Origin of the sequence: Microbulbifer agarilyticus S89, from assembly GCF_000220505.1 — a bacterium.
Taxonomy (GTDB): Bacteria; Pseudomonadota; Gammaproteobacteria; order Pseudomonadales; family Cellvibrionaceae; genus Microbulbifer; species Microbulbifer agarilyticus_B.
Window position 1 is genome coordinate 230,685 of record NZ_AFPJ01000007.1, and the last position, 57,671, is coordinate 288,355.

General features: G+C 51.4%; 45 protein-coding genes and 1 pseudogene (1 of these 46 only partly in view). 13 read left to right on the forward strand and 33 right to left on the reverse strand.

All coding sequences use genetic code 11. The annotated features are described in order from the left end of the window. Window positions 1-18: 18 nt before the first annotated feature. On the reverse strand, window positions 19-543 hold the full coding sequence (locus tag AS89_RS0101845) for a hypothetical protein (protein WP_010130564.1): 525 nt from the start codon (window positions 541-543) through the stop codon (window positions 19-21). A 220-nt stretch (window positions 544-763) separates the two neighbouring features. On the opposite strand from AS89_RS0101845, the gene AS89_RS0101850 reads away from it, so the two are divergent. Further along, a complete protein-coding gene (locus tag AS89_RS0101850; protein WP_010130566.1) occupies window positions 764-1,207 on the forward strand; it encodes a universal stress protein in 444 nt (147 codons plus the stop codon). Between the two features lie 5 nt (window positions 1,208-1,212). On the opposite strand, the gene AS89_RS0101855 is transcribed toward AS89_RS0101850, so the two are convergent. Then, window positions 1,213-3,105, reverse strand: a complete 1,893-nt coding sequence (locus AS89_RS0101855) for an ATP-binding cassette domain-containing protein (protein WP_010130568.1) — start codon at window positions 3,103-3,105, stop codon at window positions 1,213-1,215. A gap of 95 nt (window positions 3,106-3,200) precedes the next feature. On the opposite strand from AS89_RS0101855, the gene AS89_RS0101860 reads away from it, so the two are divergent. Continuing rightward, window positions 3,201-5,207, forward strand: coding sequence for a transglycosylase SLT domain-containing protein (locus AS89_RS0101860; RefSeq protein WP_010130569.1), 2,007 nt, complete (start codon window positions 3,201-3,203; stop codon window positions 5,205-5,207). Window positions 5,208-5,373: 166 nt separating this feature from the next. Here AS89_RS0101860 and AS89_RS0101870 read toward each other — a convergent pair whose 3' ends face one another. Beyond that, window positions 5,374-5,628, reverse strand: a complete 255-nt coding sequence (locus tag AS89_RS0101870; RefSeq protein ID WP_010130570.1) for a glutaredoxin family protein — start codon at window positions 5,626-5,628, stop codon at window positions 5,374-5,376. Window positions 5,629-5,630: 2 nt separating this feature from the next. Further along, window positions 5,631-6,533, reverse strand: a complete 903-nt coding sequence (locus AS89_RS0101875; RefSeq protein WP_010130571.1) for an FHA domain-containing protein — start codon at window positions 6,531-6,533, stop codon at window positions 5,631-5,633. A gap of 322 nt (window positions 6,534-6,855) precedes the next feature. Here AS89_RS0101875 and AS89_RS16630 point away from each other — a divergent pair, with 322 nt between their 5' ends. After that, on the forward strand, window positions 6,856-7,851 hold the full coding sequence (locus AS89_RS16630; protein WP_010130572.1) for a PP2C family protein-serine/threonine phosphatase: 996 nt from the start codon (window positions 6,856-6,858) through the stop codon (window positions 7,849-7,851). A 16-nt stretch (window positions 7,852-7,867) separates the two neighbouring features. Then, window positions 7,868-10,336 (forward strand): bifunctional serine/threonine-protein kinase/formylglycine-generating enzyme family protein, encoded by a 2,469-nt coding sequence (locus AS89_RS0101885; RefSeq protein ID WP_010130573.1) that lies wholly within the window; start codon window positions 7,868-7,870, stop codon window positions 10,334-10,336. A 7-nt stretch (window positions 10,337-10,343) separates the two neighbouring features. Here AS89_RS0101885 and rlmKL read toward each other — a convergent pair whose 3' ends face one another. Further along, window positions 10,344-12,524 (reverse strand): bifunctional 23S rRNA (guanine(2069)-N(7))-methyltransferase RlmK/23S rRNA (guanine(2445)-N(2))-methyltransferase RlmL, encoded by a 2,181-nt coding sequence (gene rlmKL / locus AS89_RS0101890; protein ID WP_010130575.1) that lies wholly within the window; start codon window positions 12,522-12,524, stop codon window positions 10,344-10,346. A gap of 394 nt (window positions 12,525-12,918) precedes the next feature. Here rlmKL and rmf point away from each other — a divergent pair, with 394 nt between their 5' ends. Then, on the forward strand, window positions 12,919-13,122 hold the full coding sequence (rmf, locus tag AS89_RS18365; protein ID WP_010130578.1) for a ribosome modulation factor: 204 nt from the start codon (window positions 12,919-12,921) through the stop codon (window positions 13,120-13,122). An 84-nt stretch (window positions 13,123-13,206) separates the two neighbouring features. On the opposite strand, the gene AS89_RS0101895 is transcribed toward rmf, so the two are convergent. Both AS89_RS0101895 and AS89_RS0101900 read right to left on the reverse strand, forming a co-directional pair. Next, entirely contained in the window at window positions 13,207-14,253 is a 1,047-nt protein-coding gene (locus AS89_RS0101895) for a quinone-dependent dihydroorotate dehydrogenase (RefSeq protein ID WP_010130580.1), read from the reverse strand. A gap of 158 nt (window positions 14,254-14,411) precedes the next feature. Next, the gene (locus AS89_RS0101900) at window positions 14,412-19,301 is read right to left on the reverse strand and encodes an NAD-glutamate dehydrogenase (RefSeq protein WP_010130581.1); all 4,890 of its coding nucleotides are present in this window, start codon (window positions 19,299-19,301) and stop codon (window positions 14,412-14,414) included. A gap of 363 nt (window positions 19,302-19,664) precedes the next feature. On the opposite strand from AS89_RS0101900, the gene AS89_RS0101905 reads away from it, so the two are divergent. From AS89_RS0101905 to AS89_RS0101940, 8 genes are all read left to right on the forward strand, one after another. After that, window positions 19,665-20,624, forward strand: a complete 960-nt coding sequence (locus AS89_RS0101905) for an AAA family ATPase (protein ID WP_010130582.1) — start codon at window positions 19,665-19,667, stop codon at window positions 20,622-20,624. A gap of 9 nt (window positions 20,625-20,633) precedes the next feature. Continuing rightward, window positions 20,634-21,599 carry a DUF58 domain-containing protein gene (locus AS89_RS0101910; protein ID WP_010130583.1) on the forward strand — a complete coding sequence of 322 codons (966 nt, stop codon included), beginning with the start codon at window positions 20,634-20,636 and terminating at the stop codon, window positions 21,597-21,599. Further along, a complete protein-coding gene (locus tag AS89_RS18070; RefSeq protein WP_010130584.1) occupies window positions 21,596-22,216 on the forward strand; it encodes a DUF4381 domain-containing protein in 621 nt (206 codons plus the stop codon). The genes AS89_RS0101910 and AS89_RS18070 overlap by 4 nt, the downstream gene beginning before the upstream one ends. After that, on the forward strand, window positions 22,209-23,273 hold the full coding sequence (locus AS89_RS0101920; RefSeq protein WP_010130585.1) for a vWA domain-containing protein: 1,065 nt from the start codon (window positions 22,209-22,211) through the stop codon (window positions 23,271-23,273). Before AS89_RS18070 ends, AS89_RS0101920 begins: the two co-directional genes overlap by 8 nt. Before the next feature lie 2 nt (window positions 23,274-23,275). After that, window positions 23,276-25,153: a VWA domain-containing protein gene (locus AS89_RS0101925; protein WP_033229713.1), complete on the forward strand. Its 1,878-nt coding sequence runs from the start codon at window positions 23,276-23,278 to the stop codon at window positions 25,151-25,153. Next, a complete protein-coding gene (locus AS89_RS0101930; RefSeq protein WP_010130587.1) occupies window positions 25,147-26,871 on the forward strand; it encodes a BatD family protein in 1,725 nt (574 codons plus the stop codon). Before AS89_RS0101925 ends, AS89_RS0101930 begins: the two co-directional genes overlap by 7 nt. A 91-nt stretch (window positions 26,872-26,962) precedes the next feature. Beyond that, window positions 26,963-27,703 carry a glycosyltransferase family 2 protein gene (locus AS89_RS0101935; RefSeq protein WP_138976347.1) on the forward strand — a complete coding sequence of 247 codons (741 nt, stop codon included), beginning with the start codon at window positions 26,963-26,965 and terminating at the stop codon, window positions 27,701-27,703. Window positions 27,704-27,752: 49 nt separating this feature from the next. Then, complete coding sequence (locus AS89_RS0101940) at window positions 27,753-28,697, forward strand: hypothetical protein (RefSeq protein ID WP_010130591.1); 945 nt, start codon at window positions 27,753-27,755, stop codon at window positions 28,695-28,697. Between the two features lie 59 nt (window positions 28,698-28,756). Here the strand turns inward: AS89_RS0101940 and AS89_RS0101945 are convergent, their stop codons facing one another. The 26 genes and pseudogenes from AS89_RS0101945 to rfbA all read right to left on the reverse strand — a co-directional run. Continuing rightward, window positions 28,757-30,031 (reverse strand): hypothetical protein, encoded by a 1,275-nt coding sequence (locus tag AS89_RS0101945; RefSeq protein ID WP_010130593.1) that lies wholly within the window; start codon window positions 30,029-30,031, stop codon window positions 28,757-28,759. A 79-nt stretch (window positions 30,032-30,110) separates the two neighbouring features. After that, window positions 30,111-31,325, reverse strand: coding sequence for an NAD-dependent epimerase/dehydratase family protein (locus AS89_RS0101950; RefSeq protein ID WP_010130594.1), 1,215 nt, complete (start codon window positions 31,323-31,325; stop codon window positions 30,111-30,113). Between the two features lie 234 nt (window positions 31,326-31,559). Continuing rightward, window positions 31,560-32,249, reverse strand: coding sequence for a glycosyltransferase (locus AS89_RS0101955; RefSeq protein ID WP_010130595.1), 690 nt, complete (start codon window positions 32,247-32,249; stop codon window positions 31,560-31,562). Window positions 32,250-32,318: 69 nt separating this feature from the next. Continuing rightward, window positions 32,319-33,845 carry a LicD family protein gene (locus AS89_RS0101960; protein ID WP_010130596.1) on the reverse strand — a complete coding sequence of 509 codons (1,527 nt, stop codon included), beginning with the start codon at window positions 33,843-33,845 and terminating at the stop codon, window positions 32,319-32,321. A gap of 66 nt (window positions 33,846-33,911) precedes the next feature. Further along, window positions 33,912-34,370 carry an adenylyltransferase/cytidyltransferase family protein gene (locus AS89_RS0101965; protein ID WP_029249708.1) on the reverse strand — a complete coding sequence of 153 codons (459 nt, stop codon included), beginning with the start codon at window positions 34,368-34,370 and terminating at the stop codon, window positions 33,912-33,914. Between the two features lie 22 nt (window positions 34,371-34,392). After that, on the reverse strand, window positions 34,393-35,901 hold the full coding sequence (locus AS89_RS0101970; RefSeq protein ID WP_029249709.1) for a LicD family protein: 1,509 nt from the start codon (window positions 35,899-35,901) through the stop codon (window positions 34,393-34,395). Window positions 35,902-36,055: 154 nt separating this feature from the next. After that, window positions 36,056-36,886, reverse strand: coding sequence for a sulfotransferase family 2 domain-containing protein (locus AS89_RS0101975; RefSeq protein WP_010130599.1), 831 nt, complete (start codon window positions 36,884-36,886; stop codon window positions 36,056-36,058). A 116-nt stretch (window positions 36,887-37,002) separates the two neighbouring features. Next, a complete protein-coding gene (locus AS89_RS0101980) occupies window positions 37,003-38,730 on the reverse strand; it encodes a hypothetical protein (RefSeq protein WP_010130600.1) in 1,728 nt (575 codons plus the stop codon). Window positions 38,731-38,853: 123 nt separating this feature from the next. Further along, window positions 38,854-41,670: a glycosyltransferase gene (locus AS89_RS16640; protein WP_010130601.1), complete on the reverse strand. Its 2,817-nt coding sequence runs from the start codon at window positions 41,668-41,670 to the stop codon at window positions 38,854-38,856. Window positions 41,671-41,693: 23 nt separating this feature from the next. Beyond that, entirely contained in the window at window positions 41,694-41,972 is a 279-nt protein-coding gene (locus AS89_RS16645) for a hypothetical protein (RefSeq protein ID WP_010130602.1), read from the reverse strand. Between the two features lie 19 nt (window positions 41,973-41,991). Further along, window positions 41,992-42,585: a hypothetical protein gene (locus AS89_RS16650; RefSeq protein WP_158217333.1), complete on the reverse strand. Its 594-nt coding sequence runs from the start codon at window positions 42,583-42,585 to the stop codon at window positions 41,992-41,994. Beyond that, complete coding sequence (locus AS89_RS18580; RefSeq protein WP_029249710.1) at window positions 42,536-42,751, reverse strand: hypothetical protein; 216 nt, start codon at window positions 42,749-42,751, stop codon at window positions 42,536-42,538. Before AS89_RS18580 ends, AS89_RS16650 begins: the two co-directional genes overlap by 50 nt. 20 nt (window positions 42,752-42,771) lie before the next feature. Further along, window positions 42,772-43,500, reverse strand: a complete 729-nt coding sequence (locus tag AS89_RS0102005; RefSeq protein ID WP_010130605.1) for a hypothetical protein — start codon at window positions 43,498-43,500, stop codon at window positions 42,772-42,774. Between the two features lie 1,413 nt (window positions 43,501-44,913). Beyond that, the gene (locus tag AS89_RS0102010) at window positions 44,914-46,860 is read right to left on the reverse strand and encodes a glycosyltransferase family 2 protein (protein WP_010130606.1); all 1,947 of its coding nucleotides are present in this window, start codon (window positions 46,858-46,860) and stop codon (window positions 44,914-44,916) included. Next, window positions 46,860-47,846 carry an exostosin domain-containing protein gene (locus AS89_RS0102015; protein WP_010130607.1) on the reverse strand — a complete coding sequence of 329 codons (987 nt, stop codon included), beginning with the start codon at window positions 47,844-47,846 and terminating at the stop codon, window positions 46,860-46,862. Before AS89_RS0102015 ends, AS89_RS0102010 begins: the two co-directional genes overlap by 1 nt. 64 nt (window positions 47,847-47,910) lie before the next feature. Further along, window positions 47,911-48,837: a sulfotransferase family protein gene (locus AS89_RS16655; RefSeq protein WP_010130608.1), complete on the reverse strand. Its 927-nt coding sequence runs from the start codon at window positions 48,835-48,837 to the stop codon at window positions 47,911-47,913. Beyond that, complete coding sequence (locus AS89_RS0102025; RefSeq protein WP_010130609.1) at window positions 48,834-49,928, reverse strand: hypothetical protein; 1,095 nt, start codon at window positions 49,926-49,928, stop codon at window positions 48,834-48,836. The genes AS89_RS16655 and AS89_RS0102025 overlap by 4 nt, the downstream gene beginning before the upstream one ends. Window positions 49,929-50,004: 76 nt before the next feature. Further along, a complete protein-coding gene (locus AS89_RS0102030) occupies window positions 50,005-51,318 on the reverse strand; it encodes a hypothetical protein (RefSeq protein WP_010130610.1) in 1,314 nt (437 codons plus the stop codon). Window positions 51,319-51,339: 21 nt separating this feature from the next. Continuing rightward, complete coding sequence (locus AS89_RS0102035) at window positions 51,340-52,389, reverse strand: hypothetical protein (RefSeq protein WP_010130612.1); 1,050 nt, start codon at window positions 52,387-52,389, stop codon at window positions 51,340-51,342. 23 nt (window positions 52,390-52,412) lie between these two features. Next, a pseudogene (locus tag AS89_RS18505) lies at window positions 52,413-52,700 on the reverse strand (cupin domain-containing protein); the annotation flags it as partial. Then, the gene (locus tag AS89_RS19030; protein ID WP_100169214.1) at window positions 52,688-53,116 is read right to left on the reverse strand and encodes a sugar phosphate nucleotidyltransferase; all 429 of its coding nucleotides are present in this window, start codon (window positions 53,114-53,116) and stop codon (window positions 52,688-52,690) included. The pseudogene AS89_RS18505 and the gene AS89_RS19030, both read right to left, overlap by 13 nt. 26 nt (window positions 53,117-53,142) lie before the next feature. Next, on the reverse strand, window positions 53,143-54,015 hold the full coding sequence (locus AS89_RS0102050; RefSeq protein ID WP_010130615.1) for an NAD(+) kinase: 873 nt from the start codon (window positions 54,013-54,015) through the stop codon (window positions 53,143-53,145). Window positions 54,016-54,274: 259 nt separating this feature from the next. Next, window positions 54,275-55,372 (reverse strand): dTDP-glucose 4,6-dehydratase, encoded by a 1,098-nt coding sequence (rfbB, locus tag AS89_RS0102055; protein ID WP_010130616.1) that lies wholly within the window; start codon window positions 55,370-55,372, stop codon window positions 54,275-54,277. Window positions 55,373-55,388: 16 nt separating this feature from the next. Beyond that, window positions 55,389-56,321, reverse strand: a complete 933-nt coding sequence (rfbD, locus tag AS89_RS0102060) for a dTDP-4-dehydrorhamnose reductase (protein ID WP_010130617.1) — start codon at window positions 56,319-56,321, stop codon at window positions 55,389-55,391. After that, window positions 56,311-56,868, reverse strand: a complete 558-nt coding sequence (gene rfbC / locus AS89_RS0102065) for a dTDP-4-dehydrorhamnose 3,5-epimerase (RefSeq protein ID WP_029249715.1) — start codon at window positions 56,866-56,868, stop codon at window positions 56,311-56,313. Before rfbC ends, rfbD begins: the two co-directional genes overlap by 11 nt. 2 nt (window positions 56,869-56,870) lie before the next feature. Continuing rightward, on the reverse strand, window positions 56,871-57,671 hold the 3' portion of the coding sequence (rfbA, locus tag AS89_RS0102070; protein WP_010130620.1) for a glucose-1-phosphate thymidylyltransferase RfbA. The gene runs 78 nt beyond the window's last position; only the last 801 of its 879 coding nucleotides appear in the window; its start codon lies off the right edge, out of view — the gene reads right to left on this strand; its stop codon occupies window positions 56,871-56,873.

Here is a 57,671-nt window from a genome sequence, read left to right on the forward strand (position 1 = left end):
GCTCGCAACCGGCTGTTTTTAGCCCAATCCTGGCTCGGTGCGGGCAACCTGACGTATTGCTTCTTCTATTAAAGGGCGCTGCTCGGCCAACCCCTCAGTCACCGCCGCCAAACCCGCATCACCACTACGCTCGCGCCACTGAATACCCAACCCACTGTCGTTGGCAAAAATTCCAGTGGCATCCGCCGGCAGCCCAGCGATAAGCGCTTTGAGCGCCGGGCGCGCAGCCTCCGGCGCGGTGCGCCCGTTGCGCCAGTCCCAACGGCCGGCAAAATGCATTTCATGCTCAACGCGCTTCAGCTCCAGGCCCCAACCCGTCGCCAGACGGCGCGGATTTCGCCACTGGGAAAAATAAGTCGCCGCGGTGCCTTTACCCAGGGCATCCGGTAACGGCTGCATCTGCACCTTGAGTCCGGCAGTGGCGGCCTTATGACGCAGCTCTGCCAACTTGCGATCGCGCGCGCTCGGCTTGAGCCACATTACGGGACCAATCACCAGAACAATCGCGAAAATAATCGCGAAAATGGGAACCCAACTGGCCATGACGGCTTCCTTTCTCAACAATACACAGTAATTTGACGCGCCCTCTCACCACGATTTCGGGTTGCGATGTCGCTTCAGGGCGCGCATTCTCGTCCGTAACAGGGCGGTTGTGTCAAGTATGATTTTTTAAAGTAGACTGAATGGAGCCGTCGGCGGAGGGATAGTTCTGGCCCGGTTGCCGGCCACCTAGCCAAACAATTGTGCAGATCAAGGGGGAGTAATGACGGGCTATAACAACATCCTGGTGGGACTGGACCTTTCTGACGAATCTTCTCAAGTGTTAGCGCGCGCGCAACAAATTGCTGCCTGCACCGAGGCGCAGCTGACCCTCGCGCACATTATTGAGCCTTTGACCTTCGCCTACGGTGGCGATATCCCCATGGACCTGTCAGAGGTGCAAGAGCAGCTACAAAACCAGGCCAAAGAGCAGTTGCGCAAATCGGCGCAGGCACTCGGTATTTCAGAAGATCGACAACACGTGATGCTGGGGCAGCCGGCCACCGAAATTCACCGGCTCGCCGAAGAAAGCGGCTGCGATTTGATCGTAATCGGCAGCCACGGGCGCCACGGTCTGGCGTTGCTTTTGGGCTCGACGGCAAATGGGGTGCTGCACGGCGCAGGCTGTGATGTCCTGGCCGTCCGCGTCCACACTCCCGAGGAATAGGCGGGTTACAGACTATCCAGCTCTGCCCAGCGCTCAAATGCCTGCTCCAGGGACTGCTGCAAATCACCCAGGACCTGCAGGCGCTCCTGCACCTTGGCGTTGTCCTGCTGGTAAAAATCTGGCGCAGCCACTTCGGCCTCCAGTGCGGCAATATCGTTTTCCAGGCTCTCAATTTGCCCCGGTAGTGCATCCAGTTCTCGCTGCAGCTTGTAACTGAGTTTTTTCGGCTTGGCGGCCGGTTTCTGAGCCGCCGCGCTGCTCCCTTCTGCGCCGTCTGCCGCGATAGGCTTTGCTTGCTTACGTGCCTTCAGCTGTTCTTCAGCACTGAGAAACTTCCCGCCCTGCCGGACAAAATCCTCATAACCACCCACGTATTCCCGCACCCTGCCTTCACCCTCGAAGGCGAGGCAGCTCTCCACTACATTGTCGAGGAAGGCGCGATCGTGGCTTACCAGGAGTACCGTGCCGGGAAAATCCATCAGCAGCTGTTCGAGCAGCTCTAGCGTCTCCACATCGAGGTCATTGGTCGGCTCGTCGAGCACAAGAATATTAGCCGGCTGGCTGAACAGCTTGGCCAGCAGCGCGCGGTTGCGCTCGCCACCACTGAGTGCGCCGACTTTGGTGCGCGCCTTGACACCGGTAAACAAGAAGTCGCTGAGATAGCCCATTACGTGCTTGGTGCTACCACCCACCTGAATGTTTTCGCGGCCCTCGGCAATGTTGTCGACCACAGAAAGTTCGGGGTCCAGTACATCGCGCCGCTGGTCAAAGTAGGCAACCTGCTGCTTGGTACCCAAACGAATCGAGCCGGACTGCGGTTGCAGCTCACCCAGCAGCAATTTGATCAGGGTACTTTTGCCGACGCCATTCGGCCCGATCAGGCCAACCTTGTCGCCACGCATCAGGGTGAAATTAAGGTCGCGCACCAGTGGTGCGGTGGAACCCTGCTCCACCTCAAACCCGAAGGTGACGTCTTTCAGTTCCGCCACCAGCTTGCCGGAGCGCTCACCGGAATCCAGTGACATTTTGGCGACGCCCTGACGATCACGCCGCGCCTTGCGCTCATTGCGCAACGCCTTCAACGCCCGTACCCGGCCCTCATTGCGGGTACGCCGGGCCTTGATACCCTGACGAATCCAGGTCTCTTCCTGTGCCAGCTTCTTGTCGAAGAGCGCATCACTGCGGGCCTCTTCCTCGAGCTGCTTCTCTTTCTCCTGCTGATAGCGATCAAACTGGCAGTTGAAGACACGCAGAATACCGCGATCCAAATCCCATACACTGGTGGCAAGACGCTGCGCCAGGGCACGGTCGTGGCTCACAAACAGCAAGGCACCGCGATAACTGGCCAGGAAATCTTCCAACCACTCCACTGCCGCGATATCCAGGTGGTTGGTCGGCTCATCGAGGATCAGCAAATCTGGTTCCGTCACCAGGGCCCGCGCCAGCGCCGCGCGGCGTTGCCAGCCGCCGGAAAGGTCCTGCACTTGGGCGCTCTCGTCCAGATCCAGGCGGTCGAGCACACTGTCAATCTTCGCCAGTAACTCCCAGCCGTGGGCGTTTTCAATCTTCGCCTGCAGGTCAGGATTCTGGTTGTCACGGTACTCGGCGAGCCAGGCTCCCACCTCACCCAGGCCCTCGGCTACATAGCGGTATACCGACTGGCTGCAATCTTCCGGCAGCGCCTGTTCGAGGGTTGCGAGCACCAGCCCAGTCTGGCGCACGATCTCGCCTTCATCCGGGTCACCCTTGCCGGCAATCAGGCTGAGCAAGCTGGACTTGCCCTCACCGTTACGGCCAACCAGGCAAATACGGTCTCCACGGTCAATTTTTGCAGTGACACCATCGGCCAGGACCTGAACGCCATAGCGCAATCCCACGCCATCCAACTGAAGCAACATAAATAACAACTACAATATGTGTGAGTGAAAGCAGACATTTTACGCTTAAATCTGCGCCCCTTCGAACAAGCGATTTCTCAATCGGGTTTTACAGCATGACGATTGGCCATAAAGGATTCGCCATTCTTCTCGTTAGTCTGGTTCTCGCTGCACTTCCTGCGGTCACCATTACGCCCGCGCGCGCTGCTGACACCGCGGATGCAGAAGCGGCAGTGGCCCAGAGGGAGAAGCTGCAGCAGGCTCGGCAAGCCATAGCCAGCAACAACAAGCGCCAACTGCGCAAACTCAAGAAAGAACTGAAAGATTATCCCCTACTGCCATATATCGAATACTGGGAACTGAGCAAGCGCCTCTCGAAACTGCCGTACGATGATATTGACGCCTTCCTCGAAAAGTACCGAGACACCGCGGTTGGCGACTGGATGCGCGTGCGCGTGCTGCGCGAACTCGGAGGTCGCGAGCGCTTCAAGGCGTACCTCAAATATTACGATCCGGACCAGATACGCCGCACCCAGCTGCGCTGCTACTACGTGGACGCCCTCTCACGTCACGGCGACAAACAACAGGCCTACGCACTCATTGAAGAGCTATGGACCGTAGGCGCATCCCAGCCCAAGGAATGTGACCCAGCCTTCGCACGTTGGATAAAAGACGGGGGGCTCACCCAAGAGCGTGCCTGGCAGCGCCATACCCTCGCGGTAAGGTCGGGGAACCTCGACCTGGCGGCGTTTATCGCACGCCAGCTGGATTCATCGCGCCGAGCCCGCGCTGAACTGATGCGCAGCGTGTATCGCAAGCCGGAGCAAATCCTTAACTACAAAAAATTTGTGCGTGAAGAGCCGGAGTATCGGGACATCGTCACCATCGGCCTGCGCCGCCTTGCCTCAAAAGATGCTGGCAAAGCGAATCAAGCGTGGGAGCGCTACAGCGCCAGCTACCTGTTTAACGACGAAGAACGGGATGACTACCTGCGCTACCTGGCCCTGCGCTTTGCCCGGCAGGATGACCAGGCGGGCCTCGAAGCCCTCATCAAGAACAATCCCGAATTCTTTGATTTGCGTACCTCCGAATGGCTGATACGTCAGTCCTTGCGCGAGATGGACTGGGCGCAAGTCGAATTTTGGATTGACCAGCTTCCCGCAGACAACCAGAAACTCGACCGCTGGCTTTACTGGAAGGCCCGCGCCATTGAGGAGCAACTCCAGGCCGCCAATCAAAACGACCCCGCGCGAAAGGCGCTGGCCAAAAAACTGTACCAGCAAGCCGCCGCAGAACGCAGCTATTACGGATTCCTCGCTGCCGACACCATTGGCGCAGACTATAGCTTCGTTGACCGTCCGGCGCCCATCACACCCAAATTGGTGGACGAGGTGGCCGCCCGCGCCGGGATGCAGCGCGCACGAGAGCTTCAGGCCATTGGCGAGTTCTACCACGCGCGCCGCGAATGGAATTACGCAACCCGCGATATGCCGGACGAAGAGTTGATGACGGCGAGCAAGATTGCAGGCTCCTGGGGCTGGTATCACAAGTCTATCCAGTCCATCCTCGCCGCCGACTATCTGGATGACCTGGAGCTGCGCTTTCCCCTCGCATTTCCCGGTATTGTCAGCGATGTAGCAAGCCGGATGGGCAAGAAAACCGCGCTGAACGATTACCTGGTGCTGGCAGTGGCGCGCCAGGAAAGCCACTTTAGCCACGACGCCAAGTCCCACGCCGGCGCTATGGGCCTGATGCAGCTGCTGCCATCTACCGCGCGCGCCACCGCACGCAAGGCGGGTGTGCCCTACCGACGCAGCTGGGACCTGCTGAACCCCAATACCAATATCAGTCTCGGTGCCTACTACCTGAACTCGTTGCTCAACCGTTTTGACAACAATCGATTCCTCGCTGCCGCAGCCTATAACGCGGGCCCTACCCGGGTTTCGCGCTGGCTGAAAGATACCGATAAGAAACTGCCCTTCGATGTATGGATAGAAACCATCCCGTACAACGAAACAAGAAAATACGTACAAAACGTACTTTCCTATTCGGTGATCTATGCATACCGCAGTGGCGAAAAGAAATCACTGCTCAACAAAAATGAGGCAGAGGCCAAGCTGTAGCTTTATACGCTCGGTTATAGGGATTAACCGGAAAAATGCGCACGGCAAAAAGCAGGCAGGAAAAAACAGAGAGGAAAAAGCAAAGAGGTGATAAGTTAGGGAACAAGCAAAACAAGAAAAAGAAAGCGAATACGACGAAGCAGAGCACCAAGCAGCTCGTGTTGGCTTAAGCCAACCGAGCCACCAGCCACTGATCCAGTTCGTCAACCGTAAACGGCCAGCAAATCACATCATCCACCGACCCAAGGCCAACCACTGGGATACTCCAGCCAAACAGCCGGGTAAGCGTTTCGTCATCGGCAATATCCACCGAGACCAGCCGCAACTGGTATTTCTCCAACAGCGGCCAAATCTCCTGTTTGGCCTTCTCGCACAGAGTGCAGCCGAGCGTGGTGTACAGCAGTAAATCGCGTTCGGCCACGCCTACACCAGCCCCTGACTACGCGCCCAGAAAAAACCCGCCGCTGCCGCACCGGCGACAATGACACCCAGCCACACCCAACTGCCACTGGCCGCTGCCGAGTCACCACGGTAACCCGCAGACAGGGATTCTGACGGACCGAAGGAGCCGCCTTCGCTGGTGGCCGCGCGACCGTCTTCCGCCTGCGTACGCATGCCTAGCTGGCTGCGTCGCATGGCCTGGTCGAGCGCCGCACTCTGGCGCGCCGCTTCGGGCACGCTGACGGCCTGACGCACGGTGGTTTTGTCCAGGTCATCTGCCGGGCCCACCACACTAAAGCTCAGGCTGTCGAAGCGCAGCTCGTCACCTCGGCGTACGCGGGTCTCGGTGATACGCTGGTTGTTAAGATAGGTGCCATTTGCGGAGCCAAGGTCCACAGCAAACAACAGGCCTTCCCGCACTTCGAGTCGCGCGTGGCGACGAGAGAGGTGCGACATAGAGAATGTCAGATCGCACTCGTCAGAGCGACCGACGATGGTGGTCTCACGCACCGGAAATACGCGCCCGACAATCGCCGGGTGATTCGCACGCAGTGCCCACGCCACATTGGCGGCACTGCCGGCTGCTTTCAGGCGGGTGATTTTGGGGTCTACCACCGCCAGCTGGCGATCGCCAACCTGCACGCGATCGTTCGGCTGCAAGCGGCAGCTGCCTTCCACCACCTTGCCATTGACCAGCAGCTGGGCACCGCCCGAGAGGTTGTGTAACTCTAACTCGTCGCCGTCCACCAGGATCTCGGCATGCAATTTGGCCACTGACGAGTCTGCCAGGGTTAGGTCGCACTGGTTTCCCCGGCCAACCGTCACTTTGGGCGCTACAAGCCACACACTCTGACTGGAATCTTTCACGTCACACAGTTTCAACATGATCGAGCTTCCTTGAAGCCGCCAAAAGGCGTACAATTTTTAATCAATTTATTCTGTAAGGGCTGTGGAAACCGGCAACGGGCGCCAGCCAAAGCCTTTTCTCGCGTTTTTATTGGGCATCAATGCGATACACCGAAGTGAAAGTTTATCACGCGTAAATTGATTGGCCTGTGAATCGGTTTGCAGCTTACAATGTCATCAGGCTCTACTATGGAAACCACAGCTGCCTTGCATAATGCCCGCGGAACCACCAGGGAATATGGGCTTAAGGCACTAGTGGCGCTTTCGACAATAACGACAGGTAACAGGTAGTTGCATACCAGTGAGTGAAGCCAAAGTACGAGAACGCCCAAGCGGTGTGAGCCAACCCGCCGTGCGCGCCAGTATGCGCAGTGCTGGTGCGACCCACACCGGATACCGCCGCGATCAGAACGAGGATGCGTTCTGGGGCGATGAGTCCCGGGGCGTATGGGTGGTCGCCGATGGATTGGGTGGTCATCAGGCGGGAGAAATCGCCAGCCAGACCGTCGTCGAAGAAATTCAACGCTCCTCCGCTACCGACCGACATTACGAGCAGGCCCTGCGTCGGGCACACGCCTTGCTGGCCGGTGACGAAAACAGCAATACCGCAATGGGCACCACCGCGGTAGTAGTGGCCGAAGACGCGCCCTACTTCCATATCTATTGGGTCGGCGACAGCCGTGCCTACCTGTGGACCCCGCCCAGCGAAGTACCCGACGGTGCCGACCAACCCTTCCCTCACGGAACCCTGAAGCAGCTCACGGTGGATCATTCCTACGTGCAGATGCTGGTTGATTCGGGCGCGATTAATCAGGAAGAAGCCGCCAACCACCCGAACCGCCATGTGATTACCCGATGTATCGGTGGGTCAGCCAATCCGACGCTGGAGATCGACCGCGCCTCATTTTCCTGGGACAAAGGACAAAAGCTGCTGCTGTGCAGCGACGGCCTCAGCAATGATGTAAGCCCTGCCGAGATCTGCGAAGTGCTGGCAAAGAATGCAGAAAGCCAGCGCGCAAGCGACTTGCTGATTGCCGCTGCACTGGATGCAGGCGGACGCGATAACATCACGGTACAAGTCATCAGTGCCCCCGACGCCCAAACAAGTGAGCAAACCGCAAAATTTGACGCTAACGGCAACCCCAAGTCACAAAAGCGGAACTCCCGCACATCGCGCGCGTTACTTGGGTCCCACAAAATTTTTTCCACTCGCGGCAAACTAATACTGAACATCACTACACTTGCCTTGATTTTGTCGGCAGGTATTTATGTCACCTGGCAACTACTGAACACTTAACAAGGAACGGGCTCGAATGGAAGTTGTCAGCAGCGGCGCCGCCTCGCTGGAGATCCCTGGCTACCAGATCCTGAAAAAAATTAATCAGGGCGGTATGTCTACCGTATATCTGGCCACCCAGCGCAGCATGGGACGCCAGGTTGCACTCAAGGTGATGTCTCCCGTTCTTAACGCCGATCCGATTTTCAGCGAGCGCTTCCAGCGCGAAGCCAATATTGTTGGCCAGTTATCCCACCCCAATATTGTTGCCATCCATGACATAGGCCGCTACCGCAGCCTCAATTACATCGCTATGGACTACCTGCCTGGTGGCTCCGTGGCGGACGCGCTGACCAAAGGCGCCATTGAGCCTCTCGACGCGCTCCATATTACCCGCCAGATTGCCATGGCACTGGACCACGCCAGCAACAAGGGCTATGTGCACCGCGACCTGAAGCCCGAGAACATCCTGTTCCGGGAAGACGGCTCAGCGATTCTCACCGACTTCGGCGTAGCGCGCGCGGTTGCACGCACCACACGCATGACCAACACGGGCATGGTTGTCGGCACCCCGCACTATATGAGCCCGGAACAGGCACGGGGCGCGGCCGTCGATGGGCGCGCCGACCTGTACAGCCTCGGTGTGGTGTTCTATGAAATGCTCACCAGCGCAGTGCCATTTCAGGCCGAAGAAGCGGTCGCCATTGCAATCAAACACCTGACGGACCCGATTCCTCGACTCCCCGCGCGCCACACCTTGTACCAGGGACTCATTGACCGCTTCCTCGCCAAAGACCCCGAGCAACGTTTCCAGCGCGGGCTCGACGTGGTTGACGCAATCGATCAGTTACTCGCGGCGCTGGATGGCAAGTCCCCGGCGCCGACAACCAAGATGAACAACACCTCGGTGCGCGTCTCCAGCTTGTTGCGCGCACTGGTCCTCACTCTGTACGGCACCCTCTCCGATCGCGTGGTCGCCGCCTGGGCACGTTTTCGCGACAAGCCGGTGCATCAACAAAATCCGCGCGCTGAGCAGCAAACCATCATGCGTATTCGGCAAGTGGTGGAGCAGGCAGCGCCGATCAAACCCCGGTCGAAAATGTTTTTCGGCCTGCTCGCGGTAAGCTTCACGCTCGCCTGGGTACTGTTCAGCCTGTTTAGCAACAAGTTCCAATGGCAAACCGAGTCTGGCCTGGTGAATGAGGCCGTCGATCTCACTTCACAGATACTGCTGCCGGAAAATGGCACAGCGCAATCCGGACAGGCCTCCGCGGAGCTACCGGGCCTTTCCGGCAGTCTGCTGCCCGCACCACTGCAGGAGCCCGGTGCACGCCAGACGGGCCCGGTGCTACGCAACACACCGGCCCCGGCAACAGTCGCAAAAGTCACACCCATCGCAGCACGCGAGGAGTCCGCGCGTGCAGACAATGGGGATCCTGCGAATGTAGAAGAGGCTGCCGGTACCCCAGTGACCGGTGACGCCGCAGCCAGTACCTCTGCAACCAGTGACACAAGTGCAGACGCGCTACCACAAGAACCGGAAGCCCCTGCGCCGCCCCCCACTTACGCACTCAAGGTTTCGCCAACACCCGGCGATGCACGCATTCGCATCATGAACATCGTGCCGCGCTACACGCCGGGAATTAGCCTGGAGCCTGGTCGCTATGACGTTGAGGTGAGCAAACCCGGCTTCAGCACCGTGCGGCGATGGGTGGAGGTCAATTCCGCTGATGTGAATCTTGCGGTCCAGCTGGAGCGCAAATACTTTGCCGGCAAGAGTTTTCAGTCGCCGCTAAAAGACGGTGGCCGCGGCCCGGAAATGGTAGTCATCTCGCCCGGCGCATTTACCATGGGCAATAACGCGCGCCCGTTTACCAGCCCCGAGCACAAAATCACGATCCGTCGCCCCTATGCAATTGGCGCCCACGAAGTGACGTTTAACGATTACGACCGCTATGCGAAAGCCAGTGGCCGCAGCTTGCCCAGTGATCAGGGATGGGGCCGCGGTACACGCCCCCTGATTAACGTGAGCTGGGTCGAGGCGCAGCGCTATGCCAAGTGGCTCAGTGAGCAGAGCGGGCAAAAATATCGTTTGGCGAGTGAGGCGGAATGGGAATTTGCCGCACGGGCAAACACTGATACCCCCTTCTGGTGGGGCGATGGCAGCCCGCGGGGCAAGGCCAACTGCCGCCGCGGCTGCGCCAGCGAATTCAATTCCCTGTTTGCCGCCAAGAGCGCGCCGGTGGGCAACTATAAAGCGAACCCGTTTGGCGTGTACGACACCGCGGGCAACGTTGGTGAATGGGTCCAGGACTGTTTCCTGGGCGATTTTACCAACCACCGCAGCGATGCACGTCCTGTACAGCTGAAAAACTGTGACCTGCGTGTGGTCCGTGGCGGCTCCATGCGTGAGCCGCTGCGGAATATCAGCTCAGACTACCGCACCGGGCTGAATGAGCGCGCCCATTCCAAAGAAGTGGGCTTCCGCCTGGTAATGGAGCTGTAACAGCCCGTTACCGCGCGCGCACTTGCCACACATTGTGAATTTTCGGGTTGCGCTGGAAGTCCTTGTCGAGCAGCTTGGCTGAAAGATTTTCCACCGCGAATTCCGATTGCACCGCCTCGTCCATTTTGAAGCTGCGCAAATTATTGGAAAACAACAACACGCCATCTTGGCTCAGCAACGCCATGCACTGGCGAATCAGTTCCCCGTGGTCCCGCTGAATATCCAGCACACCCTGCATTTTTGCCGAGTTTGAAAAGGTCGGCGGATCGAGAAAAATCACATCGTAATGCCCTTTGCGATTGTCCTGCGCAGCTTTCAGCCACTGCAGGCAGTCGGCCTCGATCAGCTGGTGGCGGTAGGAGTCCATGCCGTTTGCACGGAAGTTTCTCTGCCCCCACGCCTGGTAGGTCTTTGACAGGTCAACACTGGTACTCTCGGTGCAACCGCCAATTGCTGCCTGCACCGTCGCAGTGGCCGTGTAGCAAAACAGGTTGAGCAGCCGCTTGCCTTTGGCCAGTTTACGCAGGTACTGGCGCACCGGGCGGTGATCCAGAAACAGGCCTGTGTCCAGGTAGTCCCACAGGTTAATTTCCAGCTTCGCCCCGAACTCGTCTACGAGGAAGGTACGGGACTCCTCACCACGCTTCTGATACTGACTACCGCTATCTTTGTGGCTGTGACGACGGCGCTCTTTAATGGAAATATTGCGCGGCGCCAGCTCCAGTACCTGTCGCGTAGCGCGCACCAGATCCATCAGGCGAGCGCGGGCTTTTTGCTCGGGAATACTCGCCGGCGCGCGGTACTCCTGGACATGCGCGAAGCGCTCGCCTTCCAGAGACTGGTAGATATCGATGGCTGCGGAATACTCGGGCAGGTCGGCATCGTATAGACGATAGCAACTAACGCCACTGCGTTGCGCCCACTTGCCGGTGGTGCGCAGGTTTTTTTGCAGGCGATTGGCCACCATCTGTGCTTCTTCGGACAGGCGGGCCCCACCCTCCTGACCGCGCTCAGCAGATTGCGCGTGAATATCAAACAGCAGCAGCTGACTGGGGATGCTGCCGTTGAATAATTTGTATTGCTTGTGCGAGCGCAGGCCGGTGGAATGACAAAGTTCGGGATTGCCGGTAAAAATTGCCGCCTTCCAGCCGGCAAACTCTTTCTTCAGCTGGCCACCCAGCTCCGCGTAGGTTTCGCGCAGCGCCTCCTGTTCTCCCAGTCGCTCACCATAGGGCGGATTGGTAATCACCAATCCTGCTGTTACCGGGCGATGACTCGGCACCTTGAAGGCCGCCACCGGCCGGCAGCTGACGCGCACCTGCTTGTCCAGGCCGGCGCGCGCGATATTGGATTCTGCGGCAAACAGTACCTTGGCGTCGGCATCGTAGCCACGAATTTCCGGTAGCGGCTTTACGATGCCTGCGGTGCGGCGCTGCAGCGCCTCTTCCCGCAATGCCAACCAGATGTCACTTTGATGGTTCAGCCAGCGCTCGAAACCAAATTCCTCACGCAACAGACCGGGAGCCACATCTGCCGCCATCAATGCCGCTTCCACGAGAAAAGTGCCTGAGCCACACATAGGGTCCAACAAGGCACCGCCCTCGGCGGCAATTTGCGGCCAGCCGGCGCGCATCAGCAACGCTGCGGCGAGGTTTTCTTTCAGTGGGGCCGCGCCGATGTGGGTGCGGTATCCGCGGCGGTGCAGACTGTCGCCACTGAGATCGATCGCGATTTCGAGGACATCGCGATGCAGGCGCAGCATCACCGACAGGTCGGGATCCCGCTTGTCGACATCGGGGCGTGCGCCGGTCGCTTTGCGCAGGCGGTCGACGATGGCATCTTTCGCTTTCTGGGCGCCAAACTGGCTGTTGCGTATTTCCCGGTTGGTGCCAGAAAACTGCACCCAGAGCACGCCGTTGGGGCTAATGTGTTCTTCCCAGGGCTGGTCCGCCACTGCACGATACAAACCTTCCGCATCTTGAATGCGCGCCTGCCCCAGATTCAGTAAGACCCGATTGGCGATACGGCTCCACAAGTTAACGCGATAAGCCATCGCAAGATCGCCATCGAAGCGCACCGCCGCCGGCTGCTCCCGCAAAACGTTTGCGCCAATTTGACGCAACTCATTCGCGAGCACATTTTCCAGGCCTTTTGGGCAGGTGGCTGTAAATTCAAACTTCTCAGTCAAGGATTCGACCTCTAAGAGCCTGTTGCCCCCGTCGTACGCCGCTTAGTCGAAATGGGCGCGGGGCATTCTGGCAAAGTTGTTATGGCCATTTTGGCCAGAGGATATGTAAGTGGCGCAAGCATACCGCAATCGAGAATTCTATTCTTCAAGACCCCGAAATAGCCCTGGGAAGGTTTCTCACATTAGATAATTTGAACCTATAGAAGGCGCTTTTCAGAAAAAATTAATTCTTCCTTACCTGAAGGTAATTTGGCCCAATATTCGACAGCGGCAGCCCTTCTTGCCAGGCCCCTTCCACAATAAGCTGGTAATGGCATAAGGGGAGAAGCGGTGATATCAGTCCCGCAGCTGATTTCGGCCGCTTGAGTGACAATCAAAATGAGGTAACACGCCTATGAAACGCCAAAAACGTAATCCCAACGACAGAGCACTTCACAAAGGTTACGTTGCCGCCGTGCAGGGCAGAGATCACGATAGCTGCCCCTACCAAAGCGGATCCCTGCATCAGGAATGGGTAAACGGTTGGCGCCAAGGGCGAGAGGATATTTGGAGTGGTTTCGGGCGCGCAGCCCAGGCCCAGCGTCTGGAGAGCATGTAGATCAGGCGCGGCTTAACCAAATACTCTCGAAAATCGAGCCGGGCTGGCAATAACGCCAGCCCCACTATCTTTTACCGATTAGGATCAAGCGCGTTGCTCAACAACACGCGATGCGTGCAGTTTTGCAATGGCTTCTGCCGCTTCGTGAATCACTTCCGGCCCACGGTAAATAAAGCCAGAATATATCTGCACTGCCGTAGCGCCCGCGCGAATCTTTTCTGCGGCTGACTCGCCATCAAAAATACCGCCTACGCCGATAATGGGAATACTTCCATCCAGCGCACTGTATAGCTTGCGAATAACTTCGGTAGACCGATCGCGCAGTGGGCGTCCGCTCAAGCCGCCCTGCTCTGCACCGTGCTCAAGGTTTTCCACCGAAGACTTGTCGATGGTGGTATTGGTGGCAATCACACCATCAATTTCGTGTTCCTGTAATGTCTTCGCTACCTGGGCGATCGCATCATCGTCCATATCCGGCGCAATCTTCACCGCCAGCGGTACATAGCGATCCTGCTCAGCGGCAAGCTGGGCCTGCTTTTCTTTCAGCGCATGCAGCAGCTGGCTGAGGCTGCCCCCGAACTGCAGATCTCGCAGGCCTTTGGTATTGGGAGAGGAAACGTTGGCGGTTATGTAATCCGCATAGGCATATACTTTCTCCATGCAGATACAGTAATCGTCCGCCGCCTTCTCTACCGGAGTATCGAAGTTTTTGCCCACGTTGATGCCGAGCACACCGGAGTAACGACGGCGTTTTACCCGTTCGAGCAAGTAGTCGACACCTTCGTTATTGAAACCCATGCGATTGATGATGGCCTCCGCCTCTGGCAGGCGAAAAATACGCGGCTGGGGGTTGCCAGGCTGCGGACGCGGGGTCACGGTGCCAACCTCAACAAAACCGAAACCCAGGGCGCCCAAACCGTTGAACGCCTGAGCATTCTTGTCCAGACCGGCCGCGAGACCCACGGGGTTTGGCAGGGTCAAGCCCATCAGTTCTACCGGGTCATCCGGTACCGATTTGCTAAACAGCGACATCAAGCCAAGCCGCTCGGCGGCGCCAATGGCGTCCATCGACAGGTGGTGGGAGCGCTCAGGATCGAGCGCAAACAGGGCTTTGCGCAAATGCTGGTACATGGGTTTCCTTGAGGTTCTGACCAAAGCAGCGCTCTCGTCTCCGGCACGGGGTCCGCGGAAAAGCAAGAGTCCGATGGGTCATGCAAATATGACAAACCCCATCCGGGATACCCGGACGGGGTTTGCGTATTGTACGAGATTCCAACGATTCGAGAAACTTACGCCGTCATCAGGGATTCCTGGTCTGCCGTCGCATTTGCCAGGTACATCAGTTCCCGCAAGGCAACCGTAAACATGGCGAAGTCTCCTTGTGTGGCCGACTTCAGTTCCTTGGTCAAACTTTCCCAGCGCTGGATTGCCGGCGCCATCCTGTTCGCCCAGTTCTCCACCGCACTGTCTACGTCGAGACCATCGTCGCCAGCCAGACGCAGGATATGGGTAGCCAGCCTTGCGAGCTGGTTATCCAGATCGTCCATGCTGGTCTCCCGCGCCTGGGAATGCCAGAAGCTATCCGACGGCAAGTCGATGATCTGGTTGCCGAACCAATAGAGGCCCAGACGATCTGCAAGTGCGAAGTAGGCTTTTGCCACCTCTTCAACAGGCCGATCTGTAATGCGCGCGGTATGCGAAATACCCAGTGCAGAAAACAGATAGGTCGGCGACGCCGCCAGCATCGCCAGGTCTTTCGGCACGCTGGCCGCGGTCAGCCTGTCGTGCCGCGCATGCCACTCGCGCAGCGGCTCGCCACTCAGTACCTCAGGTAAGGCACGAATCACGCGCTGGACAGAATCCTGGAACAATGCAATTTCATTTGCCGGATCGAGCGCGCCGTGTCGGTTGCGCACAAACCAACGAGCCGCCCTGCGCACCCGCCCCACCATGGCGGTCATCAGCTGCAGCTGTAAATCCGCCGGCACCTGATAGTCGAGCTCGGCGACGCCGTGCTGGAAATCCGACATGCGATACACATCGCGCGCACTCACATAAGCGGCGATGATGGTATCAATCCCTGCACCGGTGGCGCCGCTGATCCGATCGTAGAAGGTAATGCCCATGCTGTTGACCATTTCGTTGGCAACCTGCGTGGAGACAATTTCCCGGCGCAAGGGGTGGTCATAGACCAGCGCCTGGTACCGGGACACCAGGGCTGGAGGAAATGCAGACTCCACCGCCTCCTGCACATAATCATTATCGATAATGTGCGCGCCAACCAGCTCTTCCTTCAGTTTGACCTTCACATAGGAGATCAGCACGGACAGTTCAGGGTGCGTGAGATACTGCCCTTTGCTCTGGCGCTCGTTCAGCGTTTCGTTGTCTGGGATAAACTCCAACTGGCGACGCAGGCGGCCTTCGGCTTCGAGTGAATTAATCGTACGACGGAATTCATCAAAGCGGTCGGCAATCTGATAGGCCGCCACACTAATTGCACTGGTCTGGTCATAATTGTTGTCCAGCACCAGCTCCGCGACCGAGTCGGTCATCTCTTCCAGCATATGGTTACGCTGTTTTTCCGTCAGGTCACCATTGGCCACCACCTTGTCCAACAGGATCTTGATGTTGACCTCATGATCCGAGCAGTCCACGCCGCCGGCGTTATCGATAAAGTCGGTATTACACCGGCCACCGTTCAGGGAAAACTCGATACGCCCGCGCTGGGTCATGCCCAGGTTTCCGCCCTCACCAAACACCTTGCAGCGCAGCTCCTTGCCATCGACCCGCAGGTTATCATTCGACTTGTCGCCGACCTGCTCGTGGCTCTCTTGCTGCCCCTTCACATAGGTGCCAATCCCACCATTCCAGATCAGGTCGACCGGTGCCTTGAGCATCGCACTGATCAGCTCGTTCGGTGTCAGGTGATCCGCTTCAATGGCAAATGCCTGCTGCATCTCCGGGGTGATTTTTACCGACTTGGCGCGGCGCTCAAAAATCCCACCACCTTTGGAGATGAGGCTCAGGTTGTAATCGGTCCAGCTTGAACGAGGCAACTCAAACAACCGCTTGCGCTCGTGGTAACTGCTCGACGCATCGGGATTCGGGTCGACAAAAATATGCAGGTGGTTGAAGGCGCCTTTCAAACAGATATGTTCGGACAGCAGCATACCGTTGCCGAACACGTCACCGGCCATGTCACCGATACCGATCACTGAGAAGTTTTCGGTTTGTACATTGACGCCCATTTCACGGAAATGCCGTTGCACGGAGACCCAGGCACCGCGCGCGGTGATGCCCATTTTTTTGTGGTCATAACCATTGCTGCCGCCGGAGGCAAAGGCATCACCGAGCCAGAAGTCGTACTCCGCAGCGATACCGTTGGCGATATCGGAAAAGGTCGCGGTTCCCTTGTCCGCGGCCACAACCAGATAGGGGTCGTCCTCATCCCGGCGGATCACGCGGTCCGGCGGAATCACCTCGCCATTTTTCAGGTTATCGGTAACGTCGAGCAATGCCCGGATGAATGTCTTGTAACTCTTGATACCGGATTCGATGAGCGCTTCCCGGCTGTTGTCTGCCGGAGGCCGACGCACCACGAAGCCACCCTTGGCCCCGCTGGGCACAATAACCGCATTCTTTACGTTCTGCGCCTTCACCAGGCCCAGCACTTCGGTGCGGAAATCTTCCAGGCGATCGGACCAGCGCAAACCACCACGGGCGACCTTGCCGCCGCGCAGGTGCACCCCTTCCACTTGCGGGGAATAGACGAAGATTTCGAACAGAGGGCGTGGCTCCGGGATATTCGGGATATCCCGCGGGCTGAACTTGATGGAAATGTAATCTTTCGGCTGGTCGTTGGTGTCCAGCTGGAAAAAATTGGTACGCAGCGTCGCCCGGATCAAATCCAGGTAACGGCGAATTACCTGATCTTCGTTCAGGTTGTCGACGCTGTCGAGGCCATCGTGGATCTTCTTGATCAGGCGTTCCACACGGGTCTGGTCCTGGCGCTCCGGTGAATTGATCCGCGGATCAAACATCGCGCGGAATAGCGCCACCAGGTTGCGGGTAATCTCCACATGATTCGCCAGCGTAGCCGCGATATAGGACTGGCTCGCGCTGAACTTGGTCTGCTTCATGTACCGCGCATAGGCACGCAACATGGTAACCTCTCGCCAGTTGAGGCGGGCGGCAAGTACCAGTCGATTGAACGCGTCGCTCTCGGCCACACCGTCCCAGATCGCCGCAAATGCGTCCTGGAACAGGGAGCGCGAGGCCTGCGCGTCGATACGGGTAGGCAGGCCGAACTCCAGGTGGAATTCGTGCATCCACACATCCTGCTTGCCACGCGGACGGATGGTGTACGGAAACTCGCCCATCACCCGCAGCCCGAGATTCTCCAGCACAGGAATCACATCGGACAGCGTCAAACCAGAGCCCACATTGAATACCTTGAAGCGCAGGCTACCGGGCTCAGCGCCAACCGGCTGGTAGAAGCTCATCGCGACTCGATTGTCGTCGCTCAGCTCCTGAATTGACGTCACGTCCTGGACCGCGATACGCGGCTCAAAGTCCTCGCGATAGCCCGCGGGGAAAGACTGGCCATAGGTGCCGATCAGTCGGCTGCCCTCTTCTTCCCCATGGGTCTCTATCAGGGATCTATGAAATACATCTTCCCAGCTGCGGGTAATATCCACAATCTGCGCCTCCAGTCGGGCTACATCAATATCCAGGGGTAGATTCGGGTCGACGCGGAATACCAGATGTACCCGGGCGAGAATCGATTCGGAAAAGAAGGTAGTAAAGTCAGAATCCAGTGCGTGAATCGTACGCGCGATACGATCACTGATCTTCTCCCGCACCTCACTGCTGAACTGGTCACGCGGCACGTACACCAGCGCGCTGACAAACTTTCCGAACGGGTCTTTGCGCATAAACAAGCGCAAACGCGCGCGCTCATTCATCGCCAGCACACCATGGGTGGTATCAAACAGTTCCCTGGTACTGCTCTGGAACAGTTCATCCCGTGGAAAGGTATCCAGAATACGCTGCAGCGCCTTGCCGTCATGGCTGGTGGGAGCGTGACCGCTCTGCTCCATCACCGAGGCCAGCTTGCGGCGCACAATTGGGATCTTGGAGGGGCTTTCGGTGTAGACCGGCGAGGTATACAGCCCCATAAATGCCGACTCGCCAATCACCTCACCGTTTTCGTCATACCGCTTGATGCTGACGTAGTCCGAATAGGCCGCACGGTGCACCCGCGACTTGACCGAAGACTTGGCAAAGGTGAGGAAATTGGGGCCCTGGTAAAAGCGCTGCTTGCCCTCGTTAAACGCATACTCCGGCGTCGGTTCAGCGGTCTCTTCCAGCTTCTTAAAAATCCCCAGGCGACGGTTCTCGACTTCCTGCAGTACTTTCTTATTCCCCTGCTGAGAGAACTCGTATTCGCGATAGCCAAGGAAGGTGAAGTTGCCATCACGCATCCACTGCAGAAACGCGCTGGCCTCCGCCAGGTTGGCTTCGTGATCCGCCACTCCAGCCTGCAGCTGGTCCTGCATGGCGGAACAGGTATCCAGCATGGGCACATAGTCGTCGACGACCAGCGCCACGTCACCCAGCACATCGCTCAGTGCCCGCGATAGCTCCGACGCGCGCGTTGCGCTGGTATCGAGGTTAATTTCGAGGTAAATCAGTGCCTCGTTGGCGATTGTAGGGTCGAACTGGCGCTCCTCTTCCAGCAGTGGCGCCACAGGCAACAACTGCTGCAGACGGCCACTCTCGTCCCGTTGCAACTGCATGACGGTACTTTTGATGGAGTGGATAACCGTGTCACGCTGGTTGATTTCCATACGCACCGAATCCACAAGAAACGGCATGTCACGCTGCAGCACACACACCACGGTGTGCGAACACTCCCAGCCGTGATCCTCCAGGCGTGGATTGAATACCCGCACTTTCGGGCCGCCACTATCGCGCTGCTGAATAAAATCCCAGCAGGTGTATACACAGCCATAGATGTCGACCAAACGCCGACCCGCAAGGTCCTCGAGGGGGTATTGGTTCAGATATTGCTCAGCGAAGCTGATTACAGGCCCAGCCTTGTCCCCAAGTTTCTCGCGAATAATCTCGCTAACTTGCTCCAGCAGCTCTTCCCGGCTATCGGTGATGACCGTCGCCATATTCACGTACGTCCTCCCATCACGGCGCAAACAGAATGCGCCGGTATAATCCGCCATCGCAGGTGCGCCCACACGGTTAGTGGAGCCCACCCTGTCCCCATTGCCGAACTTTTGCCCACTTGCGCTGCAAAACACTTTGTAGCGGTGGTGGTTGAACAATCCGACAGAATAATTGTCTACTTTGCAGCCTGAGAACCGGGGTAAGCCCTGCGACAGTTGCCTCTGAGCACACTGCCGTTAAAATCGTCCTACCCGCATTTCTCGAGCGAGTGGCTATATATATGAGGGCACCTCAAAAAGCATAGATAGCCACCGCTCTGCGGCAGCGTATTGAAACAGGAATTTGGCAAAAGAAGTGACGATATGGACACACGCCAGCAGATAAAAATTCTGGGTGATTGGCTGGAGCAGCAGATTATTGGCCAAGAGACTTTGGTCAATCGAATTCTCATAGGATTGCTGGCCGACGGTCACCTTTTGGTCGAGGGCGCGCCCGGTCTGGCGAAGACAAAAGCGATCAAAACCCTGGCCGATGGCATCGAGGGTGACTTCCATCGGGTCCAATTTACGCCGGACCTGTTGCCGTCCGATATCACCGGCACCGACATCTACCGACCGGAGACCGGCGAATTCCATTTTCAGCCCGGCCCGGTATTCCACAACCTGATCCTCGCCGACGAAATTAACCGGGCGCCTGCCAAAGTGCAGTCTGCGCTACTGGAGGCGATGGCGGAACGCCAGATCAGTGTTGGCCGCAAAACATACGCCCTGCCCGACCTGTTCCTGGTGATGGCTACCCAGAACCCGATCGAACAGGAAGGCACCTATCCCCTGCCGGAGGCACAGCTTGATCGTTTTCTGATGCAGGTAAACCTCAGTTACCCCGACGCGGAAGCCGAGACAAAGATTCTCAAACTCGCGCGCGATGAAGCGAGCCACGGCGAAGGCCACCCACAAACCGTAATTTCACAGGAAACCCTGTTTACGGCTCGCCAGGAAATCCTCGACCTGACCATGGTCGAAGCCGTGGAAACCTACATCGTGCAGCTGGTCATCGCCACCCGCGAGCCCCATCGCTATGACGATGAACTGGCCAGCTGGCTCGATTTCGGCGCCAGCCCACGGGCCACCATCGCACTCGACCGCTGCGCGCGTGCCTACGCCTGGCTCGCCGGGCGAGACTATGTGACGCCCGATGATGTCATGGCCATCGCGCCGGATGTGTTGCGCCACCGTTTGCTGCTCAGCTTTGAGGCTGAAGCCGCTGGCGCGAGCGCCGACCGTGTGATCCGCCGCCTGTTACAACTGGTTCCGGCAATCTAGGTTTAAATCGTGGTCGAATCACTCAACCACCGTGAACTGGAGCTGTCCGGTGCCTACCCGGAAGTGGCGCCATTGGTGCGCCTGCGCCATATCGCCCGCCAGTTGCGCCTGTTCAAACCTCGGGTTAACCGGAGCGATCAGTCCGGTAACCTGCTTACCCGTTATCGCGGGCGGGGCATGAATTTTGAAGAGGTGCGCTATTACCAGCCTGGGGACGATGTCCGCTCCATTGATTGGCGGGTAACCGCGCGCACCGGCGAGACGCACACCAAACTTTTCCAGGAAGAGCGCGAGCGACCCGTAGTCATTTTGTTGGATCTGCGCTCACCCATGTTTTTTGGCAGCCAGAATGCCTTCAAATCCGTGGCCGCCTGCAGTATTGCCTCCGCCCTGTGCTGGGCCGGCCTACAGCATGGTGATCGCATCGGCGCGCTGATTTTTTCGGATCAGGGGGTTAATACCGTACGCCCACGCCGCAGTCACCACGCGGTACTCGCCGCCATTCACGGCATGGTCGATTCCGCTACGAGTCTCGATAGCCCAATCGCCACGAGTGGCAGCCAGCCCCTGAGCGCCCTGCTGGAAGAGGCCCGCCGGGTCGCTCGGCCCGGCAGCGCCGTATTTCTGATCAGTGATTGCCACGACCTGGACGCGAGCTGCGAGCAGTCCCTCTACCTGCTTACGCGCCATGCAGATTTGCAAATACTGCGCGTCAGTGACCCGCTGGAACAACAACTTCCAGATCAGGCCGTTACAATCAGCGACGGTCGCCAGCGCACGTTTCTTGGCAAGGGCAAACAAGCGCTAAAACAACAGTTTGCACGCCATCAACATCAGATTCGAGAAAACGCCGCGCAACTTTGCCGCCGACTGCGCCTGCCACTACTGGATTTCGACAACACCCAGCCCGTAGTGCCGAAGCTGCTCAGCACCTATGGCGACCGCCAGCCCACGCCGGGCCGGAGACAGGCATGATGTTTTTTAGCGCCAGCGTAAAGCAAGCGACACCACCACCGCCCCCGGCTATCGATCAACCGCCAAACCAGGCCCCGGTCATGACACCGGAGATGCAGCAGTTGCTCGAGCAGCTGAAAGACATCCAAGAGCCTGCCCCAATCGGCTGGTGGCCGCTGGCACCCGGCTGGTGGATGCTTGCAGGAGCGCTCATCGCCCTGTTATTCGGCGCCTTTTGGCTGTTTTCCTACCTCCGCCGCCAGCGTCAGCAAAAACAGTATCGCGTAGAGGGCGAACACCTGCTAAAGGTCCTGGACCTCAATCAGCCACGCGCCGTCGAGTCCATCAACGTACTGTTAAAACGCGTGGCAGTGGTTACCTTTGGCCGAGCCCTATCTGGCCCACTCACTGGCGAGCATTGGATCGCATTCCTCGAATCCACTGCAACAGCACCAATGCCAGAATCCGCACGTCGCGCCCTACTGGAAAGCCTGTACAGCGCGCGGGAACCATCAAACGACGCCCTGGAAGATTTACGCGGCTATGCCATTCAGTGGGTACGGAAACATCAGCGTGCAGATTCGACGCCTGAGGTAGCACTTGATCAACAGGCCACTGCGGGAGCGAGCAATGTTTGAGTTCGCGCTCCCGTGGGTTTTCTTGCTGCTACCGCTGCCCCTGCTCGCGCGCAAGCTACTGCGTAAAAGCGAGCCACTCAGCAGCGCACTCAAAGTACCCTACTACGAACATTTACCGCGAAAGAGCGGTGGTGCTGCGGGTAACCGCTGGAATTTACTGATGCTCTGGTTGCTGTGGCTATTGCTGCTCGCCGCTGCAGCCCGCCCCCAGTGGTATGGCGAACCCATCACACAAACTACCAGTGCGCGCGACCTGTTAATCGCCGTGGACATTTCCGGCAGCATGGAAACCCCGGACATGATCCTCAACGGCAACCCCGCAATGCGCATCAGCGCAGTGAAATCCGTGGTGGGCGACTTTGTGCTGCGCAGGAAAGGCGATCGCCTGGGGCTGGTTCTGTTTGGTACTCGCGCCTACCTGCAGGCACCTCTTACTTTTGACCGCCAAACCGTCGATACACTGCTGACCGAGGCCCAGATTGGATTTGCCGGCCAAGGGACCGCTATTGGTGACGCAATCGGACTGTCCGTAAAACGCCTCACCCAGCGACCGGCAGATCAGCGTGTGCTGATCCTGCTAACCGATGGCGCTAATACCGCGGGTAAAGTTGCTCCACTAAAGGCCGCAGAGCTCGCCAAACAGGCCGGCGTCAAGGTATACACCATTGGTGTCGGCGCTGAAGAAATGGTGCAACCCGGGCTACTTGGCTCGCGCTTTGGAGCCCGCCGGGTAAACCCATCCCGGGACCTCGATAGTGAAACCTTGCAGGCGATCGCGGACAAAACCGGAGGCAAATACTTCCGTGCACATAATCCGCAGGAGCTCGCGCAAATCTATCAAGAGCTGGATCGACTCGAGCCGGTTGAACAGGAGGCGGAAACCTATCGCCCACTGAAGTCTCTTTACGTTTGGCCACTGGGTCTTGCCCTTCTGCTCGCACTGATCTGGTCCAGCCTGCCCTTTATTGGCAACTGGATCACGGAGCTACAGGCGCGGAATCGCAATGGTCAAGGAGCGGGCAACGGCGTTCACAATCATGGGGGGCAGGCGCAGTGAATATGCTCACTAGCTTCCTCGCAGACATCGATCAATTTCATTTTATCCGTGCAAACCTGCTGTGGCTGATTATTCCCGCGGCGCTGATTTGTTGGGGCTTAGCCCGTACTGTTTTCGCCAGTGGCAAACTACAGAAGATTATCGACCCGAACCTGCTCCCGCACCTGCTTTTGCGCGGTGGCGAAAAGCGGCCCTGGCTGTTCACCCTGATATTCGCACTGCTAACCTGTGCGATTGTTGCGCTCGCCGGCCCTTCCTGGCGCAAACTACCTACACCGGTATTCAGCAACCAGGATGCTGTTGTGATCCTGTTGGACCTATCCCCTTCCATGATGGCCACCGACCTATCGCCAAACCGCCTGACGCGCGCGCGACTCAAAATTCTCGATATTCTCAACCAGCGGGAAGATGGGCTCACCGCACTGGTCGCCTACGCGGGCGAGGCACATATAGTGACGCCGCTAACCGACGACACTGCCACCATTGCCAATCTGGTACCGTCCCTGTCCCCCAGAATCATGCCAGTGCCGGGCAGCAACATCGAAATGGCCGTAGAGCTCGGACTCAGACTGCTGAAGGACGGCGCCGGTGGTCAGGGCCGGCTGCTCGCGGTGACCGACGGGATTGATAAAGCCGCTATTTCCACGGTAAAAAACGCAGTAAATAGCAGCAATGCCTCGCTTTCTATTCTCGCTGTCGGCAGTGGCGAAGGCAGCCCTATCCCAAAATCCACCGGCAGCGGTTTTGTCACCGATGACAGTGGCTCGATCATTATTGCCAACTTTGACCGGGCCGAACTCCAACGACTGGCGCAGAGCACCGGCGGTAAATTTGCGCAGATTACCGTCGACGATAGTGATATCGCACGCGTACTCCCCGAAAATGAGACACCGCAGCAAGCTGAACTCACCGAGCGAGAATTCGACCAGTGGAACGAAGAAGGCCCATGGCTGGTATTACTGCTACTGCCCTTTGCCCTGCTCTTATTCCGCAAAGGGACGCTGGCCAGCCTCTTGCCACTGAGCCTTCCATTTGTACTGGTAGTTAACAGTCCAGAAGCCAGCGCACAGACGAGTGGCCTGTGGCAGACGCCCAACCAACAGGGGCAGGAGCTTCTCAAGGAAGGGGACCCCAAAGCCGCGGCAGACAAGTTTGAAAACCCACAGTGGCGAGGCACGGCCGAATACCGCGCCCGTGAATTCGATGCTGCAGCCAAAAGCTTTTCGCAAAGTGATGATCCGCAAGCCCTCTACAACCTTGGCAACAGTCTCACCCAACAAGGCCGCTTTGACGAGGCCATTGCCGCCTTCGACGGCGCACTGGAGCAAAACCCGGAGTTTGCCGACGCGAGCCATAATCGCGAGATCGCAAAGAAACTGAAGGAATTGCAGGAGCAGCAACAGCAAAACCAGCAGTCACAACAGGGCGATCAGCAACAGCAGCAAAACCAGCAGCAAGACCAACAGCAGAACCAGCAGCAATCTCAGTCTGAACAGAACCAGCAGCAAAGCGACTCGGACCAAGCCTCGCAGGATCAACAGTACCAAGATCAGCAGCAAGCGGGCGAACAGGATCAGCAACAGAATAGTGAGCAAGACGAACAAGATTCGTCAGAGCAGCAGCAGGCAGAGAGCCAGCAACAAGACCAGCAAGGCGACGAAAGCGAACAAGAACAGCAGGCCAACGCACAACCTCAAGAAAGCGAGAGCCCGCTTGATCCTGAAACCCAGCAGGCACTGGATCAATGGCTGCGCCAGATACCCGACGACCCCGCTGGCCTGATGCGTGAAAAATTCAAATACGAGAGCCTACAGCGCCGCCGCGCTTACCGCGCCGGCGAGTGGGAGCCCCCGGAGAACGGAGCCACCCAGAGATGGTAACCCTCTTTAAGGCGATATCTAGCAAGATGATCGGCCATATATTTGTGATCAAAGACCTAAGGGCACGGCTAGTACAGGGCCTGACTGCCCTACTTCTGCTCACCATAGCCTGCGTGGCTAGTGCTCAGGATCTAACAGCCTCTGTTGACCGCAACGAGCTCGCCATCAATGAAACCTTCACCCTCACCCTGCGTTACAGTGGTAAACAAAGCGGTGGCCAACCGGACTTCAATCTGCTAAACCAGGACTTCGAAGTCCTCTCGCGCCAACAATCCAATCAATACCGGGTAATCAACGGCAGAGCGGAGAGCTTCGTAGAGTGGACCGTAATCCTCGCCCCACTCAAAGAAGGCAAGCTGTTTGTCCCATCCCTGCACCTGCACGGCGAGGTGTCCGATGCCATCCCCATCACCGTAAACCAGGCAGGACAAGCCCCGGCAGGCCAAAATCGTAAGGCCTTCCTGGAAGTGGAAACCGACAAAGAAAAAATCTTTGTGCAGGAACAACTACTGGTCAAGGTCCGCTTGTACACCACAGTAGGCCTCCACGATATCGCCACCGACCCATTGCAGATCCCTGGCGCCCACGTAGAAAAGGTTGATGAACAGCGATTCGAACGCAGAATCGATGGCGTCGGCCACGCCGTCTACGAGCTCACCTATGCCGTGTTCCCGGAGAGCTCCGGCGAGCTGCAAATACCGTCACTGAACTACGTCGCGGTGACAGGCAGAAGAGACCCCTTCTCGCTGTTTAACCGCAATGCGCAGCGTATACGCCTGCGCTCTGAAGTAAAAACTATACAGGTCGAGCCAAAACCGGATAGCTATAGCGGCAGCCATTGGCTACCTGCGGCAAGCTTGGGGCTGGTACAGAGCTGGTCAAAAGATCCGGAAGAATTCAAAGTTGGCGAGCCGATTACTCGCATCATAACCTTGCGAGCCGAAGGCCTACGTGCCGCACAACTACCTCCTCTACCAGAATTGAACATTGATGGACTGAAGACCTATCCAGACCAGCCCCAGCAAGAAGACCAGCCTGGCCCTAACGGTATCGATGGGAGCCGCATTGAAACAACAGCCATTGTTGCGACAAAACCAGGCAGTTATCAGCTACCGGCAGTGACGATTACGTGGTGGGATACGAAAACCGGCAGGCAGCGTGCGACGCAGCTACCAGCATTCAGATTCAACGTTTCTGGTGGACCGATTGCAACCCCTAAAGAAGGCGCAAAATCAGATCAGCCTATATCTTCGATTCCCACAACTACAACAGTGGAACCAGGTTTCTGGCAAAAACTGGCTATTGTTGCGATTGCATTGCACTTCCTATGGATTTTGTATTTCTTCTATCTGAAGAAAAACCACCGCATCAACCAACCTCAAATCAACCGAAGTAAGAAAATAGATACGATCCACTCGAAACAAAACTTGGAGGCGGCCGCCGAGACCGGCACCGCAATGGAGATACAAACTGCTCTCAATACCTGGATGAACGAACTAAACGAAAAAAGCCAAAATAGCTCAGACGACCCTCTGAGCCAGAATACTGAGCTACCGAAGCTACAAAAAGAAATTAATGATGCGCTCTATCAACAGCCTCCGAAGCCGATTAATCGACAGCTAGTCCAAATACTGGTTCAAAGGCTAATCAACGAAAGTTCATCCCACCAAACGCACAAGAAAGATAATAGCTTGCCGAAACTTTTTGCCGAAAATTAGGGTACATCCGGACACAAAACACTTGATGAAAATAGACGATCATTCAAACCTAGCGATGCTAGCGCCCGAGACAGTGTCCTCCAGAATATTTGTGGCGATCGTGTCTCACCAACATGCACGCAATATTGCAGAAGACCTTCGCCCGCATAATTGGAAACAGGCCAACAAAACAATTGTACCAATCATTCTCAGCAACATTCCTGACGCTGCTCTATCAGATTACTGCAAGCAACACAACATTCCACTAATTGAAAACAATACAAAGCATGGGTTTGGAGCGAACAACAATAAAATTTATCGCCATGCGAAACAAAACTTAGGACTTAAAGAGGAAGATTATTTTTTTTGCGTCAACCCAGACGTTATGACTTCGGCTACTGACATTATCAGTCTGTCAGAGATAATGAAGACAAACAAATACACCGTAGCAGCTCCTAACCTACTGAAGCCTGATGGAACACCGGATGACAATATACGCTCTTTCCCTACCCTGAAAGATATCGCGCACCGATATCTTTTAGACAGTAAGAAGAGCAATGTAGAAAAGCGCAACAAGCAAGAGTGTGAAGTTACCGACTGGGCATCCGGTGCATTTCTGTGCTTTCGCGCAAGCACGTACGGCGCAATCAAAGGGTTTGATGAAAGATACTTCATGTACTATGAGGATGCAGACATTTGCCGCCGGGCGAGCTCTATTGGACAGCCCACATACTATATCCCACATGTAGAGGCTACTCATATTGGCAATCGAAAAAGCAGAGGATTACCAACAAAACAACTAGTGCACCATGTAACCAGCGCCATTCGCTTCATACTCACCAGTTCAGAATAGACCTGCTCCAAACAGCACGATTAGAATTTAATACCGAACACCCACCATAATGAAAAAGCTGATACTCCACATTGGGCGTCACAAAACTGGAAGTAGCGCAATACAGGACTGCCTTATAAAAAATACAGCTCTGCTCAAAGATTATGATTACTACTACCCTAGGGAAGCGCGCAAGGGACGCGGACATCATCAAATCGCTGAGTCGAATGCAGGGCTACTCAAAAGACTAAACAGTTTATTGATAAGACCAAAGCTGCCAGAGGCTGTGATTGACGAGCTACTTCAAAATGATCAATTCACACCCATACTGAGCTCTGAAGCGTTTCAGAACTGCCACCCTCACCTAATAAAGCAGCTTTTTGAAAACTACGATATAAACGTCGTTATCTATCTCAGAAATCACATCGATTATTTAGCGTCTGCATATACGCAGTGGGTACATTCGAGCGACTACAAGGGCTCAATATGGCGCTATTTTTTCACAAGTTATTCCGTGAATTATCGTCGTTTTCTTCAGCAATGGGAGCGACAGTTCCCAGGAAAATTAGTTGTCCGGCGATTTGAGCCCACAGCACTTGTAAACAATGATATTCGCACTGATTTTCTGACCTATGGACTAAATATTGACACAACAAAACTACCGAAGTTTGCGCATTCAACTACCAACCCCTCATTAAATCAAAAAGTGTTGCAGCTCAAACTACACCTAAACAGAATTGGCGAAACCAAGAAATATTGCCCTCACCGTTTATACAAAGCTTTACCTCTATTAAACAAGGAATTCCCTGCCAGACAATTTCAAACTCCGCGATTAATTGCAAAGTGGGTGAGACAAAGAAATAGAAACCGCGATTCGGAAGTTGCACAAGAATACTTTTCAGAAAAAGAGCTTTTTCACTACAAAAGTGAAGCTCCAGTGCACAGCTACAATCTAAGTAAAACCGAGCTGAGCCATATGAAAGAGGCACTTTCCGAACTCATAAATGAGCAATGACGGCAACCATAAAATATGGTGGGGAGATTAATGCTCCCTTACGCACCACACACCAAGCACTAGGCGCTGGCATTGGCACTGGCACTGGCACTGGCACTGGCACTGGCACTAAAGTGGATTCGCGCATTAAATCCCATGGGTCTATGCACGACGAAAGGTATTGTAGAGACGTACGAACTTAACCGCAGTTCACTACGTGAACTTTGGCGAATGCTTCGTACTATCTTGCTAACATGACGATCATCATCAGGTGAGATACCACCAATGCCATAAGAGTAGATCTGCCAATCGTAGTGCTTTACCGCGCCATGTCGGGCCAGGTCTTCAAGAATTTTCTCCGCACCGCTACGTGAGACCAGATATCCATCTGCACCAATAGCTCTCACACTTTCAGCTACATCACTGTACACTTGATTTATATTGAGTAGATCCAAGTTTTTACTTGAATCTAGCCACCAACCTGGAATGGATCGATCGTTCAGAAAACATATATCGAAATCCTTTGGGGCCAACTCCAGTAATCTAGAAAAACTGAACTGAAATGCAGGCAGCCCGTCATCCTCGATAATAAGCCCATAGTCCTCACCTGATTCCACTACGCGCTCCAAGGCACGAATTTGAGATGTCCAGCAACCAATAGAATTCGGCGGAAGTTGACTTCTGAAAACGGATTTACGCATTAAATAGGGAACCGAGCTACCAAGTATTCCCGGAAGCCGCTGTGTCTTACAGAGGTTTTTCGCATACAGCTGCTCCAACCCAGAAAAACGATGTTTATCACGATCAAGATTTATACAAAAAATAGGGACAGATGCGTTAGATTTATCGATGAAGTTATGCTTCGTAAAGATTTGAAACTTATTCGAAATTTCATGCGATATCTCGGGACGAGCATACTTTTCTATTTTGCCGAGCACCTCCTCCAAAAAGCCCCAATCATGATACGTCAACAGCAAATTTGAGACCATAGAGGCAGACCAGTTACACTTGATCTGTATCGATCTTGCAAAGCCAACAGCGGAACCTATGTCGCCCCTGCGAAACATTATTTGAGATTGGTTGAGCGGGATAACCGCTAAATCAGAGTTTTGATACCGGAATGCAACGGATTGTGCGGCATCGATATCTCCCCTACTAACCAAAAACATGCAAACCAAGTTGATAATTTTACCGAACTGCAGCCGATCTTTGCGAAGCGCCATGTCGCAGACTTCGACAAAATAGCCTAATCGCTCTTCACTAGAAATAAATGAGCTTCCAAGTTCGTCGACAAGTTTCCTGGGCTCATCCGAGTAAGCAAACTTCGCTAAAAATTCTGTAGTGGAATAATTCATCGGCGAAAGACCAAAATATGAGACCAAAACAATCAGTAAAATACGGGAGAACAGAAAAGAAACATCCTACCGAAACACATCAAGCCGGTTGCAGCTCCGCCTCGTTAGCATCTGCCTTAATTTTCTGAGCTCTCGTCCAATAAGAAACACATGGGATCTTCGCGCGATCGCAACGATACTCATATTTTTTGGCGACATCATTCACTTCCGCCAGCAGTCCTTCGGATAAAAGTATCGGCTTTAGCCCCATAGCGAGAAAACAGTCGTTCGATACGTGAAGATCATTTTCCGGTGCTTCGTTTCTAGGGTTACTCATATAGTTGATTTCAACACCCGATAGCTCAGAAACCAACTTGGCCAAGTCACGTACTTTATGTGTTTCCGTCATTTGATTGAAGATCCGGACCCGCTCACCAGTATCAGGTTCATTCTCCACCGCAAGACGAATACAGCGCACAGTGTCCTGGATATGGATAAACGCTCGGGTCTGCCCACCAGTCCCATGCACAGTGAGGGGGAAACCGACCGCCGCCTGTACGACGAAACGATTCAATACCGTACCGTAATCTCCATCATAGTCAAAACGGTTAACAAGCCGCTCATCGCGCTTAGTTTCTGCAGTGTTTGTTCCCCAAACAATACCCTGATGAAGGTCAGTAATTCGGAGATTATCGTTTTTGTTATAGTATGAGAAAAAGAGCTGATCCTGCGTTTTTGTCATGTGGTAGATGCTTCCCGGATTCACCGGGTATAGGATTTCTTGCTCTATTGCACCGCCAGAATCTTTGGGAATCTTGACATTCAGGTACCCCTCGGGAATTTTCATACCCGCGCTACCATATCCATAGACACCCATAGTCCCAAGATGAACAAGGTGAATATCTAGGGTACTCTCCACAATGGCTGCCAGCACGTTGTGAGTAGCGTTCAGATTGTTGCTCACTGTGTATATCTTGTGCTTGGCCGATTTCATGGAATATGGCGCGGCACGCTGCTCTGCAAAATGAATAATTGTGCTCGGCTCAAATGCCAGAATAAGATCTAACATTTCCCGATATTCTGTGGCGATATCCAAATTCACAAATCGAATATTTCTTCCACTAACCTCCGACCATGCAGAAACACGCTGCTCCATCGAGCAAATAGGCGTCAAGGATGTGACCCCTAACTCATTGTCGATATTTCGGCGAGAGAAATTATCAACAATTACCACCTCATGCCCATGTTCAGACAAGTGAAGCGCAGTTGGCCAGCCACAGAATCCGTCGCCACCGAGAACCAGTACCTTCTTCATAAAGACTACCTAGTTAATGCCAATAACGCAGTATTGGAATAGTGCGTTATAGTAAAGAGCCAAACTCACATAATTTAGGTAATCATATTTTTAATACGTTACAGCAGTGTGAGTAAAAGGTTACAAATGAATGACAGCGATGGCGCTCAAACCTTGAGCTAAGACGTGATAGATGGTAGAAGCCGGCAAAGTGCTAGCGGACGATAACTTACAGTGAGACTGGAGTGAGATTCTTTATTTAATTACGTTTGCGTCACGAAAAATCGGATTGGCTTTCTGAAAAATTGACCAGTGTTCGCTAGTTCCACGGGTGTTCTCGACTTTGAGATGAACTCCGCAATGCCTAAAGAACATCCGTTTGGTAAACACTGAAACTAAATCCGTTAACTCTGGTTTAACGTTATACGGACCAGTAATACCCTCTGGTAAATCACACAGTAACTTTCGCCAAACTGCCGGACCCGTGGTGCTAAAAACGCAATTTGGTCTATTTTTACATGTTACATTGGAGAGTATTTGTTCCATCAAATCTCCGAGCAAAGCGTGTTTCTTAGGCGCATAAAAAATACCATTCAAGATACCACCGTCATGCCACTCACAAACATGAAGTTTCTGTGGCTCTTCTTTTACAAACTTAGGCACACTCTTAACCGCAAACTTGGAATCGATATACAGGCCACCCAGTGTATATATAGCCAGAACACGGAAAATATCAGACTTCATTGCCCAGGGAATGCAATTTTCGTAGACTTGGAGCCAAGTGTTACCGTATTCTCGACCAATAAATTGTTTTGCTTTCTTTTCATCAAATGCGAGTAAATTGAGGTCACTATCACTCGCGTATAAATCTTTATAGAAAGAAATTTGTTTCTTAAGTAACCCAACACGACGATACATATCATGTTGAAAGACTATTACGTTCATTTAATCATTGAAACCAAGATTCTACAGCTCACATAGTCTCATCGCACAAAAACGAGCAAGCTGTTAGTGTTATCTTTTCTTATATTCATTCGCCCTGAAAAGAGGGTCGGGCGAAACCCAACCATTACCATACCTTGACTCAAGAAAGCCTTCAATATTGCTAGGTGCGTCCACAGAGTACTTTTCGTACTGCCACTTCTGGACAGGAAGGAGCAAATTAGCGGGAATATCAGCATAGCGAACTTTCGCCATCGGCAGCTTAATCTGATCTCCTTCTAGAAAACCAAAAAATAAATCGACATTGACAGGATGAGACTTGGAAAAAATCTGAAGTAGCGGGGTTCGCGAACTATCGTTTGTACTAGTCTCTCGAACGGTCAAGCCTCGCTTACGCAGCTCCACTTTAATTCTATTGCACAAAGGTCCGATAGCGCGCCAATGACAACTGTCTACAACTGCCAGCAAGTCGATATCATCATCATGGGCAATGAAGTCGCCATCGCGATAGAGCCCCAATAATGTTCCGTAACAAATCATTGAAGCGAAGATGTCTTTATCCTCACTACATACATTCAGTGTATCGACTATCGTTTCAAACAAAATGTCTTTCGGGAAGCTTCTTAGCGAACGACTAAAATCGTGAGCGCCAATAATCAGCGGCGTCCCGTCTAACTTTTCGCCCACGTAGGCAACCATAGACTCCAGAGCCACAACCTCCGCCTCATTCCATTCACGGATCGTATGCTTGAAATAGCGAAACGCATGCCGCCCCTTCCCGGATAAAATAAGAGACGAGACAAGAACTTTGCGAAGCGCGAGGTTGGGCCTATCAACCAACTGCATGCAGATCCAGCAAAACTGCCAAATTTCCTCCGAACCTCGCTGATACGCTTTGAAATCACTTTCCAAACACGTCTCTAATGCCAAAGCCGCACGTTCGATAGCCTTCGGAAGACCCCGCTTAGAACACCAGAAACCAAACTGTGAACCGAGAGCAAGGTCGAACGTTCTAAAGACACTTTTGGTAAACTGACCCAGTGAAGGCTTTAGGATATCTCTATCGATCTGGCCCAACTTTGAATGCAAAAAGGACAACACCGAGGCAGTCGACGACCCATCAAAAATACATCGACTATTTGATCTATCTGATTCTATCTCAATCCGTATTTTTCGAGACCTATTCCAAAGACCATCTCGACGATTAAGCAGTCGTATCGCTTCTACAGTATATGTTTTATCAAGCGTAAAGCTCACTCGCGGATGCGGCTCGTTCCTCGTACAAAAAAACGCAGATTTCCGGCTGAGCCAACTTTCCAGTCCAAAGCGCGGATCGTTGCGCATGATAGAGCTCTGCGAACAGTCACAAGCAATCCCATCACGCAATGAGTGCCACGCTCCGTCGATCTTCAGGTCAATTTCTGACAAGTGGAGATTGTTGCTGTCCTGGAGTGATAGTTCGATACGATCTACCCGTGCATTTACTGGCAGCACAAAAGCAAAAAGATCGAGACCGGGAATCTCAATTTCGAGTTTTGGAGCTACCAGGAAGGATCGGAGCCCCTCCATCTGTCCATGTTGCAATATCAACTCGCCCAAAATACCACCCCTAAAAAATCTTACACTCTAAAATAAACGCGAAAATCGAATTTATGTAGAGTTCGCCTACAACCTGGTAGCCAGCGACATCAAGTGGTCGCAGACATTGAGCAATTCCTGTTTTTTGTCTTGTTTTACCGACGCAACAAGCTCCTTGATTTCCGTAGTAGAAATATCCTGGGTTCTAGGTAAATAAATTACATCAACGATGTCAGAAAGATCGTCAAACTTTCCGGCCCAGTCATCTCCCATTGCGAAAATATCCGCCTTTTCTCTGATGACGTCCGCTCGCTTTTGCTCCCAGTTCGATTCTGGAAAAACACCATTTACATAACGACACGATTCAAGAACTTCTTTTCGCTGCTCATAACTCATAATAGTCCGCTTACCCTTCAGCTCATTGAACTGATCGGTAGAGCACCCGACTACTAACCGGTCACCCAAATTGGCCAATCGCTTTAGCAATCTCACATGTCCAACATGAAATAAATCAAATGTGCCATAGGTAATAACTGTTTTACTCATATCAACTCTCACAAAACTGGACTTAGCGCTTTCCATGCTCATTCGCGCGGAAGTGCTTATCTGGAACATTCCAGCTCACCCCATAGCGCGCAACCAAGAACCCCTCTATGTCCGCAGGTACCTTATATTCACGGCCGAAAAACTCTTTGGTTGCTGCGGGCTGTAAAACGGGCGCCGGAACACTGGAATAGTTAACGTTCCGCATCGGAAGCATTAGCTCTCCGCCGGACTCAAACGCCAGGAAAATATCTAGGTGCACTCTATGTGACTGCGAAAATACCTGGATAAATGGCAAGCCCTCACGGCGATTATTAAAATTTATCTGCGCCCTGAATCCAGCGCCGCTTAAAATTTCTACAATCTGTGTTGCAACTTCATATAACCCTTCTCGGCCTACGCTCGTGATACAAAGTAGGTCAATGTCATCATCGTGGGCAATAAAGTCATTATCTCGATAGAAACCCAATAGCGTTCCGTAACAAAGCAACAAGGCCCTATCAGGGTCATCCAGACATTTCACAACTGCATCAATAGTATCAAGTAAGATTTCCCGAGGATAACTGGATAAGGGACGGGCAAACGTATGTGCTGCAGGGATTAAGGGATGTTTGTACTTCTGTTGCCCAATAACTTCGACATCTTCCTCAATGCATTTTAACTCCGATTCAGATAAAGAACGGGCAGCAATAGCGTATAGTCTAAATGCATCTCTTCGGTAACCATGGCATACCAGCATATTGATGGAAAAGCGCGCCACAATAAAGCTTAGCCTCGACTCGAAGAAGCTAAATACACGGGAAAGGGAGCGGGCCAAGCCAGAACTAAAGAAGTCTACCGATTCGATACTGCTAGATGGAAACTTATACTCTGCCCCGAATCTCTCGATTGCCCCATAACAAGATTCAACGGCTAACGGACCAGTGCAGACGCACGCCCGCAGCTCAGAAAGCAAATTACAAACGTCTTCCGTAGGTGAATCAGAATCGGGAAGAACCTCAACGGCTCGCTTTAACCAGGATAGGCGAGACTGGGAGTCAGAGCCGTCATAGACAGGAAGCCATCGTCCATTAGTGCAAACAGAAACGCCAAGGTTTCTGGCACGATGCCAAAGACCATCTCGTCGATTAACAATTCTCAGCGCATCTAGCTCAACGTCATGTGGGAATCGCACGATAACATGCGGGTTTTCTTCCATCCGGGTAGAAAAAAATGCACTAGCCCCGTTCGCTAGCGAAGCGACATCGAAAATTTTGTCATTTTTGACAATTGAACTTTGCTCAAAAGACAGATTTTCATAATCCTTTAATGACGCCCACTTATTATGGATATTGAACAGGACATCTGCTAGGTGAAGATGGTTTGTATCTGCAAGTTCGATTTTTATTTCTGAGACTTTTTTCCCAACATAAATCTCGAATGGCATAGTATCTATGCCATAGATTGCAGGACCCAAATAATTTTCGCTCCAGCGTGACCTCGCCGACCCTTCCTGGTGCTGACCAAATATTGAACGAACAAATTTTGCAATCATAAATAGTCTCAAATCACCAAATGGCAGCTTTCTTCGATAGAGGCCCGCCCTTCGGCGAGTGGTCCGAATAAATTCCCAACGAGCAACCAGCCTACGGCACCGGGTTTAATCACAAGCCAGATACGAAGAAGCCTTTTTCACTCGGCTAAATTGACTAAGCACGTTTTTTACCGCGACTCAGTTGGTCACATCTACTGCGATAATCTTGAAAGCGTGCTGTAAAGTCATCAACTTTAGCGATTCTCTGGGCAAGAGATTCTTTGGCCATACGATAAAGGGCTAGATCAAAACTGTTGTTTTCAACCAACAAGTCAAAGACCTCGTCTCCAATTTCGCTGATCAGATAATTAATGCTGCGCTGCTCTGCCTGCAGCGAACGCGTCGTATTCTGACGCACATAACTTAAGTCAAAATTTGGAAAATGCTTGCCGAGCTCAAGCTCGATCAGTGCCATAGAGCGATCATAATCCTCTACGAGGCCAACCAATGATCCGTCATTAAGCCTTTTAGCTGCGGTAGCAAGATGCTTGATTCCGACATTTTGAGAATTGCGAATTTTGCACTCTGATGCAAGGTAAGCCACCTGGTAATCGCGAATCGTCCGGCCTACGTCAGGTTCCATACGCCACTTGATATAGTCTTTTAAATCATACTTCTTCGCTGCCTCGGCACCCGGCGTATCAGATTTCTGCTTGCGCTCGAAACTGTATACGGACAGTACGCGTAGCAAGGGGTGTCGCAAGAAAAATACAGGCATCGATTGTATGTCCTGCAAGCCTGCGGTGTCACACATGTGATGCGAAGAAATAGCCTGGATTCCAGGGTTGTCGTGCAAAAACTCCTGAAGATATTCCACCCCACGCTGACGCATTGGGCGGTCGTCGCGATGATCGCAGAATGCAGCACCAAAATAGCGCTGCAGAGCCCAATCGAAGGTTGTTCCGGCATTCTTGAAAATATGCCCATGAGTAATAACTAAACGCATAAAACGACAATCCGTCAATTCTTATGTACCCGGATTTTTATCGGGTAAAAATAAAACGCTACCTTTCCTAAGACGAGAACGATCGGCACCACACCAACCATATCCTGAACCCGCGCTCACGCAGAGGTTAACAATTCCCCACAGCCTTCTCCCTGTGCCTCCAATAGCGTCAGGATCTGACTCACAACCTTGATGCCTTCCCGTAAACGCCCGCCTTTACAATGCCGCTCCAGCGTTGCGAGAAGACCACAAAGCTGGATGTCTGAGACAACTACAGCTATATCAGCTTCCTCATGGACCGCATGCCCAGAAATAACATTTTCAGCAATTTTTTCGAGAGAGTCTGAAGCCCATAAATGGAACCCCAGAGGCTCCAACCTCCAGTCTCCTAGACCCAACAAGCAATCGCGCCCATCTTCACGAAGGGTCAACTGTTTCAAAACTGGATCTTGAACAACCAGGCTAAGAGGTAAGGCCTTGATCTTATCGAACAACACTGGAAGCTGCTCAACGAGAACTTGAACTCGAATTTCTTCGTCTGAATCGGCTACCAGTAAAAGTCGTGACAGTAGAACAGGATTAATACGATCTGTAAGCGTGGGATGTACCGAGCAGTACTCTTCGACTAACGCAGGGTCAAACGTAAGTGGTAGCAGCCTAGAATGTACATTGATGATCGACTCGCGGTCACGGGAAAAGCTCCATCCCACAGCTAGCTCAAATGCATGGACCTGATAACCACCTGCTTCCGCTACCCCAATAAACTTAGGGATAAGCCCTACTGACTCAAGATCGGGGTAAAGTTCAAGCTCATTCTTTGCCGTTCGTGCCTTGTTACTTTCATAAACCTTAAGCAACAAAGCCCTCTCAGGAGAGGAACAATGAACAAGACTCATCCAGGGGAAAGGAGACTCAATCCACGCACAGATTGAGTCATATTCCACCGGCACTCCGAGCGCGCTCAACGCTTCTGCTGTAAACTCATTCAGAGAACTCTGTGACATTTTGTCGATAAAGGCACCACTGTTACCAGCCGCCGGCAACTCCGCATGCCCACGATAGAATAACTTCTGGATTGCGGCTCTCTTCTTACTAAACCACACGAGGTTACTCGCTTTCTGAGTTACTGCGCCCAACAGTCGTCTACCAAGAATGATAGATACGACGCCCTGGAGAAACTCCGGTGGCCGCTCAGAGAGAACAAAAGCATAGACAAGAAAACAGAAGCAAGCGATAAAGATCAGATTGGAGGCTCTACCTAGTATCGTGGGCGGACTATCTAGAAAAACTTCGCGAAACTTACTAGAGGCAGAGGCCAGCGCCGCAGCGGCAATAACAACAATACCTAGCGCCACTACGAGAAAAATCAGGAAGTCCAGGTATACAAGCCCAACCACTAGGCTCAATGCGAGCAGAAGAAACGTACTCCCTCTAGCACTTACAATGCCGTTGTAGGCAGAAATCAGGAAGTCACTCCCCGTAAAGCGCCCTTTTTTATGCTGATCGGAAAATTTTCTCGCGTATTTACCAGCCGACTGATTTAAGTACCAGTCCTTTATCAGCACGATGACATGAAGCACGACAATCAAGGCCGTAAGAATTCCCGCCCATTCAGCACGCGAGACTCCTGGCACAAACCTGTCGAACATAACAGGCATCTGCGGTGCGGCTAAAATCAGAACGATTTTTATCGGCAAAATAAAGACAAACAGCTCAAGAAAGCTCTTTACAAAACTTATTACGACGTCAAAGAAGAAGCGGACAGGCGCAACGGCAACAAACTGCCGGAGTACTTTTCTACGACTAGCAAACAACGCTGCTGTATTTTTAACAAGACTCAACATAGAAAATACAACTCATTCTATTAGCACCGAGAACCCAAACATCATCGGAACAGCTAAAAACACATTCAAACCACTAACACATGCCCTAACGCGCAAAGGCACTAAAGGAGCACTGCTATACAGTCATTCATCAATGTCACACATAATATGCTTACCAATAGCAGCTCTCACGACGTCTTGACTGAAGAACTGTGCTATATAACCTTGGCGCTCTGCAAGTTGCCGTACGCAGAGCGCTTCATTGGTATATAACGCGATTAACTCTCGAGCAAAATCATCGGCACTTTCAGCAATAGACATCACGGTTTCGGGTGCTGGAATTCCCTCTGCACCGATTGGCGTGGTAACCAACGGCACTCCAGCTTGTAATGCTTCCAGGACTTTCCCCTTCACGCCGGCACCGTAACGAAGAGGTACAACGCAAACGCGAATTGAACGATAAAGGTGCTCTAGTTCGGCGTCACATATAAAGCCGTGCACGATCACATTGTCGGAGGCGAGATCTGAAATTACATCGGGAACATTGGAGCCAACGACATGAAGGCGTATCGCAGGGTCAACGGCGTGAACTTTATCCATCACTTCGCTGATAAACCAAAGTACCGCATCAACATTCGGTTTATGGGTAAACCCGCCGACAAACAGCAAGTCTTTGCGAGCGGCAAACTCAAATGCCTCAATATTTGAGGAGTCAAGTACGTACAAAGGTAATTGTGCAACGTCCGCTTCTGGAGCAATTTCTCGAACTGCATCCACCTCCACATCAGATGGATAAAGCACGGTATCTACTTGCTGAAAAATCCGGCTTTCCCGCGCCTTCCAGTCTTCTGCTGACTTCAATAACTTTTTGTCACCGGAGATCACTGCCTCACGCTGGGTACGTAAGTAATGGAGATCATGCCCGAAATACACTAATCGCGGGCAATGTTTCAGCGACTTGATATCTTTAATAAAATCTTCCGTGATATGCGGCCGATGCAGGTAGATAACATCGAGATACTCCGCATTTTCCGCGAGCCAAAGCTTCCAATTGCGGGCATAACGCTCACCATAAAGCACCTCGACACCAAGTTGTTGCAGTGTTTCCGTATAAGGCTGATGCGGAAAGAAATTCGCTCCAAGAAACTTCACCCGGTAGCCCATTTCTACCATGGTTTTTACATATAAAAAGGTGGACCGGGAACCAGCATCTTTGTCGTAAAATGGGACATAATGATCAATAAATAAGACAGTTTTTTCACCATCCATTTTTTCTCGGGCATCAAATACATCAACACCAACATCAACGTTTCTCAGGTCAAGCTCTTGCTTCCATTTCTTCCGGAAAACAGCCTGATTGATTCGCTGCTGCTTCTTAATTCCTGAATTAATGTCGCTCCCATGGCTAACGCCCTCGAAGTGAACAACGCTAGATGCCGGTTGATAAATGGTCCTCAGCCCGCGAGCGCGTATCTGAAAAGCGAGATCGGTATCCTCATAATAAGCCGGACAGAATAGCTCATCAAAGCCTCCCAACTCATCCCATAGAGATTTCTTCACAATGACACACGCGCCAGAAATATAATCGACATCCCGCAAGTAATTGTACTCTGGCGCAGCTGGGGATTGCCCTCGGCCAAAGTTCCAGCCGCTACCGTCGCGCCAAATAATGCCGCCCGCCTCTTGTAAGACGCCATCTTCAAACAACAACTTTGGCCCTACCAGACCAACATCTGGTTGCGTAGCGAACACATCCAACAAGGACTGCAGCCAACCTGGTTGGGGATTGGTATCGTTATTGAGCAGTAAGACAAACTTGCCTACCGCAAACTTCGCTGCGTTATTACAATTCTTTAAAAACCCGAGGTTTACTTCATTGCGCACCACACGGATATTCTTGACACGCGACGCAATAGATTCAGTGAGATCACTTGAGCGGTCATCAGCAATAATCACCTCGTAACTAATACCATCCGTGTGCGCAAGCAGCGCTTGCAAACATGAGATGGTTGTAGCGTACTGGTTATAGACGGGGACAATAATGCTGACTAACGGCTGATCGTGGCGGGGAAATTCAAGCTCGACACTCCCAGCCGTCACATCATCAATCGCAAAGATGACGGGCTTATCTGCGGAAGTGGAATCGAGTGGAAACCGCTGCTCAATCCAAGCGGCACCATTGACTTGCTCACGGCCGAAGAGAATCCTAACGAGCCTGAGCAATCTACCCCAGCTGAAAGTTCGCAAAGATGCATAGGGGTTAGCGACCACGTAACGCAGGATCTGGAAAAGATACCGCATGCGACTATAACGGGACTCCTTATAGGCTTGAAGGTCATCAGCATGATCTCTACGAAAATCGTTAAAATCAGCCCACAAACTATTCAAAAAACCCAGACGTGGCTCGCGCTGAGGCAGAAAAACTCCACACAAAAAATCAATCAACCGCTTGGAGAAACCAGTTACGCCCCTCAATCCTGAGCCTACTTTGACCTGAACCGCAAGAAGTTGCTGATAAAGCTTGGCATTAAGCTCACCTAGCGCATGAATGGCTTCTTCATCTATCGATGTACCAGCCTCGGAATTACCTTCTTCCTGCAAGAAGCGCAAATACTCCCGAGTCAAAAACTCAGATCGCCGTGAAGCGGCTGTAAAAGCCTTGAATCTATGATCAGCCGAAAAAACCTCTCGCTCGTCCAACGGCAAACGAGCGATCTCGCTAGCCTCGCCTAACAACATACTTTTGCGAAAAATATACTTCCGGCACAAAACACGCTCCAGCTGAAACGCGAGCTTTCCAATTCGGCTTCGTTCGACTTCACCCATCGCCGACTTGAAACGAACGACTTCGTGCTCTAGATACGAATTCTTACCAAGCTGCTCCGAAATGCCATCATCACTCACCAGGTCGACGGATGCCGATTCATCGTTAACGGCTTCATGCTTCGAATTTATGTACATCAATCGATTTCGCGTTATAGTTTTTAAACGTATTCTTTTAGAACAATCCGGTAATCAATTTCACGCTCTTGCTGAAATTGCAGAGCCTGCTCATACAGCTGGGTCAACTCGCTCTTCGAGGACGGGCGAAGGGTCAAATAGCGTATAACTCGCTCGATATGACCTATCAGACGCCCAAGCAAGGAGCGCCTAAACATATAGACTTTTGCGTACGAAACACACAAACGACGAAAAAGGTACTCACCTTTTTCTTTTTCAGTTTTATACTTGTCCAGTAATATTTTTTCTGCTGAATTTGTCATTATCCCCCCAAATTAAGTTTTAGCTCTCGCGAGGCACAACAGCGTTGAACTGCGCGTGAGCAAATTTATACAGATCCAAGTCTAGTTTATTCCGGTCCAGCAACTCTCCATATAAGGCTTCTCCAAGCTCTCGCCTGATGTTCAGCAGTTTATGTTCCAATGACACTGCTGAATCTTGAGTTGTATTGACCTGACGGTTTACCACTTGTAGGTCCGGAAAATGGTATTTCAAATAAAAATGTAGGCGCTCCAGAGATTCCTGGAAACACTCCACCAACCCGAAAAATGGCAACTCCAGCAGAAAGGCTTTCGCCTTCTCCAGCTTCTCCGAGGGCACTGAACTGTGCTTCGGTGTGTCACCGGCATAGGCAGTATTCGAGAGCTGGTGCACATGGTAATTGGAAATTGGACCATGATTTTTAGGATCCAGTTTTTCTCGCACATAGTCTGAAAAACTACCTTTCGGCTCGGAGAGCCCCAATTGTATTTTCCATTCAAAAAGATAGGCTGAACGCACCCTGACAATTGGGTGGCGTAGAAAAACAATTGGAAAAGCTTCAAAATCACCCTTCGGTAGTGGCGGCAAAACCTGATGAGAAGAAATCGCAAGCACCGCGGTGCTCGCTGATGACCGCAGCCATTTCTGCCGGCAGAATTTTGGCTGACGCCCTATCTAGATCAAACGCAAGCCATGAATCACCGAAACTACGCTTAAGAATTTCATCAATGGAGGAGCCAGCATTCTTAAACAGGTGATAGTGTAAAATCAGCTTTCTCACGCACTTTCACCAAATACCGATTAATCAGCTTGCTCTTCCGCTACTTTGACACTGTATCCAGTAACGGCCAGCCCGAGCTTGCGCATGTCATCGCCTTTACCGAGCTCAGCTGGGCTCAATGTGCGAATCAGTTTCACTTCTACCCGCGTGGCTTTAGCACCCTCCTTTACAGGGACTGCACAAAACAAACCGCGAGACTTACCATCAAAATCAAGCTCTACTTGCTGACTCTGACCATCAACAAAAATTTGGGCTTCCTTCAACAGCTCATCATCATCCATCGCGGAGATGAAGCGGACTCGGAACACCTTTTCGACATCACGCAGTACCGGAACGTCAAAAACGATTTCCGGAGCTGGCCCCGTCCAGCTATAGGCTACGCCGTCTGGCGTGTATTCCACACCGTACATATTTTGGTTCTCGCCAAATACCTCGGCAGAAACCTCTACTTGCGCCTGAGGCGCGTAATTATGCTCCGCGATCGGCTGAGACATTACTGGAGCTTCCGTAGCAACGCCAGAATTACCAAGCAAAACTTGCTCCAAAATCTTAATTCGAGCAGACAACTGTGCCTGGTTCTCCACCATTACATTGGTCACCGCCTTCAGGTGATCGTATGGGTTAGCACTAGCCTCGACCGCATTAATGACACGCGATTGCAGCGATTGAGCATCGTCTTGTACCAACGCATCGAAGTAACGTAGATCTTCGGCAAGCCCTTCGACATTCTCACCCCTCTTGTTGCTCATTTTTTAACCACCTTAGCTAAATAATTCAGCCCGGATACTTACCCGCACTCTTTGATGTTGAAAAACACCATAGTATAACGCTGAACCGAAGCGGAATCAGCCGTCGAGAGTTGAATTTGAGAGTGAATTACGGGAGAAAGAAGAGCGGGCCGATACGCCCGGCATAGATTCGAAGATTAGCGACGAAAACCGCCTTGGTGATCCATAAACTGGTCTTAGGCCTGTTAGAACCCATCCCAAGGGAGGATGGGTAGCCGCCAGCCAAACGCCGACACACGCTCTAGATCCATAATGTCAACGAATAGTCCCATCCGACCTATCATTTTCCCAGCGAATGCCACCACCGAGTTCCATCACGTCCGCGACAGCTTCCAATTCGCGAAAGGTACAGTATGCGCCGGGGCCCACATTAACGTTACTAAAAAATACGCAATATTGGCAACCTAAATTTAGCGAACCAGCTCCATCACAGATACCGAGGCCGCGGCCAAATCAATTTCATGAGGAAACACCCGCATCGGATATCAGTCCCGACCCAACGACTTTCTTATCGCCAAGCTCTTACGCTCCGCAGAAATACCGCAGCAGTGTTGCGACCACATGGAAATTATCTGGCCGATAGCTGTTATTGGGGCCGATCGGATTAGCGGGAACCACAGAACGATATCCTCTCCATCACTGGGCCAGTATAAATCACACCGCTTTACTCCCGTAATCACCCCGATCACATAAGGCTCATCGGTCGACCTCAGTGTGCGGCCAATAATACCGAATCCGAAATTGACCACCTTATTGTCTTCTGGTGGCTACACTATGGACTGATAAATCAGCGCTTGTTAACCTCAATGCAGTGTGGAGCATGAATTACATTAACCTCGATTAAATAGTTCTCAGGGATAAACTCTGCTGGAAAAGAACTATTAGCATGAATGCCACCCACTTTCAACGCAGCAAGATAGACTTCATTAAACCTCTCATTGCCGTAAAATTAGAATCGCCCCCCGATTAATCAGGTCGAGCTCACAATGAATGCGAGAGACAATTTCAACATTGAACCTTGATGCAAGCTACATTAAAAATGCGAAGCTCAACACTGCGCGTAACCTTTGGTAAAAACCGTTTTCTAACTCATAAACATCTTCACCTTGGGTACAAAGAGATCAAAACCATGCTCTTCAAGCAGTGAGTGCTATTTTACTTGACTCAATTCAGCCCTAACCATTCACGACACGCATCGTCAGCAGTTATTTCTGACTCCCAACCCCACTTTTCCCTGACCATTTAGGGATGCTCTAGCAATGGCTCCACTTCCGCCGAGCGAAAATAACGCGGGTCAACTATCATCAAGAAATTTCCAAATGCCACTAGGGGACCACTGCCTTGCACTGGAGCGACAATCAATGAAAGATCGCATTAAACTGCCTTCAGCATCAGTCTAACAACGCCTTCAAAAAACTTACCATCAAAAGCGGAGCGGGCGGATAAAAGCTTATGCGCTAGCAGCTCCTTTTCAACAGACCTCAAAGATGACTTATCCCATCTCCGGATAACATGATTAAAGTATTCGTATTCGGAGTAAGACAAATTAAGTTGTTCAGCGAGATTGATTTTTATCGATTTCTGCTCTTCAACAAACGCTTTTTGATGGCGATCATCAGTAGAAATTCCGCCGACACGAAAAAATGCTAAAAACTCATTAATGTAAGCGTGCCTATAGCCGTTTAGGACTAGGTCCAACGCAAACTGCCACATTGTTATTTTAAACGACTCATCAAATGGAGAGTCTACTAAGCACTCTTTTTTACAGAGCAGCGTTTGATGGCAATATGGTGCACCAAAAAAAACCTTATCTATATCACCTACATGAGTCCCCACTTTATTTTCACTTTCATCGACCTTATAAGCATTGCCAAAGGCATAATCTGATGCAGAACTTTCTATTGCATCAACCAACAATTCGATAGAATTTTCTGCCAAATAGTCATCGGAATTCAAAAATAATATATATTTTCCAGCCGTAAACAGAACTGCCTTATTCATTGCGTTGTAGATGCCGCTATCGGCCTCAGAAACCCAATAATCAACTAGCCCCTGGCTGTCAAGTTCACGAATGTAGCCGATAGTTCCATCATCTGACCGACCATCAATGATTACATGCTCAATATTCTTACGCCCATAGCTCTGGCTGTTGACAGAGCTCACCATTCTCTCAAAAAATTCTCGGCGCTGGCCCTTAATTAAGTCTTTAGTAATTGTCACTATGCTAACAAGAGGTTTCGCGCTCGACTCAATTCGCTTTTCTCTTAAACGCTTACCGCCCTGATTACGAATGAAAAAATCCGTACTGAAAATTTCCTTCAAGGAGGTATCATTGTAGGAACCAGATCTCAGCTGCCGAAATACGCGCCTTTCGATCGACTTACTTGGAAGAGCGAGATAACGATAGAAATCCAGCTTGACCTCTATATTATTCAATATTGAATCAAGCAAAAGTTTTAGATATTTACGCTGGTTTTCGCCATTGCTACGTAGAATAAGCTGCAAATTGTGATTGAAAACAACAAAATAAAAGAAGTTTAAATACAATTCTTGATTAATCTGCGAGTATTTTTTCAGACGCAATAACCAGCTCTTGAAGTGAAGAGTAGAGTCAATAATATCTTGAATATTTTTCTCTCTAAATTTCCTACAAACACTATCTTTTCTGGTGAGACTGTAGAAAACTGGCAGATTGACTATGGCGCATCGCTTAGCCAGCAAGGACATAATCATTGACATCGTGCCTTCATTCCTGACAACCTTAGGGAAAGTTATATCATTCTCTAAAAAAATGCTGCGTTTATAAATTTTATTCCACCAATCCACCCTTAAATAATAAGGTCTGAAAGCACGCCGCAGCTGTGATACAAATAAATCCTCGCCGGAAACCACCTCAAAAGGCACTCCCTGAGGAATGACTCTTTCGTTAAGCGCTACATCATTTGAATTTGTTGTATGAAAATCACAAACACTAATTTCGCAGCCATTTTCAACTGCAAATTTATACAAGACTTCGAATGCGTAAGGCTCGACAAAGTCATCGCTATCAAGGAAACCTATGTACTCACCAATGGAAGCTTTGACACCACGCTCGCGAGAAATTCCAGTCCCCAAATTGTGAGGATTATTCAATAATTTGAATCTTGGATCACCCAAAAAATCATTAATGATCTTTGAATCTTCAGGATCGGGGGAAGCGTCATTAACAATTATCACCTCAATCTCAGACATGGTCTGATCTGCAAGGCTGCTAAGACACTTCCTAAGATACGAACCGCTATTATGGACGGTTACGACGACTGAAACATTTACCTTCGACATCACAAAGAAACCCCCTTCAAAAAAAATGGTGATAAATTATTATCAATAACACCAAATAAACTTTCTTCACCATCAACTGACATTAAGTACTCGCCTGGATCAGTATTGGCCAATCTCGCCGGGAGTTTTTCCACCTCCTCTTTTGACTCGGTCACTCTAAGAGCTTTTGCGCTCAACCCTCTTAGGTCCAAATCATCACTGAGCAAAACAGGAACACAACCAAATTTAATAGCCTCCCATAAACGAATAGAATTTGGGCCACTGCCGGACGGGCATAAACAGAATTTTGTCTCTTTTAAAACCTCAACATACTCTCTCTCTTCACGTCTCTTTATTTCTTTGAGATCCTCTGGGTCAGGCTTACCCAAAACTTGATCGCGATATACATCACCCTCAAAGTGCCACTCCCCCCTTTGAATAATTAGACCGTCATCCCCGCTAGGCAGAGAAAAGAGAAAATTTCTCACAGAAGTTAAATAGAGTCCCTCTTGGTATGACCCAATGAAACTATACAAATACTTTCTTTCAGAAAAAGGTTTAGTATCAGCCACGTGGGGATACTTATGGTACATGACAGGGTATAACGGAAAGCCATGAATTTTTATGCCATCAATTTCATTTTGGTGCAGCACTTTGTGGGGCCAATACAAATCAGTGATTCCTAGCTGCTTAAAATACGGCAGCAATTTCAAAGCAAATATATGCTGACAAACTGTAACACGCTTAACCGCAAAATTAGGTGGAGAAAACTTCAAAGCCTCTAAGAAAAATTTTGCTTTCTCGTGACACCCTTGCTCCAATAGATCAACAAGAGTGGCCCATGGGAAGCTGACAACCTGCAAGTAGGTACTGGGCTTAAGATTGTTAAGCATTGTTTCAAATGCCCACTGCTCCGTTTTTGCCGGGACTTGCCATCCATGAGGGAATGCAATTAGATTCGAAGCTCGAAGCCAACCATTTTGATAATCCGTCTGCTGCGTCAACATTGAAATAACCTAATCAAGCGTAAAGTGTTCACGTAAAAGGGGCACTCAGAGATCAAACTCATACTCAGTAATTATACAAATCACAGAATATCTGATAATTGACTGACCTCTTCATTTCTACCAATTCACTCTCAAAGCCCTTTCGCCGCTGACGAGCTTCGATTTTCCCACCTTGGCGTCCAGAATCTCCCGTAACACGAAACTGATCAAATGTTTGGACAAAATTCTCATCGAAGTTGAGCTTTAGATAATCACAAATAACCCCCAAAACATTCTTTGGATCCTGCACAAAGTCTTCATACCGAAAAATATTATCTTGAGAAAAACCTTTCAAGAACTCCAAATACCTTCGGCAGTATTCATCAAAAGTTGATGGTTCAAAATGCACCCAACCATGGTTTTGAATAGAAAGAAAACTATCAATTGGATTCCTTATTGTGGCCACAGAGACAACTCTAAATTGCTTTTGGAGAATAGAGATTAGAGTGGACTTTGAAGGGATCTCAGAGCCTACGCAAAAGTCAGAATGTACATGTTCACGGAGTACCAGTACACCGCCTCGCTCCTCTACGTGTTTGAAGACAACATTCAATGAACTCTCGAATATTTTTTCCGATAACTCCCTAATGTTGGGTATAGAAGCATATCGAGCCATTCTAATAAGATCCGATGGAGCGAATTTCGGTCTGCCCGGTGGTGGCTCTAACTCTGAGTGCGGGTGAACTTCACTTAGCAGAAAAACGTTAGGGAGCGCGCTGAAGCATTTTGAGATAAGCGTGCCGCCAGTACAAGCAAAGTGGTGCAGTGTTCGAATCACTGGCTTACTCTCGCTCTCCTGAGAATGCAAACGCAATTGCTCAATGAGTGATAAGGGTTCACCGGAAAAAATTACGGGTTCAGCGCTATCGACCTCGGACTTTTCGAGGAGCTCCGAAATCGACTCAAGCTCTGTAAATAGAGCACCCAGCTTCCGAACTCCTTGCCCACTCATTCGACTTCAGCCTCAGAAGCAGTTTCCATTGGTACAAGCACCGCCTCACCGAATTCCCTCAGCTCAGGGTATTTCTCGACTAGCTTTATGTACTGTTCAGACGCGCGATCTAGGCGCTGTGCTACCTGCATCATCACGCCGTTCTGTCGTGCCTTCGCCTGCTTAAGATTGTGGTATTGGGTGCGCAGGTCATCCAAATCAGTTTGCGTCTTCAACAAGGTTTTGCCAATAATCCGATTGCTGGTAGAAAGATCTTCTTTCTCAGCCCTTAGTGCGGTGTTGTCCGCCTGGATCCGCTCGAGCCCGGCGGTTAGGTTTTGCTCGGCAACCTGCACTCTCTGCAACTGCGCCTGTACTGAGACGAGTTCGCACTCCAATTCTTCGTTCTTCTTTTTTAATTCACTTAGCTCCGAACGCATTCTCGATAATTTACCCGGAACTGCACGCAACACTACAAACGGATGTGCAAGCTCCCTGATCACATCAGTAGTAAAATGATGACGGTGAAAAGCTTTCTCCACTTCCGTATATGACTCGGCACCGGTGTAGACAGATTCTGTTGCCGACCTGCAGAGAATTAAATCAAAATTCCCTAAAACGGCTGGAGAGACAGACCCGATGATCTTGGCTTCGTAGCCCGGGAGATCGACGATTAGCACATTCTGGGATTTAGCCGGCGCAGCCCCAATTGAGTTGGTTTCACTTCCGATTGCGAGCCGATCACAGATTTCAGACAAAGTGATGGCTGGAACCCTGTCTCTACGCACCACTTTTATACTTGGGTAGTAGTGAGAGAGACCTGAAGGTTCAAAAATGGAACTATAAGCGGGAAGGTTTGTCACCAACAGTTCCGCTTCTCGCCCTTCTCCATCGGCTATAACCAAGTTTTCCAAAACAACTAGGTTATCTGCCCAACCATGGGCACTTTTAAGTTCTGCTACATGGTATTTATTGGCTTCCACCAGCACTATACAACCCGGGTGGAAATCATTGATTCGCTGGAAGTCAGGACAGGTACCCGCACCTAGGTAGACAACATTTCTAGCAGTGGCCCCAGAGCGCTTCAACTGGGACAGCATATCATTCAGCATTTATGACTCCGGCCAATTGGACATTCGTAGCATTTCGAATGGGTGTTGTTAATAGGTTCTGAGAGGTAGATTCGTCTCAATACTCCGAGTCAAGCCATTGGAAAAATGGGTAAAGTAATCTTTCGCGATACCCCAAATCGGCCTGTTCTTTTTTAAAACCAAGACTCTTTTGTTCTTTTTTGCTCTCAAGCGGAGACTCCAGAAGCAAGCTACTGAGGACATTCGGCAACTCAAGCAACTCACATACCCGAGCATTCAATCTCAACCGCTCCGCCTCTCGAGACAACCAAGACTCACCCAGTAAAATCAACTTGCAATATTCTTCTGCAAGTAGCCACAGAAAGCCCGAGGACTTGTCTTGGTAGTGCTTCGCATCATACGTAAATACATATAGGTCGAGTGAAGACAAGATCGCCCGCAACTCTTCCGATGGCAAAAAGCCCACGATCAGCTTAATTTTCGACTCACTCTTGGAAAGGGCACGAATCGCTTTTTCAGTCGCTACTACACGTGGGCAATTGCGCTGAGAAACATACTGCACCACGAGCTTGTCATTCGGTCCAATGATCGGAAGTAAATGCTCGATAATAGCCGGCAATCGGTTAAAGCCCTTCTCTATTTTTGCGTCGCCAAAATAGAGTCCGATTGTTTTAACTGAAGATTTCGACTCTTCAACCTTTGCCGTCTGCCCAAACGGAATCAAATATTGCGGGTGCAAAGCAAGTGGCGATTCCAGTTCGAGCATGTGACCGTAATGTTCCGCGAGCTCATGGTCAGATGCATACATTCGGACATTGTCGAATACCGCTAAGGATTTACAGGCCAGCTTGTAGCTCAACCACTCTGATAAATTCTTTAATTCACCGATGTGGTTCCTTCCTGGGTTGTACATCAAGCACAACCGATGCTCCACATTAAGGAGTGAAGCAGTGTCACCGATCTGTCTCAGCGCAAAATGCAGAGCCATTAAATGCACCCACTGCATGGCCGGGTAAAAAACAACCAGCTTTCTGTTTTCCTGGAGCTCTTGAGACTTAGTACTTGCGATACCATCGGTTAAAAGAATTTTGGAGAAAACGCTTTTTAGCGCCGACAGGTACTCTTTTCCCAGTGCAGCAATAAAACCATTAGCCTCAGCGATACCCGGCGATGCGGCGTGATAGCGATAAAAACTGGATCGAAAATGCCGAGTAATCCGTATTCGGTCAGAGGTGAATTTTTTCTCAAGACTGATTGCTATCTCGTCGCTGCAATAGTAGTCGACAGCGCCCGTATATTCTCCCGAGCAATGAGCACCGTGGATCCGCTCCATTAATGCCACATGATGACCACCTTCCGGACCCAAAGCTGGATCGAACACAATTACGCGGTTTTCTGTTACTACTTCCATCAGCTACACTAATCTCGCGGACTATATTGATCGAGCCAAGCGCAACACTCTCAGGCTCTCGCTACCTAATCCACTACCAGACTTTCCGAACAGCTCATAGGACTTGCGCTTATCACGAACTTCGAGATACTTCTCATAGTAAATCTCAAGCTCTTCCTGCAACTGGTGAATTTGTAACAGTGCCAGCTCAAGCTCAGACTTTAGCTCATGCTCTACTGTCTCAACTAAACCGCTATTCACCTCATCTTTGACTTCTTGAGCATTTTCAACTGATGCTAGATGTAATGCCTCGACCTCCTCCTGTAATTGATGTACCTGTAACTGCGCCAGCTCAAGCTCGGATTCACGCTGCCTCAATGAAGCCGTAGCCTGCTGTAATCTTTGCTGTACTTTAGCTCGTGCCTGTATGTACGCAGAAACCGCTTTGACATTAGGGTTAGATTGCAAACCAGTCTCTTCATCCTGGCGAATCAAGGAAGACGCAACCAATATTTCCTGGTAAATGCTCCCGCTACGGGTATGTCGCTCTGCTAGTAGATCCGCAAGTAACTCGAGCATGGGGTCCATCTCACTTTCCGGAAAACTAGGAAACGCCTGAATTCCAATACCAATATCATTCAAGAGCGCGAGGCAGTCTTTTGGTCTTGCCTTGATGTCACTCTGAGAAATGAGGACTGCTGATGCCTTGCGGTTTCGCTGGAAAAAGTTGAGCAATATGTTGGTTTCATTGATCCAACAATCCAATTGCTCCGAGATATCGAGGTCTCCTCGGAACAGCGCTTGAGTAGCATATTCGGTGGGTGATTCAACAATCACCAAAGTTACCGCACCTTCCGGCAACTTAGCATCCATCAATTCTGAAGCACCGACGAAGGACACTCTCGGCTCTCCGGAACTGCCTTCCGCTATTTCCATGCTCTTCAGCTGACCATAGCTGGGTTCAAGCTCTCCGAACTCCGCTCCGAGCACCTCGGCCAGCTGAAGACTCCGGGCCATGCCTTGAGCCTGTTCTGCCCTTTGCGAGCAAACAACGACATTTTTGGGTGGGCATATCTGGTGACCGTTATTCACAGTAAGAATCCTCTGCTCTGTATTTAATTTCGACCATATACATCATCAATGCGGACGATGTCGTCCTCCCCCAAGTAACTACCACTTTGCACGTAGATCAGCTCGATCGGTAAAATACCCGAGTTGCTTAAGCCATGTTTCGCACCAATTGGGATATATACACTCTCATTCTCCGAGAGCATCATCTCCCCACCATCCCTTTCGACGATTGCCGTGCCAGATACCACAACCCAATGTTCCGCACGGTGGTAGTGCATTTGTAGCGAGAGGCTCGCCCCCGGGTTTACGGTAATACGTTTCACCTGAGAACGCGGGACGCCACCGGTGAAATCATACTTGCCTCATAAGCGAGCGACTTCGCGATGAATATCGTGTTCATCAAGGCCAGCGGCTTTGTATTATTAGCGATCGCCTTATCCAACAGATGATCTGAGGGAAGCACCAGCAGGTTGGTGGTTTCAGCTTGTTGTGCTGCAGAAATAGTGGCAAAGGCTATTGCCGGGTTGGTATTACAGCCTGCCGGCTCTGTGATTATCGTAAAATTTTCAAAACCAACTTCCTGGGCCTGCTGTGCCACCATAAAGCGGTGATCTTCACCACTGACGATAATCGGCTTGTTAAATCCCCGCATTCGCTCCAGGATTTGCTTCGGTAGCATTTTGCAACTTTTGGACCAAAGCCTTGCTCCAGAACCACCACACAGGATTACAGGAGTAATACTCGTCATTGGAAGTTTATACCTCAGACATTCTTTTAATTATTTTGCCAGTTCAACTTGGAACGGCAGGTCTCATAAAAGTTATGGTCAATTGGGTGAATCAGTGTCAATCGATGAGGCTTCTTATGGATTCGAATGACATCACCCGGCTCTGTGATCACTTGATCATGCCCATCGCAGGTTACATACGAATGTGTTGTGTTGTGCCCGCTAACAATTATTTTGAACTCACTACTACCCTCAACCACAATTGGCCTACTACTCAAGGTGTGAGGATTAAGAGGTACCACGACAATGGCATCCAGCTTTGGATGCATAATGGGGCCACCGCCAGATAGCGCATATGCAGTGGAACCCGTAGGCGTGGAGACAATCAGGCCATCAGAGCGCTGGGTGTACACAAACTGACCATCAATAAAAAGGTCGAACTCGATCATGCGGATATATTCACCAGGGTGAATTACCACATCGTTTAGGGAAGAGCCCTTGCCTATGGGCTTGCCATCACGGGTTACCGACATGTCGAGCAAAAAGCGGCTTTCGGCCATATACTTGCCGGCAAGCACTTCGGCTACTTTTTGCTCGATTTCGTCGGGAGTGATGTCGGTGAGGAAGCCAAGGCGACCTCTATTGATACCAAGAAGTGGGACGCTGAACTTTGCCAAAGCCCGCGCAGCGGCCAGCAGGCTGCCGTCACCGCCTACCACGATAACCAGATCGCACAACTCACCAAGCTTGTCTTTGCTGGATACCCGGGCCTTATGGCCAACAACACTGTTGGCGGTATCTTTTTCGAGCACGACGGAGTAGCCCTCTCGCTCAAGAAACGCCATCAGGCGTCTGAGCGAAATAGCTGCGCTACCACTCCCTTTACGGCCAATAAGGCCGATATTCTGAAACTCCGACACCGCTCCCCCAATGGTGCCCGAATTATGGGCCCGTGCAGTTTTAATTTGTTATTGCTAACCGGTATTTGGTATAAAATTCACTCAGACCAGCCACCAAGTCTTCGTCGACTCCACAGAACGGTCGATTATGCCTTACGTAATTTGAGGAGTCGAACGAGACTGTACATTCGCACTAAATTAAACCGCATAATACCTAACCGCTCTCGACTGACAACTTGGCTGACGCTGAAACTGACGTATACATATGCCAGCATACGAGTTACTTATCGAGAAGCTCTCGCCACCAGGCCTCGTTATTCAGGTACCAATTGACCGATTTACGAATTCCAGACTCAAAACTTTCCTGAGGTTGATAGCTCAATTCGTTCTGGCTCTTGGTTGCATCAATAGCGTAGCGCCGATCATGCCCCGGGCGGTCTGTCACATACTCAATTAGCTTCGCACTTTCGGCTCCGGCAGCAAGCACAGCCTTTGGATATTTTTCAGCCAGCGCGGAGTTTTCACGAAAGGCTTCATCCATCAACTTGCACACCAAGTGCACAATGTCGATATTCTGCCACTCATTATGGCCTCCAATATTGTAGTTCTCACCCACCTTGCCTCTCTGTAATACGAGATCAATTCCCCGCGCATGGTCCTCTACATACAGCCAGTCACGCACTTGCTTGCCGTCACCGTAAACGGGAAGCGACCGGTTGCGGAGGATATTGGTGATAATCAGTGGGATCAGCTTTTCCGGGAAGTGGTAAGGGCCATAGTTGTTAGAACAGTTGGAAGTAGTTACCTCCAAACCGTATGTATGGTGATAGGCCCGTACCAAGTGGTCTGAGGCGGCCTTACTTGCGGAATATGGGGAGTTCGGGGCGTAGGCGGTACTCTCAGAAAATGCTGGATCTTCAGGTGCGAGAGTGCCATAGACTTCATCTGTACTAACGTGATGGAAGCGATGCTCCATCGGAGCCAGCCCATCCGCTTCAGGCAAATCCAACCACACTTTTTTTGCGGCCTTTAACAGGCTATAGGTACCAATAATATTGGTCTCAATAAAAGCATCCGGACCTGTGATTGATCGATCCACATGAGATTCCGCAGCAAAGTGCACAATGGTATTTACACCCTGCTCCACCAGTAGCCGCTCAACAAGTACCGTATCGCAAATGTCGCCCTGCACAAACAGGAAGTTCGGGTTGTCCGCCACTACGTCAAGACTAGCTTTATTGCCGGCATAAGTGAGTGCGTCCAGTACAACTACCATATCTTGCGGATACTGGTTGAGCCAATAGTGCACGAAGTTAGCGCCAATGAAGCCGGCACCACCAGTCACCAGCAACTTTCTAGGGCTTTTTTCTGCAGTCATTATTTCTACCAAATACTTATTCTGTGGTTGCCTTTGTTTCCAGCGCCAATTCCTGGATCATAGAGTCCAATTGGTGCCGCCAATACTTAGTTTGAATATCAAACTGCTGTTCAAAATCAGACTTATCGAGGACGCTGAAAGATGGCCTTTCCGTAGGGCTCGGATACTGGTGATGTGGGATTGGATTAATAGAAATTTTTTGATTGATTAAACCATGGGTAAGACCCAGCTCTTGGATAGCAACAGCAAAGTCATACCAAGATGCAACTCCCGCATCAGTCCAATGGAAAATACGAGCGCCGCCTGTGAATAGACGCTCTCTATTTCTGCCGGCGCACCATATTGCTTCAGCCAGCGAGCGCGCCCATGTTGGAGTTCCGATCTGGTCTGCAATTATATTGAGATGATCTCGGCCCTCGTCGGACATTAAGCGCAGCATGGTTTTGACAAAGTTGCTTCCATGCGAGGAGTAGACCCAAGATGTCCGGAGAATCAAACTACCGGGCAGATTGCGTTTCAGTAACTCGATCTCCCCCGCCGCCTTACTCTTCCCATAGACGTTGAGGGGCGCGGTTTCATCGTCTGCCTGGTATGGAGATGACTTTTCACCGTCGAAAACGAAGTCGGTAGAAACATGGATCAATCCCACCGCCCCACGTTTAGCTACCGCATCGGCGATGTTTGCGACGGCATGTTGATTGAGAGCAAACGCACGCTCTGCTTCCAACTCAGCCTGATCCACAGCAGTATAAGCGGAGGCATTTACCACCAAGTCAGGATCATGCTGGGTCAGCAATTGCTCTATCATATCGGCGTCCAGAAGATCAACTTCTGCACGCCCCATGGCGACGACATCCCAATCTTCTGGTGCGGTACGTAACAACTCCCAGGCTAGCTGGCCATTTTTACCAAAAACAAGCGCTTTGCGCTTTACGTGACTAATGGCCATAAGTCAACTTCGGCGTTTCAGCGAGAGACAACCCTTGCTGGTCTTTTTCAGAGAGTTTTGGGGCGGCGCCAGACACCAGTGGCCAATCAATCCCCACCGCAGGCTCATCCCAACGCAAGCTCACTTCACTTTGCGGATGATAGTAGTCGGTACATTTATATACGAACTCGGCTGAGGCCGATGTAACGTAGAAACCGTGCGCAAAACCGGCAGGGACCCAAAATTGGCGATGATTTTCTGCAGACAGCATCGTTCCTGCCCACTGACCAAACGTAGGTGAGCCTTCACGTAGATCCACTGCTACATCAAACACTTCACCACTTACGACGCGCACTAATTTTCCCTGCGTTTGCTGGGTCTGGTAGTGAAGGCCACGCAATATTCCCTGTGTCGATTTGGAGTGGTTATCTTGGACAAATGTTACGTCTGCGATAGATTCGCGAAACCATGCGTCGCGAAACGTCTCCATAAAAAAACCGCGCTCATCGCCGAATATTTTTGGCTGCAGAATTTTTACGTCAGGTATGTTTGTATCAATTATCTCCACGCTCAAAACACCCTGGAGTCAGTAATTCTTAACAAGTATTCGCCGTAGCCGCTCTTGAGTAGAGGCTGTGCAAGTGCCTTCAAGTCATCTGCACTGATGTAGCCCATCCGGTATGCGACCTCTTCCGGGCAAGCAATTTTCAGACCTTGCCGGGCCTCGATGGTTTGTACAAAGTGGTTAGCCGCGAGCAAATTGTCATGGGTACCCGTGTCTAGCCAAGCTGCTCCACGCCCCATAACCTCCACATTCAAAGATCCAGATTCCAGGTATGCGCGGTTTACATCAGTTATTTCAAGCTCTCCTCGGGGAGATGGGACTATCGACTTAGCAATATCGATAACTTGATTGTCATAGAAGTACAAACCGGTAACAGCGTAGTTTGACTTGGGCTGCTCAGGCTTTTCTTCTATCGAAAGTGCCCGTCCCGACTCATCAAACTCAACGACGCCGTATGCACGAGGGTCGTTGACGTGATACCCGAATACGGTTGCCCCACTAGGTTGATTAGTCGCGCGCTGCAACACGCTCATAAAATCGTGAGAGTGAAAAATATTATCGCCCAACACCAGTGCGCAACTGTCATTACCGATAAACGACTCACCAATGATAAATGCCTGAGCGAGACCGTCAGGTGATGGCTGTTCCGCGTACTGGAGGTTTAGCCCCCAAGCTGCACCATCCCCCAGAAGACTCTTGAAGGCAGGCATATCTTGCGGTGTGGAGATAATCAAGATATCCGTGATGCCAGCCAACATTAACGTTGTCAGCGGGTAATAGATCATGGGTTTGTCGTAGATTGGGAT

Excerpts from the sequence above, each read along its gene's own strand:
- AS89_RS0101845 (WP_010130564.1), bottom strand. The coding sequence starts at position 543 with ATGGCCAGTTGGGTTCCCATTTTCGCGATTATTTTCGCGATTGTTCTG.
- AS89_RS0101850 (WP_010130566.1), top strand. The coding sequence starts at position 764 with ATGACGGGCTATAACAACATCCTGGTGGGACTGGACCTTTCTGACGAA.
- AS89_RS0101855 (WP_010130568.1), bottom strand. The coding sequence starts at position 3,105 with ATGTTGCTTCAGTTGGATGGCGTGGGATTGCGCTATGGCGTTCAGGTC.
- AS89_RS0101860 (WP_010130569.1), top strand. The coding sequence starts at position 3,201 with ATGACGATTGGCCATAAAGGATTCGCCATTCTTCTCGTTAGTCTGGTT.
- AS89_RS0101875 (WP_010130571.1), bottom strand. The coding sequence starts at position 6,533 with ATGTTGAAACTGTGTGACGTGAAAGATTCCAGTCAGAGTGTGTGGCTT.
- AS89_RS0101885 (WP_010130573.1), top strand. The coding sequence starts at position 7,868 with ATGGAAGTTGTCAGCAGCGGCGCCGCCTCGCTGGAGATCCCTGGCTAC.
- rmf (WP_010130578.1), top strand. The coding sequence starts at position 12,919 with ATGAAACGCCAAAAACGTAATCCCAACGACAGAGCACTTCACAAAGGT.
- AS89_RS0101895 (WP_010130580.1), bottom strand. The coding sequence starts at position 14,253 with ATGTACCAGCATTTGCGCAAAGCCCTGTTTGCGCTCGATCCTGAGCGC.
- AS89_RS0101900 (WP_010130581.1), bottom strand. The coding sequence starts at position 19,301 with ATGGCGACGGTCATCACCGATAGCCGGGAAGAGCTGCTGGAGCAAGTT.
- AS89_RS0101905 (WP_010130582.1), top strand. The coding sequence starts at position 19,665 with ATGGACACACGCCAGCAGATAAAAATTCTGGGTGATTGGCTGGAGCAG.
- AS89_RS18070 (WP_010130584.1), top strand. The coding sequence starts at position 21,596 with ATGATGTTTTTTAGCGCCAGCGTAAAGCAAGCGACACCACCACCGCCC.
- AS89_RS0101920 (WP_010130585.1), top strand. The coding sequence starts at position 22,209 with ATGTTTGAGTTCGCGCTCCCGTGGGTTTTCTTGCTGCTACCGCTGCCC.
- AS89_RS0101925 (WP_033229713.1), top strand. The coding sequence starts at position 23,276 with ATGCTCACTAGCTTCCTCGCAGACATCGATCAATTTCATTTTATCCGT.
- AS89_RS0101930 (WP_010130587.1), top strand. The coding sequence starts at position 25,147 with ATGGTAACCCTCTTTAAGGCGATATCTAGCAAGATGATCGGCCATATA.
- AS89_RS0101940 (WP_010130591.1), top strand. The coding sequence starts at position 27,753 with ATGAAAAAGCTGATACTCCACATTGGGCGTCACAAAACTGGAAGTAGC.
- AS89_RS0101945 (WP_010130593.1), bottom strand. The coding sequence starts at position 30,031 with ATGAATTATTCCACTACAGAATTTTTAGCGAAGTTTGCTTACTCGGAT.
- AS89_RS0101950 (WP_010130594.1), bottom strand. The coding sequence starts at position 31,325 with ATGAAGAAGGTACTGGTTCTCGGTGGCGACGGATTCTGTGGCTGGCCA.
- AS89_RS0101955 (WP_010130595.1), bottom strand. The coding sequence starts at position 32,249 with ATGAACGTAATAGTCTTTCAACATGATATGTATCGTCGTGTTGGGTTA.
- AS89_RS0101965 (WP_029249708.1), bottom strand. The coding sequence starts at position 34,370 with ATGAGTAAAACAGTTATTACCTATGGCACATTTGATTTATTTCATGTT.
- AS89_RS0101970 (WP_029249709.1), bottom strand. The coding sequence starts at position 35,901 with ATGATTGCAAAATTTGTTCGTTCAATATTTGGTCAGCACCAGGAAGGG.
- AS89_RS0101975 (WP_010130599.1), bottom strand. The coding sequence starts at position 36,886 with ATGCGTTTAGTTATTACTCATGGGCATATTTTCAAGAATGCCGGAACA.
- AS89_RS0101980 (WP_010130600.1), bottom strand. The coding sequence starts at position 38,730 with ATGTTGAGTCTTGTTAAAAATACAGCAGCGTTGTTTGCTAGTCGTAGA.
- AS89_RS16640 (WP_010130601.1), bottom strand. The coding sequence starts at position 41,670 with ATGTACATAAATTCGAAGCATGAAGCCGTTAACGATGAATCGGCATCC.
- AS89_RS16645 (WP_010130602.1), bottom strand. The coding sequence starts at position 41,972 with ATGACAAATTCAGCAGAAAAAATATTACTGGACAAGTATAAAACTGAA.
- AS89_RS0102005 (WP_010130605.1), bottom strand. The coding sequence starts at position 43,500 with ATGAGCAACAAGAGGGGTGAGAATGTCGAAGGGCTTGCCGAAGATCTA.
- AS89_RS0102010 (WP_010130606.1), bottom strand. The coding sequence starts at position 46,860 with ATGTCGAAGGTAAATGTTTCAGTCGTCGTAACCGTCCATAATAGCGGT.
- AS89_RS0102015 (WP_010130607.1), bottom strand. The coding sequence starts at position 47,846 with ATGTTGACGCAGCAGACGGATTATCAAAATGGTTGGCTTCGAGCTTCG.
- AS89_RS16655 (WP_010130608.1), bottom strand. The coding sequence starts at position 48,837 with ATGAGTGGGCAAGGAGTTCGGAAGCTGGGTGCTCTATTTACAGAGCTT.
- AS89_RS0102025 (WP_010130609.1), bottom strand. The coding sequence starts at position 49,928 with ATGCTGAATGATATGCTGTCCCAGTTGAAGCGCTCTGGGGCCACTGCT.
- AS89_RS0102030 (WP_010130610.1), bottom strand. The coding sequence starts at position 51,318 with ATGGAAGTAGTAACAGAAAACCGCGTAATTGTGTTCGATCCAGCTTTG.
- AS89_RS19030 (WP_100169214.1), bottom strand. The coding sequence starts at position 53,116 with ATGACGAGTATTACTCCTGTAATCCTGTGTGGTGGTTCTGGAGCAAGG.
- rfbB (WP_010130616.1), bottom strand. The coding sequence starts at position 55,372 with ATGACTGCAGAAAAAAGCCCTAGAAAGTTGCTGGTGACTGGTGGTGCC.
- rfbD (WP_010130617.1), bottom strand. The coding sequence starts at position 56,321 with ATGGCCATTAGTCACGTAAAGCGCAAAGCGCTTGTTTTTGGTAAAAAT.